We start from the raw sequence: 57,671 nt of genomic DNA, 5'->3' as shown, positions 1-57,671 counted from the left end.
GTAGTCGTTGAACTGGAAGCCGAAGCCGGCAATCATAAAGCCCGGCGCCGCAAACAGGCTGTGCTTGTTAAAGTAAACGTTCGTCAGCATAAGCTGGCGAAGCGGATTGAGCCGATCGCCCAGCGCGCCGGTCGCCCAGCTCAGCGTACCGTTCAAGGTCGAATCCTCCGGATTGCTGTCATGGTCCGGAAAGATTTCGTACTTGGTCTTATCCATCAGATCGGGAGCCAATTTTTTCTCAAAGCCGTTGAAAAAGTCGAGCGTCCATTCGCCGGACAAAAAGACGAAGCCGCTGTTCGCGACGCTGAGCGTACCCTCGCCTTTGACGAAAAGCGTGTCCAGAAACGGGATGTTCACAGAGCCCGATACTTTCTTCGGAATGTCGAACACGTCCAGCTTGCCGCGGACGAATACCATATCCTTGCCCCGGTAAGCGACCGCCTCGTTAATGATCGCCGGCTCGGTTTTCGTATCGACGATCACCTGCTTGTCGTCGCCGGTGCCGACCTCCTTGACCATGCCCCGGATTTCGACCAGCTTTTCGCGAATCGGATCTCCGTCCGAATCGGTATCTTTGAAAAACTGATTGTATTCGTTTTCGGAATCGAAAATTTTATAGTTGTAGGCCGGTACTTTTTTAAGCGAATTTCGGTCCGTAAAGACGGCCGTATTAAACTTCGGATCGAGCGCTTTGCTGGCAATCGCCACATACGTTTTCACTTCCATCAGCGCATCGACGGCATTTTTCAGCAGCGCGCCGTTTTCGAACTTTTTGCCGGGAAAAGCGCTGTTTACCGTTTCCAAATATTTGCCGTTCGTGGAGGAAGTGACGCTGCTCAGATCGACGTATTGCTTATACACCGCCATCAGCTTCGCTTCGCGCACCCGCGCTTCCTGGTTGTTCGTCACCTTGAACGACATCTTCGTTGTGATGTCGTACATGGCCGCGATTTCCGCATCGCCGCCCGTGTCGCCCTTGAAGTCGATCTCCACCTGGTATTCGCCGAGCGGAAGCTCCGGACCGAGTCCGGCTTCAAGCACGTTGCCCTTCGCGTCCACCCGGTCGCCGCCCCGGTACGTGATACGCATGTCGCCGGAAAATCCGTCGTCGGCGGGCTGCAAAATGACCGACGATTTTACCGGCACCTTGTACCGTTTACCCGAGCCTTTTTCCTTCAAAAACAGGTCGAAGTTGGGCTCCGTCAGCTCGCTGCCCGCATTGTAGGCTTCGATATTCGTAATGTTCACGGTCAAATATTTGACGTCGGTGCTGTACGCCTCCTTCGGCGATAACCCGTACGCGTACGTCGGCGTCGCCTGTCCAACGGGCGGAAGCAGTACGAAGCCGGATTTGACCGATTCGTATTGCGCCTTCAGCCCTTCGTCCTGAACGCCTTCGATTTGTTTGACCGTTTCCGGGCTTTTGACGGTGAGCATGTACTGCTTCGTCGTCGGCCACGGCCTGCCTTTGGCCTGAACCATAAACGAAACCGTCTCCGTATCGCCCGGCTTGTACTTCGGCTCGATGCCGTTTGCCGCTTCCTCCGGCGTCGCCTGCTTGCGATACACCCGCTCCTTCGTACGGTACGGGTCCGTCACGACTTTGCCGGTCGCCGGGTCTCTTACGATCCGACCCTGATCGTCCAGCCTCACGAAGCTGAGTCCGCTCTCCAGCTCGAGCGACGCCGTCATATTGGAGTGCTCCATGCCGAACATCGCGAGGTTTTCCAGCTCGGCCGTAATCGTGAAAATGCCTTCGTTATCGTAGGCGTTACCATCCGGCTCAGTCGCCAATTGCAGCGGCGGATCGATGTAACGGATCGAGAACACCTTGTCCGGCTCGATAATTTCGCCCAAGCCGTATATCGTTTCGAACGTCTGCGCTTTGTTCGCTTCGATCGCCTTCGGCAGCCAGTAAAACGCAACCGCCGAGTCGGCCGAGCCGTAGTCGTTCGTATCCCGCGTGAAATCGAGATTGCCGTTTGGCGTATAGCTCCATTTCGTATTGGCGAGACCGTTCCAGTGACCGACGATCATCTCGTCGACCAGATTGATGTTGCCTTCGGCGAAGTTATTGAAGCCGTAAGCCATTACGTTCGTTGCAAGCGGATCGGTCAAATCCAGCTTGTCCCGCATCACCCAATACGGAGGCAGCTTGTAAAACGGGCGGTCCTCCTCCGAGATGTTCGGATTGTTCTCCGGGTCATGCACGAGCTTGCGTTCCACAAGCAGCGGAGCCTTGTAGATCGTGCCGATCTGAAATTCCGGGCCGTCGTTGCTCCCGACCTGCGTATCGAGCAAAACCCGCGTGCCGAGCTCGACCTTGGCGCCGCTGTTATTCAGCACCTCGTAGCGGATATTGACATTACCCGCGTTCAGCTTGTCCTGCGGATCGGGATACAGCATCAGGATTTGCTTGATCGCTACTCCCTTGATCGTCCACACCGTCTCGATCTGCTTCGTGCCGTTGCTGTTCTCCACGATAATCGGCGGCGTAATTTCGGAGAACAAGGAGGCGCCGAATTTGTACGGATTGCCGAAAATATAATCCGTCCCGTCGATCCGGAAACTGGTGAACGACGTCTCCGGGTTGTCGCCTCCGAACATCAGATTGACGTTGTCGTCCTTTTTGCGGATCGGCTGACCGTCCACAGTCCGGATGGCGAAACGCCCCGTGCTGTTGTTCACCGTTATTTTAATGTACTTATTTTGCAGCACCGTCGTTTGGGGCTGCGTCGCGACGGCTGCGAGTGCCGTAGTCGCCCCTGTCAGGGAGCCGAGCAGCAGCAGCAGCGCCAGCAAGGACACGAGCGTTCTTTTAAACAGCTTCACCCTAAAAGCCTCCTTCGGAAGTCATGCGTATCGTACGGGAGGGAACCCCTTGTGCGGTAACGGGGTCCCCGGTCAGTTAACCGTGCAGCGCGCGAGTCGTTTCGATCGATTCCTTACTTCATTTGACTGATGAAGAAGGAAGCATATTCGCGGTCCCGCTCCTGATTCCGTACGATGATCGTGTACCAGCCTGTTTTCGGGAAAATCACCTCGTAATTGCCGCTTGCCAGTTCCCCGTACGTGAGCTTCGTCGCGATCGTTTTCATCTGCCCTTCGCGGAACAGGCCGGAGTAATAATACAAGTCGTACGTTCCTTTTTCGTTCGTTTGCTTCTGGCCGGCTACTTCCATTTCGTTAAAGCCCGTAATGCGGAAGCTGACGGCATTCGTTTCGAAAATGGCCGTTTCCGCGCTTGCCGCCGACACGAGCGTATCGTTGCCGTAAATCAGCATGCCGTCGCCGCCGATCACGAACACTTCTTGAGTCGCAGTCGCCTTGTTGCCTACTTGATCAACTGCCGTGTAAGTGACGGTTTGACGTCCTAGCCGCGTCAGGTCGAGTCCGCTGACCGTAACCTGAATATGCTCCGGAGCCGACACATTGTCGCGAACCGTATATCCGCCGAGATCTTTGCGGAAATCGAAATCCGGCTTGTTCTGCGCCACGCCTACCGTAGCCGTATGCAGCGTCAGCTCCGGCGCCTTATTGTCCAGTCCCTCGATTGTTACGGGAATCCGGTTGATGTTGCCGAGCAGATCGGAGATTGCGATCGTAACCGTTCCGTCCGCCGAGAACAAACGGGTCGCCGAGAAGCTTCCGTCCGCCGCGCTGATCTCGTTGTCGTACCGCTCTGCGGCAGGGTCCGCTTTGTACGGTGCCGTGCCGAGAACGACCCGGTTCGGCATCGTCGCTTGTCCGGCAATCTCTACCTTCATTTTGCCCTTCGCATACGTCTTGCCGTCCACGACAACCTTAGCGCTGTCTGGCTGCGGGTTCCCGTCAACGTCCACGAGCGTGTATTGAATTGTGTCCGCCTGCGGCGGGGTATTCACGATGTTGTTTATCGTTTCCTTGACGGTCGTCCTGTTGTTCTGCGAGTCAAGCACCGTAAATTCGGCGACACCGTTTTCCTTCATATATATAGTGGCTGGTTTGCCGTCTGCTACAGTGAACTCTTCCGAGGTTGCGGACTCCTTCTCTACGGTCAACCGAACGCCCTCGATCAGTTCGCCGGCGTTTGTTGCGATCCGGGCGTATTCTGTACCGTCGGCCTTCGTATAGCTGCGGGTAATTTGAACCTTCGGTCCTTCCTTGTCGATATTTGTCTCCGTAAACGAAGCCGTACCGCTATTGCCCGCCTCGTCCAAAAACTCGAAGGTGAACGTGCCGTTTTGCTTGAACGTATACGTGGCGCTTCCGTTATTGTTCGTGATGCGAACCGGCTCCGACGGCTTCAGCTTGACGCTTATATTGCCCGCCGTATTCTCTGCGGCCTGAACGGACAAAATGCGTTCGATCACGGCGGTCGGAGGCGTCGAATCGACATTGCTGACGACGGCGTAAAGCGTATTTTTGTGGTCGGGATTGGCCGTATCCGTCAGCTCGAACGAGTAGTAGCCGTTCTGCGTCACACGGAACCGGTTCCCGGTACGCGTCGGCGCGGAAGGGTTCACCGCCGATGGCACCACCTTGATGCCGAGCGGAACGGCGATGTCAATATCCACCCCGGATATCGCCGTGACCGGCCGTTCCGTGCTAAGTGTCGCCAGCGCATAAACCGGCTCGCTCGCGGAGACGGAGGTGACATTCAGCGGTTTCGCTTCGCCGATAGTTCCTTCGCTGCCGTCAAGCTGCGGCCCGGTTTTGTAGCGGACCTGAATCTGCCCGTTCTGAACGTTTGCCGAAGGCACCTGCACGGCGATGAAGTTCGTATAAGACCGCCATCTAAGCCAGCTTTGCCCGTAATCCGGCGATACCGAATATTCGTAGCCGTTCTTGTCGAGCACATCGAGGCCGAGCTGCACGATCGCCGTGTAACCATCCGTCTGATCGCCGAATACGTAGAGCAGATCGCTTCTCGCGTCGGCCGGAGGCTGAATGACCGGCTTCGATACCCGGAAATGGCCCGTAGTCGAGACGACCGTTTCATTGCCGGCTTTGTCGCGTGCATGCACATACAGCTTGTACTCCTGCGCCTCCCCGGGAGCGAGATCGGCCGCGTCGATGGAAGGAGCCGTTTCGTTTTCGATCAATTCCTTCCATAAGGTCGAGCTGGCGTCCGGGGCGGCAGCGCCTTTCTTCACCCATTGGTACTTGCTGACCAAACCTTTCGTATTCAGCGCATCGCTGACGGCGAAGGCGACCGTATGTTTCGCTCGCGGATACAAGTCCTCCTCCAGCGAAAACTGCACCGTCGGCGGCTGGTTGTCGAAGTAATACGCTTTATTGAAGTAGTAATACCGTTCGTTAGCCGCTTCCTTGACCGTAACATGCAAATATTGGGTTCCGTTCAGCGCCCGGTTCGCGGGAACCACATATTCGTAACCGCCGCCGACCGCCGTCGTTCCGCCGAGCAGCGCGTAACTTGCCGCATCCGGACGGGCCGAACTGTAGCTGAACGCGTAGCTGACCTGATACGGAATAGCCGAGAAAAGCATCATATTGCCGTAGGTAGCGCCCGTTACGCCAGGCGTATAAACGGAATACGTAACGGATTTTACGGTCAGCGGCTCCGGCTTGTTCAAGCCCAAAACGATGTCCCGGCTCTGTATGTATTCGTTATCCGTAAGTTCCGTCCAGTCCAGCGTTACCTGGGCCGCCGAATTCACCTTCACCTGTTCGCTGGTAGCAGTCGATGTATTGCCCAGCTTGTCTGTCGCCTTGATATAGAGCACATAATCGCCATCCTCGGCGACCTCATTCCTGGAGGCGGTCGTAAACTGGCTGCCGCTTAACACCACCGGCTTCCACTGGACGTCTACCGGCGTGCGGCCGACCTGCACCCATTGATAATAAGCGTCCCTCAAGCCGCTGTGCTCGTCCGTAATCATGGCCGTCATCTCTACGTTCGCCGAGTTGCTCCCGGACATGCCTGTCACCTTAATCGTCGGCGCTTTGTTATCCAGTTGCATCGCAGCGACCTCATGCGTCCAGTTGGAGTCGGGTTGTTTGAAATCCTTCAGCAGCCAAAGGTCCAGGTCGTCGTACTGCCCTACGGCGGCCAACGCCTTGCTGTCCGCATAGATGATTTTGTCCGCCTCCGAGCCGGAAACCTCCTGCTTCCAGGCTTCGTACTGCGTCGAGTTGTCCGTCTTAAACTTCTTCATCTTCTCGTATTGCATCAGCTCCCGAGCCGTATCCCACGTCATGTCTGCGGTCCAGGCATGCAAATACCAGGTTCCGCTGCCCTCGGACGTATACGCTTCGGCAGGGGGGGCTATCATATTCGTCTTGTTGTTTGCGACGTTCAGGTTCAAATTCGCAAATGCCGCTTTACCATCGTACAAGTCTTCCCGCGGCTGCTTGGCCGTCAGCGAATAACGCTTTACTGCGGCGTAATGGTCGAGCGGCACACTGGCCAGCGGGTCGTCCACGCTTCGCGTCCAGGTGTAGTATACGAGCCCTATGGCGGGAGATGCCGGACCGCTCATATTGAACGGCCGGTAAATGCCCCGGCTCGGCCGCTCGAAATTCGCGGCCGCATCGTACTCCGGATCGATGACCGGCACCTTCACCGCCGGATCGTCGGCATCGATCGTAATTTTGCCGCGCTGCTTGTAAACCGCATCGGTCGCGCCGTCGCTTTCGTAGTGGAAGCCGATAAGCGGCTTCGTATTGTCTACCGAGAGCTTCGCCCAATCGATCTTGGAATTGACATTCGACGTGTCTCCGTCGACATGGATACCGTAGTAGTTGGCCGGCTGTATGAGCAGATTGCCGGCATAGTCCTGAATGACATTCTTATCTTTGTTCAAATACTGGCTGTCCGCCGGGTAAGCGGCGTCTTTCCAGTCGTGCGTCAGCGCGAGCACCTTCAGCAGCGGAACCTCCACCGTCACTCCGTCCGGGACGACCATCCGGAAGCGTACATTTTTCGTATTGTAACCCAGGTTGTCGTTGTCATCCCCGGCGTAGTAGTACGCTCTCATGCCGTTGTTGAACAGCAGATACATTCCTCCCGGAGCGTACGGGCTTCCGTTGCGGTCGTCTCTTGGGACAACGTCCTCGGAAAATTGCACCGTGAAATCCAGCACGTCTTTCCCGTTTACGGTCGCTCCTGTGACGATTTCCGGCTGAATGCCGTTGCCGACTTTGGAATATTTCGGCGCGACGGCATCGATGATGACGCGGTAGGCGTCGAAGGGGTTTTTTCGTTCCTCGTCGTCTCCCCCTCTAGCAAACTTCTGGCTATCTTCCGTTCCGACGAGCGGGAACAAGATCGGTTTGATCCGGTTGCCGGCTCCGTCGATAAAGTCCGCACCCTGAAGCTTCTCTTCCAGACTTAGATCGAGCGGTCCCCGGTTAATCCCGGGCAAAGCATCGGACGCTTTCATGCGAGGCCGTACTGGCAGGTTGCCGCTGTGATGGTATTTGGATGCGGTGTATGTATAAGTAATATCCTTGTGAAGCGGTATGTTCGTATACGATCCGGCAAAATTAGCCGCCGTGTACGTTTTGTTTACCAAAAACTGCTCCTGCCCTTGCGTAGGCAGACCGTCCCCCGCAGGCGTAGTAAAAAACGGATGACGGAGGAAATGATCATTGTATGCGGAGTTGAACGCTCTCGGCCGGACCGGCTCGCTGAAGTTCAGGGCGAGTGAGACATCCTCCCCTTGCTTCGCGTACAACTCCGGCTCGTACTTTTTGTTTTTCTGTTCTACGCCGGTGCCGGTGAACGTGTAGTTTTTCAGCTCGGGGCGCACCGTATCTTGGAATTTGATGAACAGGCCGGTAATGATTACATCTTTGTCCTCGACCGACACACCGATGTCGATTACGGAATCTGCTTTGATAGACGCGGTAGCCTCTTTATAGCCAATTGTCCCACCACCGCTATGGCCTGATAATACGGTTTCTCCGTCTACTTTAAAAACGGCGGATGTGATAGCTGTCCAGAATAAACCGGAGTCATACTCCAACTCCTCCCAACCGACAACGATTTCGCCCTCCCCGCTCGCGGCCAGCTCTTTGAGCTTCGGGTTGTCTTGTACGGTAATCTTGAAGCTGGCACCTGCCCAATCGTTCGTCGGAGCAGTCATCGTCCCGTTAGGATAAAGGTCGATTCCTCCAGATCTATCTGTTACCTCAAAGCCTGGAGCTGCTTGGAAGCCACTGCCTCCATTAAAATTGATAAACGCATTATCTCCCCCGCCGTTGCTGGCATTGCCGATTTTTGCGCCGCCCACATAAATCGTCTCATCATCAGCTGCAAAAGCCACATACCCCGGCCATACGGGCAGCAGCGTTGCGACTAAGATGAAAATCAATCCGGCCGATATCCATTTCGAACTCACACTTTTTTTACTCACGAGACTAACTCCTCCTTAAGCCTTTCCTGCAACATCTTTGGACCCCATCTGCATCCATGGTTCATTCGCGATTACCGTCCACGAATCGACATATAATGCCCCTCCTCGCGCTTTTGTCCTTCCAATGCGTACATCCTTCCATTATAAGTACGAGCTCTAAACACATTCTAAACATTTTGTCGAATGCAGGCCGAACGTCCCGATTTTCAATCCACTCGGCAATGTGCGCAGCAGCTTGAGAAAACGAATAGGGCGTATGGCCCCCGTCCTTTCTCTCAAACGGGAATGCAGGGAGCGTAACTTCCGTAAGACAAATTTCCGATCCAAGCCTTTCCATGATGCGTATTCGTGTTTTAGCGGTAGCTTTTGGGGACAAAGAACGTCGAATCCGTTTCGCTGCACCCTTAATAACGGCAGTTTCACTTCCTCTTCGCCCGGGTAGCGGCGTTCCGCCAGCATAGCGGAACTTCCGCTTCCGTTATCTCTGTCTCAGCGGAACTGTTAGTTCCGTTGCTGCCTCTTCGCGAGCCTACTAGACCCGCATAACGGAAGCCGAACTTCCTTTATTATCCGTTTGCTCAGGTCCACCGAGCTTCCCCTGTGGCTTTAACGGAACTTTTGCTTCCGCTATCGCCCGGTCAGCACCATTCCGCCAGCTATAGCGGAACTTTCACTTCCGCTTCCCTGCCCCTGATCTTCTTCAACCCTGACAGGATTTACACTCTCTTTCTTTATCGTTAACAAAACCGGCGGCCCCGGCCGATATATACCCATATAGGGTTACTTGGATCAATCAGCCGGCTCTTTCACATTCGAGGTACAACTTAGGCTACTCCAACGAGGCGGGATGCAATGATGAAACAGCAGCTGCTGAAGCAATTGCAGCATTTACAGGACGTTTACTCGAACGACTGCGGATTGATGATCGTCATCACGGACGCGCAAGGAACGGGGCTGACCGCCAGAACGGAGTCTCCTTCGTTTGTCAGGCCGCTTGCGGACTACTTGTTCCCGACGCGGGAGCAATTTTTACTCCCGATCTTGAAGGACGTATCTAGCATTAACAGGCCGATCGTCTACCAAGGCCAGTCGGGCATCAAAATGATTATCGCCCCCATCAAAACGGACGGGTCCACTATCGCGTTCATATGGGCGGGTGTCATTATTGAAAAGCAAAACCGCGCCCTCATCGAGCGAGCGCTCGATCACCGCAAGGGCAGCGATCCGATCCGCGAAGCCGTGGCGCTGGTGCCCGACACAACGGACGACCGGAAGCGGCAAATGCTTGACAAGCTCGGGCAAATGTCCGATATCGCTTCGACCATCCTCCAGCAAGCTTACGCGCTCGATTCGTATGACGAGCATATTCGCGAGATTGACGACTTCATGCAGGGCGATCCTTCCGTCCTTCACCCCCATTTGCTGCTTGAGCGATTGGCGGACATTATGGCTTCCGACTTTGCCGGTTACGCCGTCTGTACGGATGAACGGTTCAACATCGCCGACACGGTCGGCGGCCCGGAGTACGCACGGCTTATCGGCGGCGAATTTTTGCTGGGCGAGGGCTTTCTCGGCCAAGCCGGCCTGTCCGCTGCGACAAGCCACTGGGATAAAATCGCCTGGGACCCGCGCCTGGACTTTTTTATGGAATACGGCATTCATCCGAAGGAGCTCGTATGTTTCCCGATCAAAATCCGCGGCAGGCTGAAAGCAATCGCGTTCGCCGGCATCGTCTCGGATCGTTCGTTTCTCCCCCGCCGCATCAGGCTCGGCAGTCTGCTGGCGAACGCATACGCGGTGCAGCTTGATGCGAGCATGCAAGAGGAAACCAAAAGCCGCCAAAGGGTCCGCCTCTCCCTTCTGTTCGATATCGCCCAGTCCATGGCGGCAAGCGAAGACGAGTGCGCGATTATGCACATGCTAGTCGATGCCAGCATTTCCCTCGTACAAGGTACGTACGCATGCGTCGTGATCAAGCAGCCCGGCATAGCGGCCCAGGCCTATGTCGTATCCAGAAAGCTTCCTTCCGATCAGGTGGAGACGTATGCGAAATCCGTCGTGCGGAGATATTTTGCCGCCCCTCCGCAGCCGCTGTCGCGGAATCCTGTTTTGGCGGAAAACGATTGGAGCCGGTACGTCTATGAATTTCCCCTCGTCAGCGGCAGCGAAGTAAGCGGCGTGCTCGCCGTCGGACTGGACAGCGAGGAAGCGTGCGAGCAGCAGCGCCCTTTTCTTACCGTGCTGGCGTTCATGGGAGAAGTGTTCCTCCAGCGCAGTCAGCGGACTATGCCGCCGCTCAAGCCGTCGCAGGCGGCGCCTGCGCTCGCCGGCTCCCAAGCCCAGCCCTTCCGCTCCGCATCCATCGACAATTCGCTCACGCGCCGGGAGAAGGAAGTGCTCGCCCTGCTTATGAAAGGCCTGAGCAATCTGCAAATCGCCCAGAAGCTGTACATCAGCGCCCACACCGTCAAAAATCATATTACGAAAATATACGAGAAGCTCGGCGTTGCGGATCGTACCCAGGCGCTGGCCAAAATGTATTCGACCGACGAGCAGCAATGCCGCGCATGAGAAACCCGCAGTCGTATACCTGATGTCCGACCGGCTTGCCCCAGGCAAGCCGGTTTTTATTCGTTATTGCAAAACAGACAGGATGTCTATAGGAATCACTTCCTGTATGATTTTGTTGAAATTTGACGAATTATGAGAAGGAAAGGTGATACTTTATTCCTATTTCTTTATGCACAATGTTAGTAACGATGTTGCCATCGCTTCATTGATGAACAGGATCTACCACCTATCCAAGGGGGCTGCCGAAAATGAAAATTACTACGCTGTTGAAAACGTTTGGAGTTGCTTTTATCGTGTTATCCGTATCGCTCGTAGCCTGTATCGGTATGCTGAGCGTGCATAACAAGGCGGTGAAACTGTCTACCCAGCGCGAAGCCGAATTCAAGCAGCTCGGAAACGACTTGCTAGGCGCATCGGATTATCTTACGAGCGAAGCGCGGCAGTACGTGCAGTTCGGTAATAAAACGCATCTTGACAACTACTGGCGCGAAGTAAACGAAACGAAAACACGCGATCGGGTTGTCGACCGTTTGAAGCAGCTTGAAGCCCCGCAGGCGGAGCTGGATCTGATCGGGAAAGCTAAAGTCAGCTCCGACGCGCTCGTCGGGACGGAGGAGGCGGCGTTCCAGGCCGTCGGCCGCGGCGATTACGAAAATGCGCGGAAGCTTTTGTTCGACGATACATACGACGCAAGCAAAAAGAAAATTACCGACCTGCTCCAGCAGTTTCAGCGAACGATGAACGGCAGGGCCGAAGCGGAAACCGAGCGGGCTCGCCAGTTGTTCGACACGTACTTGACCGTTTCGATCGTGCTCGTGTTCATCGTCACGGCGTGTATGCTGGTTTCCGTCGTCCTGATGTACCGCAAAGTACAGCCGCTCGGCACCGTCGCCGCGAAGCTCCGCGAGCTGGCGAGCAACGAAGGCGATCTGACGGCGCGCATTCCGGGCGGCAGCCGGGACGAAATCGGGCAAGTCGCCCGCTCCTTTAATGCGATGATGGACAGCTACCGCGATTTTATCCGCGACATTATCGCCTCCGCGCGTAAAGTGTCGGATACGACCGTCCATATGTCCGGCGCCTCGCGGGATATTGCCGCCGGCAGCCAAAGCCAGGCGCAGTCGGCGGAGAAGCTCAGCTCCCTGTTCCGCGAGCTGACGAACGCGATCGAGTCGGTGGCGAAACACGCCGATCAAGCCGCCGAATTGTCGGAGCGAACAACCCGCATCGCCCAGGACGGCGGAGAAGTCATCCATGCCTCGATCGAAGGCATGAAGACTTTGAACGAGGAAGTGCTGCTGCTGGAAGAAGATTCGGATAAAATCGGGCACATTATCGGCGTCATCGACGAAATTGCCGCGCAGACGAACCTGCTCGCCCTGAATGCAGCCATCGAAGCGGCCAGAGCCGGCGAGCAAGGCAGAGGTTTTGCCGTCGTCGCCGACGAGGTACGCAAGCTGGCCGAACGCAGCATCGACGCTACGAAGCAAATTACCGCCATCATTCAAGGAATGCAGCACAATACGCAGCGCAGTGTGAAAGCGGTTCAAAGCGCTGTCGAAAGCTCCCGGAAAAGCGGCGAAGCGTTCAGCTCCATCGTCCGGATGGTGCAGGAAACGTCGCAGACCGTCATGGAAATTGCCGCGGCCACCGAGCAGCAAGCGGCTCAATCGGCGGAAGTACTCCTCTCCATCGAATCGATCGCGGCAGCGAGCGAAGAAGCGGCGGCGTCCGCCGAACAGGCCGCGTATTCCACGCAATCGCTCGCCGGCATGGCGAAGCAGCTCAGCGGCTCCGTGTCCGCCTTCAAGGTAGAGTAGCGGCATCCCGATTATGGGGATTAGGAGCAAAAAAGCCCGCGCCGCCTAACGAAAGTGGTCTGCCCGAAGCGGTATCGTATGATCCTGCAGTTTCCAAAATACGAAAATGAGGTGCACATCGTGAAATGGACCGTGGGCCAAAAATTGTACGCCGGCTTCATCGCCATACTGATCATCATGTTTGTAATCGGTTTCGTCTCGATCTACAAAATGTCCGGCATGGACCGGGAAACGGCAAAAATGACGCAAAGCTGGCTGCCCGGCGTGGAAACGATCAATTCGATCAGCTATTTGAAGGAATACGTCCTCAGCGCAACGCTGACTCATATTTTATCGCCCGACAAAGCCGCTATGGACGCCGCCGAGAAAGAACGATCCGATACGCTCGCGAAGCTGGAGAAAACGATCGCCGATTACGATCGGACGATCGTGCTCAGCGAAGACCGTAAACACTTCGACACGATTGTCGAATCGTGGAGACAGTTTTTGCCGCTGAACGAAGAGACGATCAAAATTAGCCGGACGAACGACCGGGACAAGGCATTCGCCATGTACCAGACGAGCCTCGGCAAGCTGAGAGGGCTGTTCGACGGGATGAATGCGCTGCTTGAGTTCAACCACGAAGGCGCCGCGCAATCGAGCAAAAGCTCCCACGAAGCGTACAGCTCCGGCAAAGTAATCGGAATCGCGATGATCGTGATCGGTATGGCGCTTGGCCTCGCGATCGCCTTCCTGCTGACGCGTTCGATTACGAAGCCGCTTTCCCTCGTGACCGAAAGCATCGGCGAAATCGCCAAAGGCAATCTGACGCTGGCCCCGATTGCAGTGCGCAGCGGCGACGAGCTCGGCATGCTGGCAAATTCGACGAATCAGATGATGGACACGTTAAAGCAGCTCATCGGACGAGTCCTCGCTTCTTCGCAAAATGTCGCCGCCGCCGCTCAGGAAATATCGGCGAGCACCGAAGAAATCGCCAGCGGCGCCAGCAATCAATCCGGCGCGGCGCAAACAGTAAACGAGCTGTTCAAGGAGCTGTCCTCCGCCATCCAGTCCGTCGCGCGCAGCGCCGAAGCCGCCGCCGAGGCGTCGATGCAGGCGAAAGAGGTCGCCATCGGCGGAGGGACGACCATCGAATCGACGATGCAGGCCATGGCCAAGCTGGAAAAGCAGATGGAGCTGCTGCAGGACGATTCCGGCAAAATCGGGCAAATCATCTCGGTGATCGACGACATCGCCGATCAAACGAACCTGCTGGCGCTTAACGCCGCCATCGAAGCGGCACGGGCCGGCGAGCAGGGCAAAGGTTTTGCCGTCGTCGCCGACGAGGTGCGCAAGCTGGCCGAACGCAGCAGCAACGCGACGAAGGAGATCGCCGCCATCATCAAGGGCATGCAGGCGAATACGGGAAGCAGCGCCGAAGCGGTAACGCTTGCCGCCGCCAGCTCCAGGGAGATCGAGTCCGCCCTGAAGACCATTATGGCGAAAGTGAACGATTCTGCGGCGCAGGTAAGCGAGATGGCCGCCGCCAGCGAAGAACAGTCCGCCCAAACCGTAGAAGTGCTCGGCTCCGTCGAATCGATCGCGGCGACGAGCGAACAATCCGCGGCGGCGGCGGAACAGACCGCTTCCGCATCGCAATCGCTGGCCCAGCTTGCGGAAGAGCTGAACGAGGCAGTTTCCGTCTTCAAAGTCCGCAAATCGACGCCTCTACCATAACTCTAACGGGAACGGGGGAACGGCATGGCAGACGTACTTCAACCACAATTCGTGGAAATCGGCATCGCCGGAGAGCGGTACGCTTTTCCTATCGAGGACATCCGCGAAATTATAAAAATTCAGCAAATTACCGAAATTCCGAACAGCAAGCCCTATTTGCTAGGCGTGTTCAACCTTCGCGGGACAGTAGCCCCTGTCGTAAGCTTGCGCAAGCGGTTCGGGCTGCCGGAAATCCCGTTCACTCCATCAAGCCGGATCGTTATCGTCAGCGACAAAGAGGCGCTGGTCGGTCTGGTGGTCGATCAGGTGCACCAGGTGATTTCGTTCCCGGACATCCAGCCCCCGCCGGAGAAAACGGGCGGACGCGAGAAGCGGTATGTGGTCGGCATCGGCAAAAACGGCTCGGAGCTGGTTGGCCTGCTGAAGCTGGAGCGCATCTTGTACGACGACACCAATTACGGGTAAAGGAGGCGGGTTGTTATGGATCATCCAATGTCCGCCTATATGGGCGTATTTCTCGACGAGCTGGACGAGCAGCTGCAGATGCTGGATGCCGGCCTGCTGAGGCTCGAGCAGGATCCTGCCGATATGAATACGATTTCGGTCATATTCCGCGCCGCCCATACGCTTAAAGGCTCGGCGGCCGCCATGGGCTTCGAGCCGCTCAAAGATTTGACGCACAGCCTCGAAAACGTATTCGAGCTGATCCGAAACCGGGAGCTCGCCATTAGCGCCTCCATTATCGACGCGCTGTTCCACTCCATCGACTATATGAAGGTGCTGCGGCAGGCGATTCATGACGGCACACTGGAAGAGACCAATATCCGTCCGCTGACCGACACACTCGGCCGGATTTACAAACAAGCGAAGAACGGCGCCGGCGAAAGCGGCAACGACGAAGAAGCCCCTCGCGAGGAGAAAAGCGCGCAATCCGGTTTTCCGCTCGTCCGTCTCGACGAGTTTCAGCGGAATACCGTGCTCGAAGCGATAAACGACGGCTTCCAGGTAATGGCTGTATCCATCAGGCTGAATAGCGACGCCGTCATGAAATCGGTTCGCGCCTTGCTCGTATACAACAATCTGAACGAGCTGGGCGAAGTCGTCGTTTCTTATCCGGCTACCGAGGAGATCGAAGACGAACAGTCGTTCCAGGGCGGTCTTGTGTTCCTCTTCGTCACGAAGGAAAGCCGGCAATCGGTGATCGATACGATCAATCAAACCTCGCAGATCGATGCGTTCCATATCGATTCGATTCACCCTCACAATGTGGACAGCTACTGCGAAGGCCGGACGGTTCCGGTTATTCAGACCGAAGCGGCCCATCCGCCGGCGGGCGAAGAGCTTGCCAGCGAACTGCCGAAGCCGCGTGCGGAGACGGAACCGAAGCCGAAGGTGAGCCAGACGGTGCGTGTCGACGTCGATCGCCTCGAGAAGCTGCTCAATTACGTCGGCGAGCTGATTATCGACAATACCCGGCTGCAGCAATTCCAGAGCCGGTTTAACGCCAATTTCAGAGATCACGAGGATGCCGCCGTGCTGAACGATATATGCAGCCATTTCGGACGCGTCATATCCGACTTGCAAGACGGCATGATGAAAACGCGCATGCTGCCGATCGAGCAGCTGTTCAATCGATTCCCGCGGCTCGTTCGCGATGCCGCGCAAATCGCCGGCAAAGAGATCGATTTCGTGATGGAAGGCAAAGAAACCGAGCTCGACCGCACGCTGATCGAAGAAATCAGCGATCCGATCATTCACCTATTGCGCAACGCCGCGGATCACGGCATCGAATCCCCCGATCAGCGGGAAAGCGTCGGCAAGACGAGACGTGGAAAGCTCGTGCTGAAAGCCGCCCATCAGGAAAACCAGATCGTCATCTCGATCGCCGACGATGGCCGAGGCATCGATCCGCAAAAAGTGAAACAATCGTCGATCCGCAAAGGCTTCATCACCGCCGAGGAAGCGGAGCGGATGACGGACAAGGAGCTCGTATTCCTCATCTTCCAATCGGGCGTATCGACGGCGGACAAAATTACCGATTTGTCGGGACGCGGCGTCGGCATGGACATCGTCCGCTCGCATATCGAGAAGCTTAGCGGCATTATCGATATCGACACGTCGGTTGGCGAAGGCACCGTCATTACGATCAGGCTGCCGCTCACGCTGGCGATTATCCGCTCCCTGCTCGTAAGGCTCGGGCCGAGCACCTTCGCGATTCCGCTCGTAAACGTCATCGAGATCGTCCGGCTGCGGCACGACGAAATCCGTACGATCCAGGGACGGGAAGTATGCGTCATACGCGGCACGGTTTTTCCGCTCATCCGCATGCACCGCAAAATGAACATGCCGCAAACGGAAGCGGAGCGCGAAGGCAAGCGCCTGTTCGTCGTCGTCGTCGGCATCGCCGACAAACGCGTATGCCTTGTCGTCGACAGAACCGTCGGCAACCAGGAAATCGTGATCAAATCGCTTGGCCGCTTCGTTGGCGATGTCCCCTACATTTCCGGCTCGACCATACTCGGTGACGGTCATGTCGCGCTTATTCTCGATGTGGGCGCGATCGTGAAGGAGGAAGGCTCCCTTTACGCCTCCCACGAAGCGGAGCCGGTGGAGCATAAAGCGAAGCACACCGAGCAGCAGCTCGTAACGTTTACGCTGGAAGAGGAGCAATACGGGCTCAGCATCCATAAAGTCAAAGAAATCATCAAGGTGCCGCCGGTTACCAAAATGATCGACGCCCCTCCCCATATGCTCGGTCTTGTTAATTTGCGCGGTGCGCTCCTGCCCGCCTTCGATCTTCGCCGCTGCTTCGGCTTGCCTCCCAAAGCGCACAGCGAGGATTCGAGGATCGTCGTCGTCGAGACGAACAGCCGCGATGTCGGCATCCTGATCGACAAAGTAACGGAAGTGCTCAAAGTGTCGGGAGGCGAGATCGAAACCGCCCCGGCCCGGACCGGGGGCGGAGACAGCCGCGCGATTCACGGCATTTACAAGAAAGGCGACCGGTTCGTCATGCTGCTCGATATCGACCGCATACTGGATGAGCGCTAACGGTCTGGGTCAACGCCCGCTTGACGCCGCCTAGGCAGCGAACCTATGCCAGAAGGGAGATTCGGGCCATGCTTTTGACCAGAGAAGACGGTATCCGCGTGTTATGGTGGAACGAGGATGTGACACTCAAAAACGTTGACGATTTCCGGCTGGCCGTGCGGAAGCTGCTGGACTCGGAGGAGAACTCTCTCGTGCTCGAGCTGCGCGAAGTCATGTATGTGAACAGCGGGGCCCTCGGCATCATCGCCGATGCCGTTCGACAAGGAGATCGCCACCGGAAGCAGCTCGTCATCGCGGGCATCGAACCGACCGTCGGCGAAATTCTCAGCATCGTCAAATTCGGCGCGTTCATCCGGCTGTTCCGGCAGCGCGAAGAGGCTGTCGCTTACATCCGTTCAGGGCCGGCTACGTAGGCGGGTTCGGCTTAAGCGCCATTTCGGAAGTGGAGGCGAACAAGGATGAGCTGTTTGCAGAACCGTTCCGGACACGGGAACGTGCACAAAAGTCTGGAGGTCCGGGATCGGGACGACATTTTGACAGCGATGCAAATGACCAGAACGCTTGCGGAGGAACTCGGCTTCAGCGCCGAGGAAACGTTGTTTTTGCAGCTTGCTACGGAAGAGGCCTGTACGAACGCCCAAAACTACGGCGCCTTGGAGCACTCGGGCTATTTCGAAATAAAGTGGAGAGCGGATGCTCCTACCATAGAGATCGTTATATGCCAGGAAAGCCGAACGTTCGACGTCGATCTGAGCACCCCGGCGGCTCTAGCGAAAGGAGGCGACGTTACGCGCGGACGCGGACTCGTCCTCATCGCCGGCATTATGGACGAGCTGCACCTTGCTCGCAGCGGAACGCGGGTCGAATTGACGATGCGCAAAACACGCAAGCTTCCCCGCGACGCCACATAAAAGCCGTAGCAGCTCTATCCAAAAAAGCACCCCTTACCCGCCGGCTTACTCCCGAGGGAGCTGCCTATGCAGCCAGTAAGAGGTGCTTTCTTTAACTAATCCAGCGGGCAACCGCGCCGGGCCTAGTCGATCAGTCCGGCCTTTTGCAGCATACGCTGAACGACAGCCGCCGTTTCCGCTCTCGTAATCGGGCTGCCGGGCATAAGGCCCGCCTCGCTTCCGTTCATGATGCCGAGCTTCACGGCCGTAGCGACAGCGGGTTTGGCCCAGGCGCTTACCGCCTCGCTCCCGGCAGCTCCGGACAAGACCGCTTCGATATCGGAGGAATTCCCGCCGGTTGCGAAACCTGCCGGCTCCATCGCCCGCATCACGATAACCATCGCCTCTTCGCGCGTGATGGTGGCGCCGGGACGGAACGAGCCGTCCTCATATCCGGCAATGATGCCGTATTCCTGCGCTGCCGCCACGGCCCCTGCGTACCAGTCGCCGGACCTTACATCCTTGAATCCGGCCGCGTTTCCAGCCACCGGTACCCCCAGCGCCCGCACGACAATCGCCGAGAATTCGGCGCGCGTTACCGCAGCGCCCGGGTTGTAGCGCGTTGGTTCGGTCCCGTTCACGATCAGCCGCGAGGCCAGATCGTTCACCGCTTGCTTCGACCAACTTTGCTCCACATCTTCAAAAGATAGGCGATGCCGAATGATCGCGTAAACGCTATTCGTTAAACTGTGGGTAACCGCAAACGTTTTTCCGTCCCTCTGTCTGAAGAAAGTCGGCACATGGCGGAGCTTTCCGTCCTGCTCGATAACGACGGCGGTAGTCGCCTCATCCGCCCGCATTCCGTCCGGCAGCGGGATTTCCCGCTTGACGAACGAGCGGAACCTGCTTATTTCCTCGGTCTCGCCTTGATACGTCCCCGTGAGCCGGAACTGTACAGGCTGCCCGATTAACGTTATCTGGCTGTTCCCGAAAAGGTCCGCGCTCCACAGGTCCGGGTCCGGCTTGACGATTCCGATCTCAAGCCGCACCTCGATGTTCTTGAGCGCTTCTGCACCCAGCTTCGCGGCCAAAGTCTCGATTCCGATTTCCGCCGCGGGTACGCTGTAATTTCCATAAGGCGTTTGAACTTCCCATACGGCTTGTTTTCGTTCCATCGCCTTGATGATATCCCCCGGCAAAACTACGGTTACACGATCCGTCCCGGACGGAATCTGCAAGCTTACAGTCGGTTTCAGATCCGTCTCGCCCAGCAGCGTCTGAAGCTGGAGCGCATCTACCGTAACGGTCCAATCGCGATTCGCCGCCGTTGCCGTCACGATTCGCTCGTAGAAGCGTCCGTTGAACAGGAAGCGGATTCCGTCAGTCGGCTGCTGCGGCTTCGTGTTACCCGTAACGGGCTCTTCGCCCGGCGACGCTGGAGAAACCGGCGACGACGGCTCCGGAACCATTCGCTCTATGGTAATGACATAGTTTTTCATCATACCGTTCTGGGCGACGACCTCGATGCTAATCGTATTGGTGCCTTCCTTCAACTCCACCCTGCCATCCGGCACTTCCTTGCCGTCAACTACGATTTTCGCCGAGGCATGGCGTTCGTAGACTGCCGACGAAACCGTTGTTTCGTACGAGCTTTCATATACGCTGGCGTAGTAGGAGAACGTGCCGCACTCGAATGCAGGGCTCAGCTCGATCCCCGCCAGGCTCAGCGCCTGCAAAGTCGCATCCCCGCTAAGCGGCACAGCGATAGCTTCGTTTGAGTACAAACTGTTTCTCCCGTCGCTGTTCGCCACGACGGTGAAGTAATAGCTCGTGCCATTTTCCAGCCCCGACGCCGTGTACCCATACGTAGCGCCGCTTACCGTTGCCATCGGTGCTGAACCGTAGCCGCGCGAAGAGGTACCGCCGTACACGCTGTAGGAAACGGCTCCCTGTACGTTTTGCCAGTTCAGCGAAACTACACCGTCTCCTGCCAGAGCAACAAGTCCGACAGGGGCTGCAGGCCCCCTCGTAACGTCAACCGCATACGATTTCATTGTGCCGTTCTGGGCGATTACCTCGATGACGATCGTATTGTCCCCTTCGTTCAGAGGAATCGCTTCGGTCGCCTGACCGCTGAAAGCTTCCTTCCCATTCACTTTGAGCTGCGCAAAACTCTCATACACCCATCCCGTTACCGTCACCGAACTGACGCCGTTCAGAACGCTCGCCTTGTAGCTTGTCGTATCGGCTGCAAAAAGCGGGTTCAGCATCGTATCCGAAACGATTAAACCGCTTAAATCCGCATTGCCGCTTGCCGTCCATTTGGCGTACAGCGTCGTATTCCCTGAAATGATTGCGGAGAATGAAAAAGGGGTCGTGAAGCCTGCGTCCCGATACCAGCCGCCGAACGTGTGCCCCGCCTTCGCAGGATTCACAGGCTCTTGGGCCGATGCTCCATAGCTTACGGCCTGACTGTTCACGGCCGTACCGCCTCCGCTATTGAACACAACCGAATAACTGTCCGTTGCCCATTTGGCATGCAGCGTTATGTCCTCGGTGATCGGCGTCGCGAACTGAAACGGGATCGTAAGCGTTTCGTCCGTATACCAGCCGCCGAACGCATAACCCGGCTTGGTCGGGTCTGGCGTTGCCGCAACCAGGCCGCCATAGCTCACTTCCTGACTGCTCACGACCGTACCCTCGTTTGTATCGAACATGACCGTATGACGGTCCGTTGTCCAGTTCGCATACAGAGTCGTATTTCCCGTAATGACCGTTGTGAACGTAAAAGCGCTCGTGAGGCCGGGGTCTGCGTACCAGCCTTCAAATGTGTACCCCAGCTTCACCGGGTTCACAGGCTCCAGAGCCGTTCCGCCGTAGCTCACAGCCTGACTGTTCACAGCCGTGCCGCCGCGACTGTCGAACACAACCGCATAGCTGCCCGTCGCCCATTTCGCATACAGCGTTATGTCTGCGGTGACCGGTGTAGTGAACTGAAACGGGATCGTGAGCGTTTCGTCCGTATACCAGCCGCCGAACGTATAACCCGGCTTGGTCGGGTCTGGCGTAGCCGCAACCAGGCCGCCGTAGCTCACCTCCTGACTGCTCACCGCCGTCCCCTCGTTCGTAGCGAACATAACCGTGTAATCGTCCGTCGTCCAGTCCGCATACAGCAGCATACTTCCGGTTATAGCCGTTGTGAACGTAAACGCCGTCGTGTGTCCCGGGTCCGTATACCAGCCTGCGAACGTATACCCCGCTTTTGTCGGAGCATCAGGCTCCGAGGCCAAACTGTTGTAGCTCACCTGCAAACTGCTCACGGCCGTTCCGCCGCCACTGTCAAACGACACGGTGTACGTTTCCGCCGTCCACTTCGCATGCAGCGTTATGTCGTCCGTTATAGGCGTCGTAAAAGAGAAGGCGGTCGAAAATCCTGCATCCACATACCAGCCGCCGAACAGGTAGCCCGATTTCACTGGGTCGGCAGGCGCAACCGCCGTGCTGTTGTAAGCTGCCGTCACGCTGCTCACGGCCGTGCCTCCATCGCTATCGAACGATACGGAATACGTTTCCTCCGCCCATTTCGCATGCAGCGCTATGTTGTCCGTAATAGGCGTCGAAAAGGAGAAGGCGGTCAATAATCCTGCATCTACATACCAGCCGCCGAACAGGTAACCTGATTTCACGGGATCAGCAGGAGCCAGAGCCGTGCTGCCGTAGGTAACACTCTGGACGCTTACCGGCGTCCCTCCGTAGGTGACGAACGTGACCGTGTACGGATTGGCGATCCACTTCGCGTGAAGCGTCGTATTTCCTGTGATTAAAGTATCGAAATCGAACTCCTGCGCCAAGCTTTCGTCCGCATACCATGCGCCGAACGTGTGACCCGTTTTTGTCGGATCGGCGGGTTTGGTCGCCAGATTGCCGGAACTCACCATCTGACCGCTTACGGCCGTGCCTCCGTTACTATTAAACGTCACCGCGTACTTGTTGTCTGTCGTCCAGTTCGCATAAAGCGTCATATCCCCGGCAATCGGTGCCGAGAACAGGAACGGCTGCGTAAAGTCCGGGTCCGTATACCACCAGCCAAACGTATAAATCGTCAGATCGGGTAAAACGGCTGTCTTCGTTGGATCGTCCGGCTTCGTCGCCAAACTGCCGTAGTTCACTGTCTGGCTGTTCACCGCCGTGCCGCCGTTGCTCTCGAACGTGATCGTATAGCTGAGTGGAGTCCACTTCGCATACAAGGTCGTATTCCCGGTTATCGCCGTCGTGAAAAGGAAATCCGCCGTCAAGCCCGCGTCCGAATACCAGCCGCCGAACGTATATCCTGTCTTCGCCGGCGCGGCAGGCTCCGTGGCCGTACCGCCGTAATTCACCGATTGGCCGCTCACCGCCGTGCCGCCGTTTGTCGCAAACGTGACTGTGTAAACGGCAGGCGTCCACTTCGCATACAGCGTCACATCCGCAGTAACCGCCGAGGCAAATGAAAAGGCAGTCGACAGGCCTACATCCGAATACCAGCCACCGAACGTATCCCCCGCCTTCGCCGGCGCGGCAGGCGTCGTTGCCTTACCGCCATAACTCACCGTCTGGCCGCTCACCGCCGTGCCGCCGTTACTTTCGAACGCGACCGTGTAGCTGTTAACCGTCCATTTGGCATACAGCGTCGTATTGCCCGTAATCGCTGCCGCGAACGAAAAGGCTGTCGTCAGGCCAACATCCTTATACCATCCGCCGAACGTATAACCCGTCTTCGTTGGGTTGGCAGGCTCTGTGGCCGTACCATTGTAGGTGACCGTCTGGCTGTTCACCGCCGTGCCGCCGTTACTCGCATAGGTAACCGTGTAATTATTAAGCGTCCACTTCGCGTACAACGTCGTGTTGCCGGTAATCGCCGAGCTGAAGTTATAAGCCGTCGTCAAGCCTGCATCTTTATACCACCCGCCGAACGTGCTTCCCGTCTTGGTCGGCGCTGCAGGCGCCGCAGCCGTACCGCCATAGCTTACCGTCTGATTGCTCACCGCCGTACCGCCGTTAGTCGCAAATGTAACCGTGTATGTATGGATCGTCCACTTCGCGTACAGTGTCGTAGCAGCCGAAATCGCCGTGCTGAAATTAAACGCCGTCGTCAGGCCCGCATCCTTGTACCATCCGCCGAACGTGTAGCCCGCTTTCGTCGGGTTCGGCGGCGCAATCGCTTGGCTGCCATAGTTCACCGTTTGTGTGCTCACCGCCGTGCCGCCGTTTGTATTAAAGGTGACGGCGAAGGTGTTGACCGTCCACTTCGCGTACAGCGTCGTGTTCCCTGTGATCGCTGTGCTAAAATTAAACGCCGTTGTCAGGCCTGCGTCCTTGTACCAACCGCCGAACGTGTAGCCCGCTTTGGTCGGGTTCGGCGGTGCAGCCGCTTGGCCGCCATAATTCACCGTCTGGTTGTTCACCGCCGTACCTCCGCCGCTGTTAAACGTGACGGTATAAGCATTCAGTCCCCATTTGGCATACAGCGTCATATTGCTTGTAATACCGGTATTGAAGGAATAAGCTTGCGTCAAACCGGTGTCCTTGTACCACCCCTGGAACGTATATCCCGATTTCGTCGGATCGGCCGGTTTGGCAGGAATCGCGTTATACCCTACCGACTGGCTGAGGACGCCCGTGCCTCCGTTGCTGTTATAAGTGACCGTATAGTTGATCGCGTTCCATTTGGCGTACAGGTTCAGATCCCCCGTTATCGCGGTCGTGAAAGCGAACGGCGTCGTCAGGTTCGCATCCTTGTACCATCCTCCGAACGTGTAACCCGTCCTTGTCGGATTGGCAGGTGCCGTGGCCGTACCATTGTAAGTCACCGTCTGGCTGCCAATCGCCGTGCCGCCATTGCTGTTGAAGTAAACCGTGTATTTGCTTTTTTGCACGTTCGCAATCGTGATATTGTCCAGCTTTAATCGCGACGGCGCGAGATCGTCCTCGAATGTCCATAATATTTTAATACTGCTCACATTTTTCATCTGGAAAAGCTGCCCGGCATTCAGCAGCGACGAAAGCTTGACCGAGCCGGTCCCGACGCTCAGCTTCGCTCCGCCGGCATACGTGTAATTGTCGATCGTCGTAATCATCGAACCTTTGGAGTCGTATAGCGTAATGTGCAGAAAATCGAGCTTGAGCCCGCTGCTCGTAGCGCTGAAGCCCAAATCCTGAAATGTAAAGCTTCCGATAACGGAAGCGCCCTCGGCCTTAATCATCATATAACCCGGAATGCTCGCATCCGTTTGCGTTTGCGGCCATAAACTCGTTCCGTTTTTTACAAGATCCTTGTTGACGAGAAACTTGTCTCCGGTTTTATTGTAATCGCCGCCCAGTGCGACCAGAGTGCCGCCAAAGTCATACGTACCGTCGGTCACACCTGTAGCGACCGCATTCGCCGTCGGAACCGGTACAGCATGAAAGACCAGCAGCGCCGACAATAACAGCAAGCAAACAAACCGGACCCGGCGCCGTAAACTTAACGTTCCTGACATGCCCCTCCCTTTCTCCGTCCTTTCTCCGTCCTGCTCCATAATATGTATCTCCTCCTTCGAAACTAGATTCTCGCTTTCAGCAACTGCGCAGAACTCCGGCACACAGAAAAACCCTGCAATTATGATTCATAATCACAGGGTTCGAGCATCCTCGTGGTGTCGATTCTCGTTCGGATTTGCCGAAACGCCATGTTGTCTATTGTCGGGTTCCGCGGTTGTAACCATCCATTTTGCAGAATAAGCCTTCCTTCTACGCATCAATCAGTATACATCCGGAAGCGATAAGCGAGCAACAAAAAAATGCGAACTGTTTCAAATAGCCGCTTCCGGTATGACTCATTGGGGCTATATACGCCTTAGCCATACAATGGTATCATTTTGAACGGATAAGAAGGAGGTTAAGAGATGCAGAAATGGATTATGGCTGTATTGTTTTTCGGTGCCTGCGCCTTCGGATTGATTATGCTTATGGTGACCGCAGGCGGGGATAAGCCTGCGAAAGAGCAGGAAGCGCAAGGGCCGGCGATGCCGAGCGTAACGCTGGATCAGGCGGCGGCGGAAGCGCTATACAAGCAGTCTTGCATCGCTTGTCACGGCAACCAGCTCGAGGGCAAGATCGGGCCCAATCTGCAAAAGGTCGGGGCAAAGCTTACGGAAGCGCAGCTGTACAAGCTCGTGCTGAACGGAAAAGGCGGAATGCCCGCGTTCAAAAGCTCCCTGAAGGAAGAGGAAGTCGCCAATCTGGCGTTATGGCTGGCCCAGCATAAATGAGACATGGTTCAGAAAGTCGCACTTCGCGTTAAGGAACACAAAAACACGCCCGACACGGCGTGTTTTTGTTTCCGGCACAGTTTCGGCTACGGTGTGTTTCCGCGGCCAATAGACATTTTCCCGGTGCGTCGCTCCATATACAGCTGATACTGATAGACCATAAAGCTGAACCAAAATCCGCTGGCCAGCAGCCCGGCTAGCACATCGCTCGGATAATGCACGCCGAGATAAATCCGGCTTATGCCGATCATGCCGATAATCGCGCAGCTGGTTATAATTAGCAGCACGCGTCCGATACGCGTCCGAATATGCCGCCAAAGCAAAAACGCGAGCGCCCCGTACAGAGCGATTGCCCCCATCGTATGACCGCTCGGGAAGCTGAAGCCGGTCTCTTCGATTAACCGATGCACACTTGGCCGCTCCCGATGGAAGACGATCTTCATCAGTTGATTCATCACCGCCGAGCCGCCCACAACGCAGCACAAAAAGACAAGCTCCAATCGGTGCCGGAGAACGACATATAATAAGACGATCGACAGGAGCGCAACAAGCGCGGAAACTTTGGCAGAACCGAGAACCGTGAACAGCTCCATGACTTTCGTAAGCGAAGGCGACTCGAAGCTTTGCACGAAGGAGGCTACGCTCAAATCTAGAGAGCTTGCAGGATTTCGAGTAGCTGCAAACGCCAAAGCTCCGAAACCGAGCAGCAGCGGCAAGCCGAAGTAAAGCGGGTAGTACCTGTTACGCGGCGACTTTCTCAAAAAGCGTCCCTTCTTTCTTGTACCGATATGCTAATTCCGAACGCCCGACCGCTAATAGGCCGGTTCGTTTTGATGGATTTTTACGCTTAACACCAGCCCGACCGCCAGCATATTAAGCAGCAAAGAGCTGCCGCCGTAACTGATGAAAGGCAAGGAAATGCCGGTTAGCGGCACGAGCCCGACATGCATGCCGACATTGACGAATATTTGAAACACGAACATGCACGCAATCCCGATCACCACGTAGGAACCGGTCAATTCCTTGCCATCTCCTACGATTCGGACCATCTGATAAATGAGCAGGAAATAGAGCAGCAGCAGCAAGGCAGCACCGATGAAGCCATGCTCCTCGCCGATCACGACGAAGATGGAGTCCGAGTACACATAAGGAATGTATCCGTTCTGCGTGAAAAAACCGCTGCTTCCGCTCAACCCGCCCACGCCGATCGCGCGCATCGCATTTTTGACATGCCACGATTTATCCGGATCGCTTGCCGGGTCCAGAAACGTTTGCAGCCTCGAGATTTGATGAGACTTCACAAGATTGGACAACAGCTCGTAATCCGAATAATACAGCCAAATCACAGCCCCGATGCAAAGCGCGGCGGCGCTTAAACCGATGAGCAAATAGGTCGCCCGTATGTTTCCCTTCCACAGCATCCCGAGCAGTACGCCGACAAATACAAGCGCTGTGCCCAAGTCAGGCTGCTTCATAATCAGAATCGTCGGAACGATGAAGATAGCCAGTATCGGAACGATATCCTGAACAAGCCGAAGCTTCTCGCCGGCCCGCTTATTTAAAAGATGGGCGGCAAGCAATATAGTGGAAATCTTTACCAGCTCCGACGGCTGAATCTGAAAATTTCCGATCGTCAGCCAGCGAACCGCCCCGTTAATGTTTTCCCCTTTCCACTTGACCCATACAAGCATCACGATTCCGATCGCGTATAACACATAAGACAGCTTGCCCGTGAGCAGCCGGTAGTCGAATAAAGCAACCAGCAGCATCGGCACGCAAAACAGGCCGAACAACATCATATTGCTGCTATGCAAACCTTCCAGTCTCGTCCCCCTAGTAGCCTCGTAAACGGCGAAAGTGCCGATCGCTACCAGGCAAGTCATGACCGCTAATACAAATAAGTCCAGTTTTTTAAGCTTGTCGAAATAATTCATCTGCAATCCTTTACTGCCTTAGTTTTAAGAACACAGTTTTGCGGATACGATCCTTGCCGGCCAGGCGGTTACCGATCCTTGGGCAACAGCCTTGCCCGTGCAGCTAACGCAAACGATCTATTCGCCGGAGTTTTCATACAGCGAACTGAGCACGAATCGCCCTTGATAGCTTTCCTGGCTCCGCAGCGATAGCGAGTTGTTTTTCCATTCGTAGATGTCGAGCCCGTTCTCTCCCGCACCCATCGTCCATCCAAGCAGGATCTCGCCGCTTCCGTCCCGGTTCAGATCGGCTACCCCGGCATAGTCCAGGCCGCGGCCGTAGCCTTTCGTATCCCAGACGACATGCCAGCGTTCCTGCTGCCTTTTCAATAAGGCGGCTTTGATCGCTTTGTCCGTCCGGCCGCCCTCCTCGTATACGACGATCGCCTCGTCGAAGCCGTCGCCGTCCACATCCCCGAACGAGATGGCGTCACCGCCCGCTCCGCTTCCCGCGACAGCAATTTTGGCCCCGGCAGGCAGCATGGCGCGAAGGTCGCCCGGGTCGTCCGTGCCAAAGGAACCGGCTGCTAACCGCGGCGGCTTGATCAGATCGATCGGGGCTGCGGGTATGCCGCATCCGCAAATCCATAAAAGCGCAGCGGCGGCAAACAGGGCCCGAAAGCGCCGGCGGCGGCTGGTCTTGGTACGGCTCTGCTCCTTCATCATCGTTTCCATTCTCCTATTCTAAAGGGTCGGTACGAATAAAGGGTTATGAAATAGTTAAAATGGTGTCCGGATCAGGCTGCATCGGCAAATAAATGCCAACCTTCGTTCCTTGGCCGGGTTCGCTCTCGATAACGAGCCGCCCGTTATGAAGCTTGACGATTTCCTCCGAAATCGCCAGACCGAGACCGCTCCCGGCTTTTTTTCCGTTTCCTTTGTAAAACCTTTGTCTCACTTGTTCCAAATCCCGCTCTTCAATTCCCTCTCCCGTGTCCTCGACGGTGATGACCGCCTCTGTTCCGTCCGGCCGGGCGCACAGCCGAATCGAACCGCCGCTGCCGGTAAATTTGAATGAATTGTCCAGCAGATTCACAAGCACCTGCTTCAGACGGCTTTCATCGGCGTACACAGGCTGCATCTCCTCCGCTTGCACGCTTAGCTCTATGTTTTGCCGGATGGCTCTTGGAGCAAGCTGTCTTCCGACGTACCGCAGCAATTCGGAGAGCTCGACCGGAGCGCGGGCCAGTTCCATGCGGCCGCTGTCCAGCTTGGAGAAGTCGAGCAATTCGTCCACCAGCTTCGTAAGCCGGTCTGTCTCCGCCTCGATTATATCGAGACCTTCCTTCAGCAACGCTTTGTCGTCGTTATGGCCATATTTCAAAGTGACGGCCCAGCCTTTGATCGAGGTAAGCGGGGTGCGGATTTCATGGGACACGGAGGAAAAAAACTCGTTTTTGAGCAGCTCGTGCCGCTCGATTTTCATCGCCATCCGATTGAACGTATCGGCCAGCGCTCCCAGCTCGTCCCGGTACCGTTTCGCGGCTCTTGCCTTAAAATCGCCCTCCGCCATCTTCTCCGCAGCTTGCTTCAGCTCCGTAATCGAGCCGGTAATCATTCCGGACAGCAGCATGCCCAGCACGGCGACAATCGCAATCACGGCAAGCCCGATGACGATCAGGATGATCGTAATATGGCGGATCGTAGCCGCTGAATCCGTCAGCGAGGATACGAAACGGACCGCTCCTACCGTGGCGCCACCCGCCTTGAGCGGATAAGAAGCTGCAGACACGGCTTCTTTCGTCGATAGCTCGCGCCCTTTCCATGCCGCTGCATCTCCGCCAATCGCGGACCTGACATCCGGATAATCGGTCATCGTTTTACCGGCCCGTTCCCCCAAAGTGTCCCGGAGAAGCAGTCCGGACGCGGCGATAATCTGAACCTGGGCGGAGCTATTTTGCGCAAATCCCCGCAGCAGCCGTTCGGCTTGCTCCGCTACGTCCTCTACGGCGAAATATTGCTCATAAAAAGAGGCGGATATTTCCGCCTGATTCATCAGGATGCGTTCGATGTTGCCGTAGTAATAAGCCCGGACAAGCCCGATAAGAACCGCTTCCAAAATACAAACCGTAATGATGATAACGATCAGGTAACTGCCGACGAGCCGTTTTCGGATTCCCAAACGTTCAACCGTCCTTTCTCCAGCGATACCCGAGCCCCCATACCGTTTCGATCAGCTGCGGTCTGGAGCTGTCGTCTTCGATCTTCTCCCGCAGCTTGCGAATATGAACGTCTATCGTCTTCGGATCGCCCACGAAATCCTCGCCCCACACCAGATTGAGCAGCTCGTTTCTGGACAGCGCTTTATCGGGGTTTTCCAGAAACACCTTGACGATTAGCTGCTCCTTCGGCGTCAATTCGATCCAGCAATCGCGCTTGTACAGCTTGTTCGCATCGAGGTCGAGCCGGATCGGGCCGGAATGAAGCACGTTCCTTTCCGGCCGGACCGCATGGCTTGTACGGCGCAATACGGTCCGGATGCGGGCCGCAAGCTCGAGCGGATTAAACGGTTTGACCATATAATCGTCGGCCCCGAGCTCGAGTCCCCTGATTTTGTCCCAATCGCCGCCGCGCGCTGTCAAAATGATGATCGCAATATACGGATCGACTTCCCTAAGCTTTGTGCAAAATTCAAAGCCGTCCATGTCCGGCAGATTAAGATCAAGCACGACAACGTCCGGCTTTTTCACGTGCAAGCTGCTTAGCGCCGGTCTTCCCAAGGCGGATTCGGTTACTTCGAAGCCGCTTCTCTTTAGTTGGATCGTTACAAAACGTCTGATAGAATCGTCGTCTTCGACAACGAGTACATGGTTTCGGTTCGTTTCTTCCATCTCGGCCTCCTGATCGTGGTCTTAACGAAGAAAACAAAAAAGCTCCCTCATTAAGGGAGACGTGTAAACTTATTTGGATAATACCCTCAGCAACTGAGGTTGTCAACTAAAGGGGTGCTGGGCCTCCAGTATGCCGACAAGGCGAATCGCATCCCCGCCCGGCCGCAACTATCAGACGGGGAACCTATCGGGCCTTGGCAGAGCCCAAACCTCCATCCGCCCTTACCGGTCAAACAGCTTGACGCCGCGCTCCGCCACGAAATCGACCGAACTTCTAAGCGCTTCCTCATCCAGCCCGTAAGTGCTCTTCATCATGGCGATCCAATCGGATTGCTTCGTATATTCGTGTACTTCCGTCCGCTCGTTCGTTTTCACGAACAGCTTGTTGTTCATAACCGAATAGGCGCGGTCCTCCTGAAGCAGCGTCACCACAATCCGGCGCATGAACGGGTTATCGTCCCGGTCCCGCAACGAATCGGTAATCACCTCTTCGAAATCGTCCAATCGGACCGGCTCCCATTCGATCGTCTTCGTCACGAAGCTTTGCCCTCCGGCACGTCTGTCGATTATGAAGCGTCCCGGCCCCAGCCGCGTTATTTCGATTTCTTCTCCGAGCCTGGAAAAGCGCGGCTGTTCCTCAAGCACTAACGGCTCCAGCAGCGGAGCGCCATATCCGACATCGACGTAATACATTTGTTTATCGATCGTAACCCGCAGAGCCAAATGCGTATTACCGCCGGTAGCACGAACCAGCTCGACTTGAAAGCCGAGCGATTCCAGCAAAGCACCGAAGTGTGAATTGAGAATGTAGCAATTGCCGCCCATCCCCCGGGATACGCAGTTGTCGAGAAACAGCTCCATATCCGGCAGCCATTCCAATCCTTTTTGCCCTTTATGGGTATAGTAGTGGAATTTGCTCAGGTTTTCGAAAGGAAACCGTCCGAGGTGCAGCTTGATGAGCTTGCGCAAATAGTCGAGACTCGGAGGCTGCTCCAGTGTTTGCAAATGATCGAGGTACCGGTTGCGAAGCGTAGCTGTGAGCATAGTCTCTGCCTCCTTAATGCGGCTTCAGAATCATCAGAATGAAGATGATCGTGCCGAGAACGGTTGCCCAAATGTGACTGCGACACACCTGATCGTACAGGGCGGAAACTTCCGGGCTCGCCGCCGCGGTTTCGTCCGGCGTCAAACTGTCCGCAAGCCGGCTGTGCAGCTTCTTCGCTGCCGGATTCAGCCTGAGAATAATGACCAGCTCGACAATCACATAAAGGACGAGCGTTCCGACAATCCACACTTGCAAAAACGAGCCGTACGAGCCGAGAAAAAACAAGACGAGTCCGGACAGGACCGCAATCGTTCCGAACAGCTTCGGAAACAGCTCCAGAGCGCTCACTTGCCGCAAGGACCTTTCCATTTCGCGAATGGAGGAGCCGCTGCGCAGCAGCATAGGAAACGCATAAGTCGGTCCGAGCCCCACGATCGCCGAAATGACGTGTACCAAAACGATCCATTTCATACCTATCACCGCTTTCCAATTCATGAGTTTGTCAATCAACCACACACTCATCATAGCGGCATTCTGTTTTCGGCTGTATCGGTTGGTTTACGTATTTTCCGTCATTTAAACTCGTCCACCTCGTATCCGTTCTCGACTACATAGCGGGTTAGCGCCGCACGCGAAGTGAGCTGCAGCTTCAGGAAAATGCGTTCCATATGTGTCGATACCGTGCGATGACTGATGAACAGCGTTTTGGCGATTTCCGCGTTGGTGAGTCCCTTCGCCACGCAAAGCGCTACCTGCCGTTCCCTCGCGCTCAGCGCCGTAAGGAACGGGTCCGTTTCTTTCTTCCACTGCAGCTTGGTTCGCTCCACGACCTGGCGGAATCGCGATAAACGTTCGTTTTGCGGCGTAACGGCGATCGAGGCAAGCGTCTCGCCGAGCATTCGGGCCAGCAGGCGAAAAAAATCGTCCGGCCAGCGTGCGAACACGCCGGTATCCGGCTCCATCTCCTCGCAGCATATAATGCCGAACACCGTATCGGCCGCGATGCAAGGAAACGCCAAAAAGCCGGAAGGAGAAGACGGTCCCGGGGCTTGCGGAGTCGCGACTCCGGAATCGCTTAGCGTATGCATATATTTCATCTGCGAGCGGATATTGCGCAGCCGGGTAACCGTCCGCTCCCTGGCTACCAGCGCCGCAAGCCGTTCCATCGAGACAAAAGCCGTACGATCCGCGCCCGCCCCGGGCACTCCGATAGACGCCAAAAGCTCAGGCTCTCCTTCCCTCTCTCCGGAATCGGACCACACCGAGGAGCGGTTTAGCTGCAAACCTTCGGCCAGAGCCTTGAGCAGCACGCTGAACGTCTCCGGCTCCGGAAGAAGATGCCTCGCCTCTTCGACGCATTTCCGAACGCCGGTAATTTCGAATAGAAGAACCGACTTCAGCGGGGGAGCGGAATCAATCCCCGCCATCCAGGAAACGGTCTGAAGGTCGCGCTGCACCTTCTCAAACCATTCGCCCGCCGATACGAAACCGGTGTACCGTGCCTCCAGCTCCCAGTGGACGAGGTCGACCGGATTGGCCAGCTTGATCGTCGCCAGCGGATGGACGGACAAATTACGGAGCGTTTTGTTCAGCATTTGATTGGCGATTGCGACATGCTGCGGATCGACCAGCCAAACCCGCGACAAATTCACCACATTCGGCATGCCTTCTGCATCGGCGGTCATCATAACGGACGGGTAGGCACCCTCGAACGCCGGAACCATTTCTTCAGGAAGCATTCAGTCCGCCTCCTTTTCTTGCAAAAGGCGGCCCGCCGCAGGTCCGGGGGTTTGGGCGTAAACGCGATCTGCTTGCAATCCGATCGATACGCAATCCGACACGCCGACTTGAATAAGCGGCAGCAAATTCGGATAATGCAGTGCGGCATAATTCCGCTGCTCCTCCAGCAAAACCGCCTCCTCGCGTCCCACGCTCCGGCAGTCGATAAACCGCCCCTTGAGCTGGTACGACTCGTTGTCCGCACCGGATGTGATCAGCGCCGCCACGGAGGAACCCGCCTTTACATGCTCGCGCAGCCGGAGCCACTGGCTTGCAAGAACGGTTATCCATACAGAAACATCCGGTTCGGTCCGGACACTGTAGCCTCGGCACCCAAACGGGTACGCGCCCGTAGCAGCGGCAAGATGAATGTACAATGGGACATGCTTCCGCGCTAAGAACGCATGCACCGAGTCAGGCCACGTCTTCATAACGGGCCTCCTTCCATGCGAAAATAAATGACCCTTTGCTCTATATTCCAAACGATATCCGAAATTAACAATTATGTCTATAAAGCAACTATAAAGCAACCCCACATCAATAGAATGGACGGGGCCGCTGCTGCGACTCCGTCCAGTATGCAAGTTTGCTCCCTTGCGGTTTCGGTAACGATAACGGCAGTCGGCAACCCGCCGCAGTCAACCGCGTCCATTGCGGGCACGGCTTCAGAACGAAACCGCTCCGCTTCAGCAGCGCCGATTTACTTCCCGATCCAGCCGGTGGAGCCGCTGCCGCTTTCTTTTACATATAGCGTTTGTGCGCTTCCGCCGTCCCGCCGCATGAACAAGGACCCGCCGGGCGCGCTCTGCACGCCTTCGGGCGATCCGCTGCCCGCCATGATGCCGGTGCTTCCGTACTGCCACTGCGCCGGTCCGTTCTGCGTGCTGTTGGCGACCGACGCCCCCTGCTGCCCGTTCCAGGCATCGTATCCGTTCGCGAACATATTGCCGACCACGTTCAGCCGGACCGCAGCTCCGGTCACCCGCATTCCCGAAGAAGCTTCACTTCCGACCTTAGCCGTCATATTCATCGCGACGTTAATCATATCGTCCGCTAGCGTCGAAAAATACAGCGAGTAAGTCGCGGCTCCGAGCACCGTATTCCCCACAACCGTCAAATACGGCACCCGGTACATGTGGATCGCGGTCGTCACATTCGCGCCATCGCCGATCACCACGTTGTTGGCCACCGTAATCGTACCGAAAGCGCCTGCCGGCGAAGCGCCGAATTCCTCGGAGACGATGCGGCAGCCCCGCAAGCTGTTTCCGCTGATGACGATGCCCGTCGTAAGCTTGTTCGGCTCATCCAGGTAGCCCTGGCGCGTCACGCGTATTCCCTTTGCATTTGAGACGCCGGTAATGACGTTTCCCGTAATCGTGACATCGACCGAGTCGTCCACCCAGATGCCGTTTACGTTATCCGTGCATGTGTTGCCGGTAACGGCGATCAGCTTCCCTCCGTTTTCGATTTGGATACCGGCTGCGTTTACTCCGGTCCCGGTCACGGAACAGCCGCTGACGGTAGCGTCATGCACGCCATAGAAGCCCACGGCTGCGGACGTAACCGGATCGTGGATATGGCACGCCTCGACGGTGACCCGGCTGATTCGGCCGTTCGGCGTCGAACGGAAATTGATGCCTCCGCTGCTTTTCGACGTCTTGTCATGGTAGGAGCGGACACCTCGCACGGTAATATTGCGCGCCGACTTGCCCGAGCCGTCCGAGAAATGGAACTTGACCGGGTGCCAGGAACGGAATACGGTCACGTTCTCGATCGTTATATTGTGGATATCCGAAGCCAGCGAAGCGTCGAAGCCGTCTCCGGCCCCGAATTCGATGCTGGACAAATTCCCGCCTGGAGCAATCGGATACGTATTCTCGATCCGCAAGTCGTGAATCGAGATATGGGAGCCCTCGAGATAAAACAAAACCCTCCTGTTATCATACGTAATCGCCTGCCTCAATACCGTGCCGGTCGTTCCGGCTATCGTTACGTTGCCCGGAACGCGCAGGGCGTAACCGAAGTCCAATGATCCCGGCGTCGCGAATACATACCGGGAGGCGATCAAGTATGTTCCCGGTGGCAGGAACACTTGACCGCCCGTTGCCGCAGCCGCCTGGATCGCCCCTTGCAGCGCGGCCGTGTCGTCCTGAATCCCGTCTCCCGCCGCTCCGAACCAATTCACTAGATAAACACCGTTAACCTGCAATCTCTTGAACCGCGCGCCGGTGGAAGAGACCAGAGTCGTCCCCGTGTTATCCGGACTCGCGGTATCCGCCGGATCGTAAGCGAAGTAGCCTTCCTTGCCCGAATCGGTCAAATAGATCAGCTCGGCAGACGGCACCGTCGTCATCGCCCGCAGCTCGGCCATCGTCGCGCACCGAATACAACAGGCACCCGGCTGCGGATCGTCCGGGCCGTACACCGAACCGGATACCCCCTGATGCGGTCCCCGGCCGCTCGCGCTCGCCTGAAGCAGCCCCCCGGCTGCGAATACGGCTCCCGCCGCCCCTAGAGCGGCAAGCATTTTTCTTCGGCTAATCCCGCGCTCCGAGCTGCTCGCCGCACCGTTCAGCACGTCCGTCCCCGGCTCGAGAGAACCCCCCGCTTCCACAAAAGATGTGCCGAATGTACCTCCAAGCTTGTTAAGTTCTCTATCGTTCATCAGTTCTTCTCCTCTTTTGGAATGATTTGCGGCTTGATCCGGCAGACGGAGAAGTACCCGATTCGAAAATTGAAATCGCTCTCAAAATTCAAACTGTATAAGTTGCCCAACTATTTCGGAGATCCGTTCCGTTCCGAAATGGACTATCTCACCGCTCAGGCATATCCCGTCTGGAGTTCCCCGGATGGAGTTGGCCTGCCGACGGGAGGTTTCAGTTCAACTTATACAGGTTGGGTTCGTTTTTTGCCGCTGCCGCGTAAGTCCGCCTTCCGAATGAGCCAGTTTTTTGTACGCTTCCGGCGTATGCCCGACCTTCTTTTTGAACAGCCGGCTGAAATGGGCCAAATGCTTGAAGCCTACTTCATAGCACACCCGAGTTACGGATATTTCCTTCTCGCACATCAATAACAGCTTCGCCTGGTTGATGCGCCGTTCGTATAAATAATCGGTGATCGTTGTGCCGGTAGTCTCGCGAAACAGCTTCATCAGATGAAACCTGCTAATATGAACGTGTTTGACGAGATCCTCCAGCTTCAGCTCCTCCATAAAATGCAAATCGATAAAGCGAATCAAGCGGTCGACATACTGTTCCCGCCCTGGGTCGGTTTTTTGCTTGTCCTCCATGACAGAGCGTCCCTGAACAAGAAGGAATAGGAGCAAATCGTAAAAAGCCATCAAAAACCGGTTATACTGGACGATGTCGTTGCAGCCGTAAAAGCGATTGATCCGCCGCAGCAGTTCCTCGCATTCCTCCCTGGCTTCCGGCGAGAGACGAAAATGGTAGTTTTTGAGCACGCGAAACGGCTTAAGCGGATCGCAGGTGCGCAGACTCTCGTCGAAAAGCTGCACCAGATGCGGATCGAACGAAAACATCGTACGCACATATCCGGTAGGCTCGGACACCTCAGGACCATGGGGCGTCGTGCCGTTCATAATAATCAGATCGCCGGGCTCCAGACCAATCGTCCGCTCCCCCAGCCTATAGTCGCAGGTGCCGCCGTGGAAATAAAAAATTTCATATTGCGGATGCGTGTGGACAAACGGCCGTCCGTTCCTCAGCCCTGCCCAGTTGTAATAATAGTCGGACAAAATGCGATAAGGATGCTGGGCATTCATTGAGATCTGGCTCTCCCTTCCAGGGTCCGGGCTTCATCTTCCGTCTGCGAAACCGGCCTTCGAACGATAATCGGGCGGTGACGCGATCGTTAAATATCATGTACCGGGCAAACGAGGAGAATGGGAGGTTGCCTCTATTGGCATCACCCTTTGTTGATAAATCGGGAAAAAGTTTCTCCTCGAGTGTAGCACACTGGCGGCTGATTCCGTTTGACCCGGGCTTGGCGAAAACAGGCGCGATTTGATTCGGGTTGCGGTATTTCCGGCTCTGCCGCGTTACCCCCCGATCACGAATAATAATTCCGTCCTTCAGCCTTATAAAGCGCCGCGCACCAGTCTGCGATAACGATCGGGCGTTTCGCCGACCATCTGCTTGAACACCCGGCTGAAATGCGACGGGTGCTTGAAGCCCACTTTGTAGCAAACATCCGTAACCGTGTCCCGGTCGCTGTGCACGAACATAATCTTGGCCTGCTCGACCCTTCTGTGATACAAATAATCGAACACCGTCAGCCCCGTGATTTCGCGGAACACCTTCATCAAGTGGAAACGGTTCATATGAAGTTCGGACGCCATCCGTTCCATCTCGATATCCTCCATATACTTCTCCTCGATGTAGACGATCGCTTGCCGCACGCTGTGTTCACCGGCCATTAGCGAATAAGACTTCCGTTCCATCTCCGGGCGGCACAGCTCATAAATGAACAGCAGCAGGTCGTAGAAGGCTGCGAGCAGCCGATACTGATCCACCGTGTCGATAGAATGGTAGAACCGGTTGATGTTCGCAAGCAAAATCTCGCATTCCGCCTGAGCTTTCTCTCCGAGCCGAAGATGGCGATTGCGCAGCAGCTCGAACGGCTTTAGCGGATTAATCGCAAGGAAACCGTGTTCGGCAGGCGCCAGCTTGCGGGGATCGAAGGAAAACATCGTGCGCACATACTCTTTCGTTCGATCCACCTGCGGGTAGTGGGACGCAAGGCCGTTCATAATAATCAGATCGCCCGGCCGCAAGGTTATGGCGCGATCGCCAAGCCTGTACACGCAGCGGCCCGCGTGAAAATAGTACACTTCGTATTGCAGATGCGAATGAGCAAGCGTGTTTCCAAGCAATAACCTGTTCCATTTGTAATAGTAGTGGTCCATTACTTGCAGCCGAGTCGTCTCCACGAAACATCCCGCCTTTTCTCGCGCATCCCCCACCATCGAAAACTGGGCTCCATTTAGTGGGCGTTTTTTGAAATCATTTTCCGCTCTGCTGCCATTATAGCAGAAATTCGCGAAAAACAACCCGGATCATACATGCCGCCTCTTTCTCCCAGCGATAGTCAAGTTTCCGAACAACAGCCCGTGCTATATTGGGGTTGCAGCGATACTTAGGGGGGAACGAACGATGAGAAACAAAATAGGGATCGGTCCGGTATCCGTCGCTTTGATAGCGGCGCTTGCCGGATGCAGCAGCGGAAACAACGGAGAATCGGGACAGGCGGTTAAAGATGCGGCGACTCCAGCGCAGCAAGCCGGCCCCGCGGAGCTTGCCAAACAAGCGGCCCAGCAACCGGCGGAGCTGGTGATCGGCTCGTCAAGCGGAGCCACGAATGAACAGTTCATGCGAGACTACGGAACCAAGATTAGCGAGAAGTTTCCCAATTACAAAATCAAGTATGTAGAGGGCTCGTTCAAAACGTATATCGAATCCGGCCAGTCGTACGATATCTTCATCAGCTCGGTCGGATTAACGCCGGCTTCCGTGCTGACCTACAACTTGCAAAGCGATATTAGCGATCTCGTTCAAAAGTACCGTTTCGACATGACCGGACTGGAGCCATCCACGATCGACATCCAGCGCCAGCTTGCCGGAGGCGGGATTTACGGTCTCCCGGTAAACACGACGTCCGCCGCCTTGTTCTACAACAAAGATTTGTTCGACCGGTTCGGCGTCCCGTACCCAAAAGATGGAATGACCTGGGAGGACCAGTACGATTTGGCCAAAAAAATGACGCGTTCCGACGAGGGAACGACGTATCGCGGACTCACGATGGCGTTTCAGCATTTGATGTTTTTGAACCAGCTGTCCGCGCCTCATCTCGATGCAAAAACGTACAAAGCAATGTTTCTGGAAAACAACTTCGTGAGAGCGTTCGAAAATATGGCCCGCTTCTACAAAATTCCCGGCAATGAGCTTCCCGGCAATACATTTTATTTGAACAATCAGCAAGACCCGTTTTATAAGGACAAAACGGTGGCGATGCTGCTTACGCTGAGCACAGGCGGTGTAAACTTCGGGGATTGGAATTGGGATATAGCGAAGTTCCCGGTGTTCAAGGACAAGCCGGACGTCGGCCCGCAGTCGTATCCGAACTACTTCTACGTTACCAGCACGAGCAAGCAAAGAGACGCGGCCTTCCAGGTGCTCAGCTACGTCGCCTCCGAAGAGTTCCAGATGTGGCAGGCCAAAACGGGAACGCCGGCCGTGCTCAAAGATAAGAGCAAAACCGCCTCCGTCTTCGGCGTCGACAAGCCGCTCTACAAAGGCAAACATTTGACGGCCATACTGCCGGACAAATTCGCGGACCCGACGGTGAAAACGCTGTACCAGGCGGCGGCCGACAAAGAGGTGAATGCCGCGCTCGGCGCTTATGCGGCCGGCCAGGACGTCAACACCGTTCTGCGGGAAGCGGCTGAACGCGCCGACAAGGCGATAGCGGCAACGAAGGGCAAATAAGCGGCAAATGACAACGTCCTCCTAGCGGCGGGAAATCGGGTGTAACTCGATGATTTCCTGCAGCTATAGGAGGACGTTTGTTTGTTTGGAAGCAGCATTGGCGCGCACAGATGCGTTGCCGCTCGGCACAGATGACGTTACGGCCGCAAGCTCGGCCGTTTATCCGTCAATCTTGCCAGCAAGCCGGAGACGCATTCTGCCAAACGTTCGCCCGTCCCCGGGGAAATGCGGCTGAATACTTTTAGACGCGGCTCGTAGCCGCCCTGATCGTACGCCGCCCGCGTGCAGACGTACCCGTATATCGAGCCGTTGCACAACGTCCCGACGAGGGTGTGCGGAAACGGGGAAGCCGCTTTGACCGCAAGCCCCAGCTCGACGAATATTTCGCCGGGCAAGCAGGCGAGCGCCAGTCCGCCGATCCGCAGCGCCTGGACTTCCAGACGCGCCGTCCCTCCCGGCAGCTCCGACACCTTCATGACCTGCTCGGCGAAAAAACGCTCCGCCCCGGTAATCCGGCTGTCGGCGAGCACGCTTCGCGCCCGCTCGATCTCCTCGGCGCTGGCTGTGCGCAGTTCCATCGTTATGAAATCGTTCAGCGCGTCCGCTTCGGCTTCCGTGGCCGCAGCCGTCTCGGTGCGTACCCGGAGCACCTCTTCGGCCAGGCGTCTGCCGATATCCCGGGCGATATTCCGGGCCGCCATCTTCGGCCGGCTCGTGTCGACATGGTTAATATCGCCGCAGGTGCCGAGCAAGAAGAGGCTGACCGCCTGCCCGCCTAGCTCTTCCTTCAGCTCCGCCGACAGATGGGCCGGGTAATCGCCGCTGTATACTTTTCCCCCGACCGTATCGGTATGGCACGCGAAACACGACACGACGCCGATCGGGCTGCCGTCGAGACGATCCAGACTAAGAACGGACAATTCCGGGTCGATCGGTCCGGCGGGACGGTCGATATCCGGGTTCATATAACCCGGATTCGTCCGCAGAGTCCCGTCCTTCATCCAGTATCGGCGCTGAAACGAAACGTCCTGGACGTGGCCCGCTCCCCAGCCGATACGAGCCGGTTCGCGGCCGTTGTACGCGATAAGGACCGCATCCGCCGCGCGGTCGGCCATATAGGCCAGGTAGTCGTCATGCCGGCTGCCGTCCAGTCCGGTGCGCACCGGGGCTCCCGTATGCGTATGCGTGGCGAATACCGCCGTACGCGCCGCCGGAATGCCGGTAAACGCCTCAACCCGCGCGCGTATACGGTTTGCCTCCCGCTCCGGAACGAACAGCGCATCAATCGCGACGAGCGCCAGCACCGTATCCCCCGACTGGATAACGGCCGCTTTCGCGTACAGCGGATCGCGAATCCCGTTCGACTTTCGCTCCTCCGTGTAACCCGGTATCGAGCTGCCGAGAGGGGGCGTAATATCCAGCTCGGCCATTCCGCATTGCAGCATCTCCATTCCTCCTGTTCACCCTCTATTCCCGTTACGACTACCCGAGCTCGTTATTTGTTACTTGTTAACCGTTACCGTTACTGCGCTTCCATATCGCCTGCGTTCCTTCGATCGCAAGCTCGGTGCCGAGCTCCCGGCTCAAGCTTTGCAGCTTCAGCAGCACGCTCCCGTCACCGGTCAGCCGCGGCCAGCCTCTGCGGTAACGGGGCTCGCCGTAGCCGAGCGTTATCGGACGAAAGCGCATCTGAACCAGATCGCCGCCTTCGAACTCGAGACCGGCGACGACGGATGACCAGACGTCCGGGCTCGCGCCGAGCCCGCGCGTATCGCCCGCGCTTCGAGCATCGAGCGCATCCGCCGTGCGATGCTCGGGGCCGAGGCCGTATTTTTCGTAAAAGTCCGCAGGCAGCCGGTCAACGGAATCGTTCTGAAATATAAAGTTGCCGAGACTGTACAAGATCGGTTTGCCGCGGTACAGCTCCACCCCGCGAATCACATGCGGCCCGTGGCCGATGACGGCATGAGCCCCCTCGTCGATGCAGCGCCGCGCAAACTCCCGGAGGAAATCGGCCGGAGCGTCCTTTCGCCCGTCCTTGATCTCATGCGAATGGATGCTAACGATGACGTAGTCGGCCTGCCGCCGCGCATTCCCGATGGCGCCGAGAATACGGGCCATATCGCCAAGATGTGGCTGCGTCGCCGCTCCTGAAACGTCGCTTGCGACAAACCGGTGACCGCCGAAGGTGATGCCGTCGTCCGGATCGCGGGAGAAGAAACCTTCCTTGACGAGCATCTCCTGGTAGTCGTTAATGCCGGTTTCAGAGGCTATTGCCCTCAACTCAGCAAGCTGCTGCTCCGAGATCCGGTATGTCGTCGAGAAGCGGAGCGGATTCACACCTGGCCTGCCGGCCATATCTCCCCGCTGCTCCCCCGCCCGCCACGATTCGTGAAACGTCGAGGTGGCCGCGATCAGCGCGGCTCTGCCTGCGGGAAGCTCCATATAGCGGATCGCACCGGCTTCTCCCAGATTGCTGCCGGCCCCGGCGTGCACCCAATCGAATCGATCCAGTTGGCGCTCCGTCTCCTCCAGCCCGCCGTACGAATAATCGAGCGAATGATTATTCGCCCAGGCAAGCGCATTAAAGCCGTATTTGCGCAAATCGTCCAATACGGACGGATCGGCGGCTGCCCAGGTGCCGCCGCTTTGCGCCGCCGGACACGATTCCGGACCGGGCAAAGTCACTTCGAGATTCGTGAAGCGGATATCGAAGCCGCCGAACCACTGCGCCAATTCGCGGTGCGTCTCATCGCCGGCGGGAAACCGCCTTGTGATGAAGCTGTCGCCTGTTGCGGCCATCGTCATTTTGGTCAAGGTTGCCCTCACTCCTCTCCGCCCGACGCCCCGGTACCCGGCGCCTCCGGCCAGCCCGGACATGCGTACACGAGACGGACAAGCAGCTCGGCGGCGGTGCCGAGCACCCGTTCGTCGAAATCAAACGTCGTCTGATGATGGCCCGCGGCTAGCGGGCTGCCGAACAACATATAAACGCCGCGGCCGCCTTGCTCCCGCACCCGGCGCAGCATCCACGTCGCGTCCTCGGAAGCGCCGATCGGCATCGAAGCGACGAACGAGCCGACCGATTCCATCCGGGCGCACTCCGCCTCGATTTGCGGAATGAGCGAACGGTCGCCTTCCCCGCCCGTGCCGTGACCAACCGTTTCCCACTCGCACGTTACGCCGTACATTGCCGCTGCGGCCTCCAGAATACGGCTCGTCTCCCGGACCATGTACTCGCATAACGCCTCGGTCTCGCCGCGAAGCTCAAGCTTCATCCGCGCTTCCGCAGGAACGACATTGCGCCCGGAGCCGCCTTCCAGCATCCCGACATTAACGCGGGTTGCCCCGTCCCCGTGTCTGCCGATCCCGTGCAGATGAAGCGCGGCGGCACACGCGGCAAGCAGCGCGTTGCTGCCAAGCTGCGGCGATTCGCCGGCGTGCGCTGCCTTGCCGCGGAACACCGCGTCGATCTTCGTCGTGGACAGGAAGCCATCGACCGAAGCCACGACTTCGCCAAGCGTTCGGCTCCTGACGCCGATATGCCCGCACAGGAAGTAGTTCACGCCGTCCAGCCAGCCGGCCTCCACCATCGACTTCGCTCCCCGGCAGCCTTCCTCGGCCGGCTGGAACAGCAGCCTGATTTCGCCGGCCAGCTCGCCGGCCCTCTCGGCGATTAGCTCCGCCGCCCCGAGCCCGATGGCGGTATGCCCGTCATGGCCACAAGCATGCATCAGTCCGGGCCGATCGGAGGCGAAGCGGAGCTGCCGCGGGGGATGACCCGCTTCTTCGCTTTCCCCGACTTCGACACAATCCATATCGAAGCGCAGCGCGACGACCGGTCCCGGCTTCGCGCCGCGAAGCACACCGACGACGGCCGTATGCCCGCCCTTCATCTGCTCCAGCCAGGCCGGATCGACGCCGTCCCGCAGCGCCCGCTCTTCGTGCTGCCGAATCGTTTCCGCGCCCGGAACGCCCATGCGCGCCTCGGACTTGCAAGCCCGCTTCCCGGTCGTCACCGTATAGCCAAGCGCGGAAAGCCTCGAGGCAACCAGAGCGGCCGTCCGGTATTCCAGCCACCCCGGCTCCGGGTGGGCGTGAATGTCTCTTCGGCAGAGGACCATACTATCCAGCCATCGCTCTCTCCCCATCCGTTCCATCCCCCACATCCTTTCCGGAAGCGATCCGGGGTTTGCACACCGCTCGCATCCGTTTTTCACATAAAGACATTTTCTTTATATATTCCGTATATAGAGTAGCACCGCCCTATCCGGCTGTCAATCGTTTGTTTTGCTTCGCTGCGCCTTCCAAAGCGCCGGTTTGCCCCGCTCCGCGCCGTTTGCTTTTGCCCGCATCCCCCGGCATAATAAACACATCGGGCCTTCCGGGCACCGGGAAATCCTTCCGGTTTGGGCGGCCAATCGTTCGAACATTATGATTACGACTACATGAAGGGAGGTCCGACATGAACATTGTCGTCGGCCTGGTCGGGCCGTCAGATACGGTCGCTCTCGTGCAGCAGGTAGGCAAGGAATGGGAGGGCCGCATCCGGCTCGTGCCTTTTGTATACGAAGACGTGGAGGAAGTGGCGACTATCGTGACGGGGAACCGGGGCGGCATAGACGTCTGGCTCTTTACCGGCCGGCTCGCCTACGAGCTCGGTATCCCCCACCTCCCCGAAGGCGGCGCCCTCATGATCCGCTCGAGCGGCTCCGCGCTGATGAAGGCGCTGTTCGAAGCCGTTCGCACCCGGGGCATTCCTGGACGGTTCAGCCTCGATTCGCTGCCGGAGGCAGAGGTCGCGGAGACGCTGGACGAGCTGCGGCTGCATGAAAGCGTGCCGATCGTTCATCCGGAGCGCGGCTACATCCCGTCCGTCGAGCTGGTTCGTTTTCACGAATCGCTCTACCAGTCGGGCGAAGCGGAATTATGCATCACGCATCGCGGACACGTGTACGAAGAACTGCGCCGGCGCGGCGTGGCCGTCATCCGGATCGTTCCGACCGTTATGTCCATCCGCGAAACGCTGCGGCTCGCATCCCAGCTCGGGGAAACGCATCATTTCCGGCAATCGCAAATTGCCGCGATCCAGCTGCAGGTGCGAAACGCGTTTCATGAAAATACGAACGCCTACGAAATGCATAGGCTCAATCTGAAGCTTCAGGAGCTGCTGCTGCAATTCGCCGAACATATATCCGGCGCGCTGCTGCCGACGGGCGGCGCAACGTTCAGCATCTTCTCCACGCGCGGGGCGATCGAACGGAACACCGAATTCCCCCCGTCACTTTTGTTTGAGAAAATCCGGCTATTGTCCGGCGGGACCGTCCACTTCGGCATCGGCTACGGGCTCACGGCGTTCGGAGCCGAGCAAAATGCGGCGCTCGCCTTGTCGCGCACGGAAAAACACGAGAAGGGCGGACTCGTGATCGCCGATGAAACCGGAGCGATCGAAGAAACGTTTCCGCATCTGCCGCCGCTTGCGTTCCAATCCCGCAGCGACGATCCGGACGTGATCGAGCGGCTCAAGCGGGCCGGCGTCTCCGCCGCCACCTTCGGCAAGATCGTATCCGTGCAAGCGGGGACGGGCAAGCAAAGCGTCACTGCGGCCGACCTGGCCTCGTGGCTGGACATGACGCCGCGCAATGCGAACCGGCTGCTCGCAGAGCTCGAACGAGGCGGGCTGGCCCGCGTCGTCGGCGAGGAAGCGCCTGCGCCGAAGGGCAGGCCGCGCAAGCTGTTTCGCATCGGAGCCGAGGAAGGGGAACGCGCGGAGGATCGCGATTAAGCTTGAGCCGCGTATGTGCGCCCCTTGATAAGTACGGCCGCCTCTCCTTCTATTTGAAGGGGGGGCGGCTTTTTTTGGTTTCAGACCTCATTGCCGCACATTAAGCAACCATTCAGCTTATTTTTAGCTTGCATTAAGGCTCCGTTCACTTACAAGTCATACAGGCGTCCTATACTCTAGGCGTAGGAGCAAATCATACATAGAGACGAGAGGATGGAGATGGAATTGAGAAACCAAAAAGGAAGTGCAATGAAAAAACGTTTTGTCGTGTTGATGGGTGCGGTAGTTATTGCGGCATCGGGCGGCTTCGCCGGCCCTCAGCATTCGGCTTATGCGGATGCGGTGAAATCGGAAACCGCTCCGGCTTCGAATGAAGGAGCGGTGCAGACAAGCCCGGCGGCAACCGTTCAAGCGGCCGCTCCGCTCACCTACGCCGATTTGCTGGTGCACAAGCAGTTGTCGCAAATCGTCACGCTTGCATTCGCTTTTGCCGACTCGGATATCGACTATAGCTCTTATCTGGGAGCGGTGTATGAGGGAAAATCGCTTGCCGAAGCCGCCGGAGTTTCGCCGGGCGACCTGAATGACCAGTTGACGGCTTCCGTGCAGCATACCGTTCAGGCGGAGGTCGCCGCCGGTTCCTTGACCGCCACGGAGGGCGAGCAGGCTGTTACCTCTTTATCGAGCGCTATATCCGCTGCGGTATCCGGCAGCCTGAACCAGGCAGCCCGCTTGTCCGCCACGGATGCCGGACAAGATCTCGTACAGCTTCACTTGAGCCGGATTGTGCCGAACACTGCAGTTTATATCGAAGGCTCCGCGGCCGATCTGCTTCGGGCAATGCAAGCCGGACAAAGCTTGGCGGAAGCAGCCGGTTTGAGCGCGGATGCGTTGTCCGACCAGCTCGATTCGCAGCTGTTCGCCGACTTGGACAATGCCGTTCAGTCCGGCAAACTGCTCGCGGCAGATGCCGAAGCGCGAAAGGCGGAAGCGGCAAAAGCGATCCGGGAAGCGGTATCGACACCGTCGTTTGACAAGGTCAATACGGTATGGATGGATCGCTTCGGCGCACAACTCGTCGCCCGGAAGCTCGATTCGGCGGAAAGATTGGCAGCCGTTCAGTCGAGCAAGGATTATTCCGACGTCCTGGAGGCGCTGGCGCAAGGAAAAACGCTGGCGGACGCTACCGGAATTTCGGAAGCCGATCTGGCGGAGCAGCTTGGCTCCCCGATCCATCAGGCGATCGACGCCTCCTGGCTTAACGGCAGTCTGTCGCGGCAAGCCGCAGACCAATGGAAAGCGAAGGCCGACGAAGCGCTGAACCGGCTTATTCGCGGCGAAGCGCCGGCCGGCTCGCCGCAAGCGGATGCGGCCATCGCCCAAGGGAGCACGCGAGATATCGTGAAAGCCAGCGCATCGTATGCCAGTTTGTCTTACGAGGATTTGAAGCAGGCGGTAGCCTCCGGTCAAACGCTCGTACAAGCGACCGGGTTAACCGAAGAGGAACTGCTCGGCACGCTGAAGGCGGAAGCCGATTCATATATCGCCGAGGCGGTGTTAAGCGGCCGCTTGGACCGTTCTGCGGAGCAAGCTACCCGGGAGGAAGCTTATACTCTGATCCGTTCAGCTATCGAAACGGCGGGGTATGCAGGCAAAGTGGACGCGCAGTTGTACGGCAGCGAGCTGGCAAGCCGGATTGTGGAACAGGCGGCGGAGACGGATGGAGTGAACGCTTCCGAGCTCCTCGAGGCGCTGGCGCAAGGTTATTCGCTCTCGTCAGCCGCACATACGGACAAGGATAGCCTGATTTACAGTCTGCTGCGCTCAGCCAATCAGGAGATCAACGGGCTGGCCGGCGAAGGCCGAATTACGGACGAAGAGAGCGCCCAGTTGAAATCCGACTATACGTCCAGCCTGCTGGAGCTGCTGGCGAAATAGAGCAATATCCGCAAAGACCGTTCCCACTCGCGGAACGGTCTTCGACGTTATCGGACTGAGGCTCCGATCAACCTGCACAGACTAATCGATTGATAACATGGATGCCGGTTCTGCATTGTCGGAGAAAGTGTTTATACGGGATTGGGCGGCTCTTCAAAACAATTTGTCCACAGGATAACTTTCACCGGACACAGGCTCCGGCGGGTATCCGTACCTTTTGGCTATGATCGGCCAATGGACCGCTTTCCGTCCGGATGTGGAGCATAGATTGGGGCACATCCCGAACTTGCCCATCTTCCCTTCGATGTTCCATTCTTTCTTCAGAAAGACGCACTCGCATCGCGGACACCACCAATATTCCTCCATCCGTTTCCCCACCGTCAGTCGAATTTGATTATCCGTTACGGAAAAATTTCACAGTTTCATTATAGCACATATGTTCGCATTCAGTGCGAGTTCACTTGGAATTATTGAAAAAAAAGGAAAGAAACCTTGAAGGATATTCCCTCAAGGTTCGATGATTGTTATTCCGCCTGTACGATAGCGGCGCGATAAATTTTGCTAAACGACAGATTGGTAAAGTCGATATCGAACGCTTGTATCGCTTCCGGCGCCGTTACATGCAGCGGAATCACTGCGGTTATGAGGCCGGTTACCCCTGTAAATGCATAATTACTGAATAAAACGGCTCCGGCTGCATCTCTCACTGCCGTGTGCGCTCTCCCGTTTCCCGGTGCCGTATCGGGGTTGCCCTCCGCCGTCACTTGCAATTCGAAATCGGTGGTCAGCTTGGGATTGGCAACATAAAGTTTAAAGCGAAAATTGAGGTTTTCCCCCGAGGCCAGATGCCAGGCGTGGTTGCTACCGTTTTCGGCAAAAGCCAAATCCCGGTTCGCGAGCGTCCCCGATATATTCATCTGCGGAAACAGGTTGTCGTAGGCCATAACGTTCCATTCCGGCTGTACGCCGCTAATGACATACGGCAGACGCCGAACGGGCGACAATCCCTGCACGTACAGCTGCGTATTCCAGGGATACCGTTTATCCCATTTCGTCGTCACAATCTCGAGGATGTTGCCAAGTACACCGTTAAAAGGCGTAAGCGTGTTCATCTGAATCACGTTGCCGGATGCGCAGCCGATGTAATCCCCGTTGTAGACGATTTTGAAATAAGGCCGCTGCTTGGCGACGGAAAGCGATACATTCAGATGATTCATATGAATTTTGCACGAATCCGGGTTGTACAGGTAATACATTTCCGGCACGGACTTGATTCCGCCGCGTTCCAACTGTTCGCTGTAATTATGCCGCAGCTCCGCGCCGAACGAGCGCCACAGCGTAATTCCCCCGATACGGGTAACATCCAGCAAATCGTTCTGTTCATAAACGTTATCCGCCCCCATCCCGAATGACGAGGAATGCCACAATACCCGTTCGTCATGAATGTGCCGGGCGTTGCCGTTAAACCGATTGCGCTCCACCTTGGCCAGCGTGCAGCCGATATTTTCCAGAGCGATTCCGTAATTGTCGAACAGGCAGCTTTTCACTTCGGCCCCGTATACCATAACGAGATGCAGCCCTACTCCGAACGACTCGAGCTGTTCCCTTGCAGGGACAAGGGCGGATTGGGCTTCCGCATCGTTACGCGCGTCGTACGTCCCTTGGAATTTCACATCGGAGATGCTCACCGAGCGCGACGGGTTTGCCGCATTTGCGTAGTCGGTCCCCACATCCCAGCGATTCGTAATTCCGTACTTGGCATTCAGCGTAAAACCGCCGATACGGAAATACTCAACCCGCGATCCGGGTGTGAATACATTGATCGCGAACTTCGCCGAATCAGTCATATTGATGACGACACTGTGCAAGCCTGCGCCTTGAAGGATCATCCCTTGCGGCACCTGTATCGTGTCGCTGATTTTGTACGTGCCGGCCGGGATAAACAGCAGACCGCCTCTCGTCAAGCTGTTCACCGCAGCTTGAATGGCTGCCGTATCGTCCGCGATGCCGTCGCCGATCGCGCCGAAATCTTTCACACTGACCGATTCGCGCAATTTGGCGGCGACGTTTCTCTCGGGCTGGCCTGCTCCGTACCGGTACGATACGGAATCCGCATCCGTTTCCCCATCCCCGTATACCGAGGTCGTTACGCTGGACACTCCGTTCACCTGATGAAGCAGACCACCCGATACGGCCGCGGCTCCCGCCGCACCGATTGTCGTGAGCATCGCCCTCCGGCTTATTTTTCGTGCAGCTGGCTCCTTCTCGTTCATCTTAATCCTCCTCCATCGTACGGCCTGAATGCCGTTCTCCTCGGACGAAGCAAACCGGAGTGGGCTCTACGGCGTCACGTTTAATTGGCAAAAGACGATTCTGCTTCGTTTCCACGTATACGTTACGAACACATCTTCTCCGGCCGATACGATGGCCGGATACGAATATTCCCCCGGAGCGTCTTCCAGCGTAACCGTTTCGCCCCATGTCGCTCCGTTATCTCGGGACAAGCTGATGACGAGGGGCGATCTCTTGCCCCAATTTTGGCCGACCGGGTTGTAGACGAGGGCGAGTGTGCCGCTATCCATCCGAACGAGATCGATCCCGCTGTTATTGTTCGGAAGCCCGGTCTTGTAGGCGGGCGACCACGTTCGCCCGCCGTCCGCCGAATCGCTGCGGCATATGAAGCCTGTGGAGCTGCGCAGGAGCATGTGCACGATTCCCCGCTCAGACTCCCACAGAGTCGGCTGTATGACTCCTTTTGCTTTTGGAACGGAAAATTCGAGGGCATCCGAAGCCGTAGCCGGTATAACCGGAGCTGCCGAAGCGGCTTCCGCATCCAGCCACACTCTATGGCCGGCGGTCCAGGTCAGCCCGTTATCGCGAGACAAATCGACGAACGCTTCCCATGTATCCAGCTCGATCGAGGCCGGCGCCGCCCAAGTGCCGTCGTGCAGGACGATCGGTTTGTTTTTGACCGGCCCTCTGCCGCCGCAGTCATCTTCGACCAGCACCCGTGGAGCGGTCCAAGTATGTCCGTCATCTTCGGACAGGAGGTACATCGTTTTCCAGCCTTCGATCGTTTTTCCGGCTTTGTAAAACATCCATACGTTCCCGTCCCGGCTCTGAAACAGCACCGGATTCCAATGGGGCTGCCCCTCTTCGTCCGCTAGCTTAACGGGAGCCGTCCATACATCTTCCGTCCGCCGAGACGCCCAGATCGCGACATCGTCCGCTCCTTCGCGCGTTCCCGCGAACCATGCCGCAAGCACCTCGCCGCCCGGCAGCGCAAGCAGTGTTGAGGCATGACAGCTCTCGAACGAAACACCGTCCGCAAACACATCTTCCCGAAGCTTTGTTTCGAAACCCACCGCTAATCCCCCATAGTTGTAGTCCCGGATTCGGGCCGAACGTTACTTTTTCGCTTTTTCCTCGTCAATCTTCTTATTAATGATTTCTTCCGCTTCCCTGAGCGCCGTGTTGATGTCTTTGCCGTTAAAAGCGACTTCCTTGAATTTTTTCGCCATCTCCGTGCCGGCCAAGGCATCGTATCTTGAGACCGAGCTAGGTGAAATGGCTGGCGATCCGGAAACGAAGGCGATGACGTTTCTGCCTTTCGTATGCGGCATATCTACGGCGAACGTTTTTTTGATTTCAGGCTTTTTCAGAATCGACGGCTCGCCGATGCGGGAGCGTTCGGTTTGCACCTCTTCGGACAGAAGATGCGCGACGACACGGAACGCCTCGTTTTTGTTTGAGCTCGTCTTGGTCACATACAATCCCGATACGACCGGCTGTATGCCCGTCTTCGGACCGTTTGCGAACGTCGGCAGCGTCACCATGTCCCAGTTCAAGCCGTTCTGGGTCGATTCGATCAGCGGGCTGAGTATATTCGGTACGGCGAACATCGCCACCGTTTTGTCTTTCAGGAACGGATTGAATACGTTCGGCAAAGCGCCCGGATTGTTGCCGTCGATCTCGTAGAACCTCTTCATCGTCGAAAACAGCGTTTTCCAGCCGTCCGTCTGCACAACCGCCTTGTCCGTTTTATTGTCGATAAACGGCAAGGACAGCTGATTGTACGGAATTTGGAAATCCGCGACAAAATCGAACCCGCGGTATTTGACGCCTCCGTCCGTACGGGTCAGCTTTTTCGTAAGCTCGTACACTTCATCCCAGTTCATCCCGTCCTTCGGGTAAGGCACCCCGAACTTCTCGAACAAGTCTTTGTTGTAATACAAGGCGGCGTGTCCTTGCCCTACGGGAAGTCCGTATATTTTGGCGTCTTTTTTATCGATCTTTAAGTTGTCGATGCTGATCGGATCGATCCCGCCGATATCGAAGCCGTTCGCCTTCATCAGCGGCGTCATGTCGTCCACAATGCCGAGATCGTTATACTCGAATGTCGATTTGACCCCCGAGCCTTGAATGATGTCCGGCACGCGATTCGCCGTGACGAGCTCGGCCAGGCTCGATCCTTTTTCGTTTTTGACGTTTACAAGCGTAATATGCGGATATTTTTTCTTGATCGGCTCCACCCACAGGTTATTCCATAAATAGTCCGAATAATTGGATGGATTAAAAACCGTGATCGTAACCGGTTTGTTCGCTTCCGCAGGCGGCGGCGTCGCCGCTTCCTTCTCCCCTCCGCCGGCGCAGCCTGCCAGTATCGTGCCGACCGACATCACGCATGTTGTCCAAAGTGCCGTTCGTTTTGTTTGGTTCATTGCCGAACCCTCCCGTAATTGGAATAGATTTGTTGCTGCTGCTTGAACCCCGCAGTGGGCACTTCTCTCTACCGCAACCCCCGCATGCTCCTGGTTAAGCGCTTGCACCATTAGATTACTGAATGGAACCGTTTCTGTATTTGGTATAAATCCATCAGTTCGGCCGCACGAAAGTCGTGCTTTCCGCCCCCATTTGTACAAAAACGACTTCCCCTTCGCCCGCGTTCGAACAGAGAACGGCCGCCGCTTCGCAAATCGTAAGGTCAATTATGTGCAAAGCGGTTACGGACGCCGTACGTTATAGACGGAAGATAGCCCAATAAAAACCAAATACATGAGGCGGCTGTTTTGTTACAGTAAGTACAATGTCAGGTTGCTCACAGAGAGGGAGATGAAGATGGACAAACCGTTTTGGACGCCGTGGAATATGGAGCAGTTGTTTCGTTCCCCGCGTATAGATCCGTCCGACGTTACAGCCGCCAGCGGCATCCGTTCGGTCTTTTACGAGGGATTGCCCTACAAAGGAAAAGAAACGCGTATTTTCGCCCATTACGGAATACCGGAAGCGGCGGAGGGCGAAAAGGTGCCGGCTGTCGTTCTCGTACACGGAGGCGGGGGCACCGCCTATGAAGAATGGGTGCAGTTGTGGATGAAGCGGGGATACGCCGCGATTGCGATGGATCTGGAGGGGAATGTTCCCGACAAGTCGGAGGGGGGAACGAAACGGATCGGTCACGCGATGCCGGGTCCGGCTCGCGAGGGCATTTTCCTGGATTGCGACGAGCCTGTCCAGGATCAATGGATGTTTCATGCTGCGGCCGCCTGCATAAGGGCCCATTCTTTTTTGCGTTCCCTGCCGCAAGTAGACCTCGAACGGATTGGAATTACCGGCATTTCGTGGGGCGGCATCGTAACCAGTCTTGTCGCCGGGCTCGACAGCCGGTTCGCCTTCGCCATCCCCGTCTACGGGTGCGGCTATTTGTATGAAGCCCACAACCAATGGGGGGAGCGATTCGTGGAGATGGGAGCATCCGGCGCCGAATCCGTTAAAAGGCAAACCGAACCCTCCGCTTATTTCTCCCGTGTGACGATGCCTACTCTGTGGGTGAACTGGCTCTACGATCCGCATTTCGGAATGAATATTTTCAGCAAATCGTATCGTCACGCCAAAAAGGGTATCGAGCAATCCGGCCTATGCATCTATCCCCAGCTCGGGCATTCCCACCCGCTCGGCTGGAAGCCGGATGAAATTTACGCCTTTGCGGACAGTATCGTTCGAGACGGCAGCCGCTTGCTGCGTCTCGGCGAACCAACAGAGCATAACGGGACTGCGGCTGTCTCCTACGATTCCGCCGATGGACATGAACCGGTTCAGGCCGAGCTGCTCTACACGCGGAACTGCGACAACTGGCAGCAATGCGAATGGATAACCGCCGATTGTACGATCGATCCCTCGGATCGCCGCGTCCATACTCCCCTTCCGCAAGACGCCAAAGCTTTCTTTTTTAACGTTCGCGATACGCGCGGGCTTACGGCCAGCACTCCTGTTCTCGTGCGTTGATCCGGTTTACACGCCGATTCCGGGACCTTATAGTTAAGGTATCGCATTTTGCTGACAGGAATGGGTGGGACTCCGATGATCATTCGCAACTTTCACTATGTAGTAGACGACAAGAAGAAATCCAGAATAGGCGGCGGCACGCATCCGTTCTACGAAATATTGTGCATCGCTTCCGGCGAAATGACGCTCGAATTCATGAACGAATCGTTCCGCTCCGGGAGCCGGACGTTGTTTCTCATCCCGGACAACGTCCCGCATCAGCTCTTCAAACATTCCGCTTCCGCCTCCTTCTGGTACCTGGAGCTGGATAAAGGGACGGGGCCGCTTCCGGGAGCGGCTTCCTTCCCTTCTGTCGGCGAAGCGGTCGTCTGGAACCGCCTGCAGTGCGGCGACGAAGCTTTGGCGTCCGGCCCCAGCGAGCTTGCCGGGTTAATCGCTGCGACAGCCGACTCCATCGTAGCCACGATGCAGAGCGATAGCCTGACCCGGAACGGCGAATTGCGCGAGCGAATCGTCCTGCTCGACGTAAGCAAGCTCTTCCTTCAAATTACCGCGGCGCTTCAGCAGCGCCGTTTGCTCATTGCCGCTTCGCCTGAGCCCGAGGACGAGAACCCGAACAAACAGATCGTTCAAGATTTGATGCAATATATGGAGAACGCTTACTTACACGAAGTGAAGCTGCAAATGCTGGCGTCGCGGGCGCATATGGCTTCCTCTTATTTGATTCGCCTGTTCAAAACGCATACAGGGACAACCCCTTACCAATATTTGCAGGATCTGCGCATGAATGCGGCCAAAAGTTATTTGACCAATACAAGCATGACGGTCAAAGACATTGCCGAGACGAATGGCTTTCCCAGTATCCACTATTTCAGCCGGCAGTTCAAGCAGAAGTACGGCATGAGCCCCAGCCAGTGGCGGCAAGCCCAGGGAGCCGAGCCCGCGGATACGGAATCCGATTGAAGGCGCTCGCTGCAATGCCTGACCCCGCTCTCCCTCTTTTTAACCGACCTCGCGGACACGATTGTGCCATAACAATTTGACAATATGATGATACCTCGCAGACAAACAGGAAACATGAACGCGATTTATGGTAACATTAGATGGAGAGAAATAGCAGGAAAGGGTGGGCATATCGTGGAGCGCGTACCAAACAATACACTGAGTCTCGATATACAGACGAGATCGTTCACTAAAGTTGTATTCGATACGATTAAGATCGGGATTATCAAATCGAACTTAATTGCCATGTTCGCAGGTCTCTGTATGGCCCTTTATGTCGAACAATTATCCATATTTGATCAGATCGGCCCCATCGTGTTAGCCTTGATCGGTTCGTCCCTGGTGATCGGTTCGGCCGGCGTTTTCAACAATTTGTATGACCGGGATATCGATGCCGTTATGGAGAGAACGAGAAAGAGACCGACCGTAACGGGACAGGTCGGCACGAAAAGCGGCTTGATGATCGGTTTCTCGACCGCCGTCCTCGGCACGATCGTCTTGTATTTGGCTTCGCCGCTAGCCGCTTTATTCGGCTATCTTGGACTGTTTCTTTACGTTGTTCCTTATACGATGTGGACCAAGCGCAGAACGATTTATAACACGGAGGTCGGAAGTCTTTCGGGCGCTATGCCGCCGCTGATCGGTTGGGCGGCGATCTCGAACGACATCACGCATCCGGCAGCGCTGGCTATTTTTTTGATGATGCTCATTTGGCAAATGCCTCATTTTTACGCCATCGCCATTCGACGAATGGAGGAGTACCGGGCAGCGAACATTCCGATGCTGCCTGTCGTTAAAGGAATTCGCAGAACATATGTGCAAATGAACGCCTATTTGGTGGCGTTGTTATTGTCCAGCCTGTTATTCTGGTCGCTTCATCCGGTTATCGCGTTGACGAATGCCGCTCTTAGCGTTTGGTGGATCGTTCTTAGCGTGTCGGGCTACCGCCGCAAACCGGAGAACAAATGGGCGAACTCCATGTTCGGCTTCTCGCTGCTTCATATTACGGTTCTCATGCTGGGCATTATCGGGTATTCCCTTATCGCCCCGTTGTTATAACAAGAAAAAGTCCGCACAAGTGCGGACTTTTTTAATGAAGACATCAGGTTTTAATGGCCGTACAGGTCATCTGCTTCTTGCTCGGATATGGCGGCATCAAACAACTCCACTTCACGAATTTTGCCTGAAAAATGAGATTGCGGCCCTTTGCCCAGCACAAGCGGCGTACCGCCCAAATCACTAAGCTTCGCCGGATCAATCGGCGCGGAAGATACAAGAACTCCATCCAGGTACAGAGAGATGCGCTCCAGATCATAAGTGATTACGGCACGGTGCCATCCATCTGCCACGGAACGATCCAGTGTCACAAGCGGATCGTTTCGCAAGCTCCACACTTTGCCGCCCGGCAATGTACCCGCATACAGTTCGCCGCCATATACAGCCATCGACCATACCCGACGGTAGCGAATGTCCGGATTCTCCGGTTCAAGGACGCCGGACAGCGTCCACGCGCCATCGCCGGCATAACGGTATACATGACCGCCTGGCAATGTGCCGCCGTACAGCTTACCGCCAAACATAGAGATCCCCATCACTTCCAGCTCGGATCCCATCAACCCGTAATTGCTCCACTGTTTGTCTCCCTCATAACGCAGCATGCGCGCTTCCGGCCAGACCCCCATCAGCAGATGGTTATGGTATACCGCAAAACAATAAACTTGATCGCATTTTGCTACTTTTCCCTCATACACCCAGTTTTCATCAAACGTGCGGCTATACACGCCTTCGAGCTCGTTGCAGCCGATATACAATCGTTCCCGGTAAGTCGCCAAAGTCATGGTCCGCGTCTTCCCTTCCGGCCCTGGCGCACCCAAATCCTCGCATCCCCCATGAACATCATAAGCATACACTCCCGGAGTATAATAGGACATCGCGATCAGCTTGCCCTGATAAACTACCATCGAAGCAACGCTATCTGAACCGGGAACTTCAGCGAACAACGACCACGACCGATCGCCCTCATAGCGGTAGATTCTGCCGCCCGGTTCCATATTGGGCGACTCCGGAAGCGCAGATCCGGATGCTTTGTAACGCATCGTGCTCGCATACAGCCTGCCTTTATATTCGATTAACGACCATACCGAGTTACTGTCATCCGGATTGCCGCAGTCGATCCACTCGTTGTTCTCGCCCAGTTTGTATACCCTGCCTTTGTTGTCGCGCGCATCGTCGAACACTCCGGCATACAGCTCTCCCTCATACACGCATAACGTACATATCAGACGGCTGTTGCCCGGGGTGCCTCGATCCTGCCACTGGTCCGTCGACTCGCGCAAGCTCCAGCCAAACTGCAAGTTCCGCCAGTTCGGTTGAGTGGAAGTTACCCCTGCTTGCGTCAGCACGGACAAGTGCCAGCCAGCCATCTGCTCCTCCGTATACCGACTGCATATTCCTCCGGGAAGCGATCCCTTCTCATCATGAATTTCGAACTCCATGGAGAGGGTGAAGGGATGAGCGCCATTCGTCAACTCCGAATCCGGCAGCACAATGGCGGATTGCTTCCCGTCGAAGACAGCTCCGTCCTGTAATTGTACGGCTACCGCTTGCCCGTGTCGCTGATTCGTCGAGACATCTTGACAGTCCTCGCGCAAAGGCCAGTACCCGATACGTGCGCGGTTTGTTTTAGTTCCTTCTTGTTTCATCCGATCATTCCTTCTTATGTTTTGGATGTTTTCCGGGTAACATAACCATTACCATTTCATCCTGCTCCGCCTCTATACTAAAGCATTACCACCAGCAACACATGCCGAAAATGGGATCGTAGTTGCCATTTTCC

At 56.4% G+C, this 57,671-nt stretch carries 37 protein-coding genes (1 of these 37 cut by a window edge); 14 read left to right on the top strand and 23 right to left on the bottom strand.

Annotated elements, in window-relative coordinates; genetic code table 11:
• Nucleotides 1-2,832, bottom strand: the beginning of a protein-coding gene (locus D7M11_RS18785) for an S-layer homology domain-containing protein (protein WP_120748777.1). 4,866 nt of this gene lie to the left of the window's left edge; 2,832 of the gene's 7,698 nt are visible here — the first part of the coding sequence; it begins with the start codon at nt 2,830-2,832; the stop codon falls past the left edge of the window.
• 113 nt (nt 2,833-2,945) lie between these two features.
• Nucleotides 2,946-8,360 carry a hypothetical protein gene (locus D7M11_RS18780; RefSeq protein WP_120748776.1) on the bottom strand — a complete coding sequence of 1,805 codons (5,415 nt, stop codon included), beginning with the start codon at nt 8,358-8,360 and terminating at the stop codon, nt 2,946-2,948.
• A gap of 852 nt (nt 8,361-9,212) precedes the next feature.
• On the opposite strand from D7M11_RS18780, the gene D7M11_RS37775 reads away from it, so the two are divergent.
• The 7 genes from D7M11_RS37775 (at nt 9,213) to D7M11_RS18745 (ending at nt 18,429) form a co-directional block, all read left to right on the top strand.
• A complete protein-coding gene (locus D7M11_RS37775; protein WP_120748775.1) occupies nt 9,213-10,931 on the top strand; it encodes a helix-turn-helix domain-containing protein in 1,719 nt (572 codons plus the stop codon).
• 248 nt (nt 10,932-11,179) lie between these two features.
• The gene (locus tag D7M11_RS36475; RefSeq protein WP_120748774.1) at nt 11,180-12,751 is read left to right on the top strand and encodes a methyl-accepting chemotaxis protein; all 1,572 of its coding nucleotides are present in this window, start codon (nt 11,180-11,182) and stop codon (nt 12,749-12,751) included.
• 120 nt (nt 12,752-12,871) lie between these two features.
• Nucleotides 12,872-14,467 (top strand): HAMP domain-containing methyl-accepting chemotaxis protein, encoded by a 1,596-nt coding sequence (locus D7M11_RS18765; RefSeq protein WP_158606709.1) that lies wholly within the window; start codon nt 12,872-12,874, stop codon nt 14,465-14,467.
• 24 nt (nt 14,468-14,491) lie between these two features.
• The gene (locus D7M11_RS18760; RefSeq protein ID WP_120748772.1) at nt 14,492-14,932 is read left to right on the top strand and encodes a chemotaxis protein CheW; all 441 of its coding nucleotides are present in this window, start codon (nt 14,492-14,494) and stop codon (nt 14,930-14,932) included.
• Between the two features lie 15 nt (nt 14,933-14,947).
• A complete protein-coding gene (locus D7M11_RS18755; RefSeq protein WP_120748771.1) occupies nt 14,948-17,518 on the top strand; it encodes a chemotaxis protein CheW in 2,571 nt (856 codons plus the stop codon).
• A gap of 68 nt (nt 17,519-17,586) precedes the next feature.
• On the top strand, nt 17,587-17,931 hold the full coding sequence (locus tag D7M11_RS18750) for an STAS domain-containing protein (protein ID WP_120748770.1): 345 nt from the start codon (nt 17,587-17,589) through the stop codon (nt 17,929-17,931).
• 45 nt (nt 17,932-17,976) lie between these two features.
• The gene (locus D7M11_RS18745; RefSeq protein WP_120748769.1) at nt 17,977-18,429 is read left to right on the top strand and encodes an ATP-binding protein; all 453 of its coding nucleotides are present in this window, start codon (nt 17,977-17,979) and stop codon (nt 18,427-18,429) included.
• Nucleotides 18,430-18,551: 122 nt separating this feature from the next.
• Here D7M11_RS18745 and D7M11_RS18740 read toward each other — a convergent pair whose 3' ends face one another.
• Complete coding sequence (locus D7M11_RS18740) at nt 18,552-24,965, bottom strand: InlB B-repeat-containing protein (RefSeq protein ID WP_120748768.1); 6,414 nt, start codon at nt 24,963-24,965, stop codon at nt 18,552-18,554.
• Nucleotides 24,966-25,331: 366 nt separating this feature from the next.
• Between D7M11_RS18740 and D7M11_RS18735 the strand changes: the two genes are divergently transcribed.
• Nucleotides 25,332-25,697: a c-type cytochrome gene (locus D7M11_RS18735; protein WP_120748767.1), complete on the top strand. Its 366-nt coding sequence runs from the start codon at nt 25,332-25,334 to the stop codon at nt 25,695-25,697.
• 86 nt (nt 25,698-25,783) lie between these two features.
• Here D7M11_RS18735 and D7M11_RS18730 read toward each other — a convergent pair whose 3' ends face one another.
• From D7M11_RS18730 to D7M11_RS18675, 12 genes are all read right to left on the bottom strand, one after another.
• Nucleotides 25,784-26,458 (bottom strand): phosphatase PAP2 family protein, encoded by a 675-nt coding sequence (locus D7M11_RS18730; protein WP_240041195.1) that lies wholly within the window; start codon nt 26,456-26,458, stop codon nt 25,784-25,786.
• A 51-nt stretch (nt 26,459-26,509) separates the two neighbouring features.
• Nucleotides 26,510-27,631, bottom strand: a complete 1,122-nt coding sequence (locus D7M11_RS18725; protein WP_120748765.1) for an FtsW/RodA/SpoVE family cell cycle protein — start codon at nt 27,629-27,631, stop codon at nt 26,510-26,512.
• A 117-nt stretch (nt 27,632-27,748) separates the two neighbouring features.
• Nucleotides 27,749-28,336: a hypothetical protein gene (locus D7M11_RS18720; protein ID WP_240041194.1), complete on the bottom strand. Its 588-nt coding sequence runs from the start codon at nt 28,334-28,336 to the stop codon at nt 27,749-27,751.
• Nucleotides 28,337-28,379: 43 nt separating this feature from the next.
• Nucleotides 28,380-29,792 carry a sensor histidine kinase gene (locus D7M11_RS18715; RefSeq protein WP_120748764.1) on the bottom strand — a complete coding sequence of 471 codons (1,413 nt, stop codon included), beginning with the start codon at nt 29,790-29,792 and terminating at the stop codon, nt 28,380-28,382.
• 4 nt (nt 29,793-29,796) lie between these two features.
• A complete protein-coding gene (locus tag D7M11_RS18710) occupies nt 29,797-30,501 on the bottom strand; it encodes a response regulator transcription factor (RefSeq protein WP_120748763.1) in 705 nt (234 codons plus the stop codon).
• 222 nt (nt 30,502-30,723) lie between these two features.
• Nucleotides 30,724-31,545 carry an arylamine N-acetyltransferase gene (locus tag D7M11_RS18705; RefSeq protein ID WP_120748762.1) on the bottom strand — a complete coding sequence of 274 codons (822 nt, stop codon included), beginning with the start codon at nt 31,543-31,545 and terminating at the stop codon, nt 30,724-30,726.
• A gap of 13 nt (nt 31,546-31,558) precedes the next feature.
• A complete protein-coding gene (locus D7M11_RS18700) occupies nt 31,559-32,041 on the bottom strand; it encodes a DUF2269 family protein (protein ID WP_205127076.1) in 483 nt (160 codons plus the stop codon).
• 77 nt (nt 32,042-32,118) lie between these two features.
• On the bottom strand, nt 32,119-33,285 hold the full coding sequence (locus tag D7M11_RS18695; protein ID WP_120748760.1) for a LuxR C-terminal-related transcriptional regulator: 1,167 nt from the start codon (nt 33,283-33,285) through the stop codon (nt 32,119-32,121).
• A complete protein-coding gene (locus tag D7M11_RS18690) occupies nt 33,286-33,756 on the bottom strand; it encodes a hypothetical protein (protein WP_120748759.1) in 471 nt (156 codons plus the stop codon).
• Between the two features lie 269 nt (nt 33,757-34,025).
• The gene (locus D7M11_RS18685) at nt 34,026-35,990 is read right to left on the bottom strand and encodes a NosD domain-containing protein (protein ID WP_120748758.1); all 1,965 of its coding nucleotides are present in this window, start codon (nt 35,988-35,990) and stop codon (nt 34,026-34,028) included.
• Nucleotides 35,991-36,206: 216 nt separating this feature from the next.
• Complete coding sequence (locus tag D7M11_RS18680) at nt 36,207-37,106, bottom strand: helix-turn-helix transcriptional regulator (protein WP_120748757.1); 900 nt, start codon at nt 37,104-37,106, stop codon at nt 36,207-36,209.
• Between the two features lie 315 nt (nt 37,107-37,421).
• Nucleotides 37,422-38,273, bottom strand: coding sequence for an AraC family transcriptional regulator (locus D7M11_RS18675; protein ID WP_158606707.1), 852 nt, complete (start codon nt 38,271-38,273; stop codon nt 37,422-37,424).
• Nucleotides 38,274-38,496: 223 nt separating this feature from the next.
• Here D7M11_RS18675 and D7M11_RS18670 point away from each other — a divergent pair, with 223 nt between their 5' ends.
• Nucleotides 38,497-39,828 (top strand): ABC transporter substrate-binding protein, encoded by a 1,332-nt coding sequence (locus D7M11_RS18670; protein ID WP_120748755.1) that lies wholly within the window; start codon nt 38,497-38,499, stop codon nt 39,826-39,828.
• A gap of 137 nt (nt 39,829-39,965) precedes the next feature.
• Here D7M11_RS18670 and D7M11_RS18665 read toward each other — a convergent pair whose 3' ends face one another.
• From D7M11_RS18665 to D7M11_RS37770, 4 genes are all read right to left on the bottom strand, one after another.
• On the bottom strand, nt 39,966-41,273 hold the full coding sequence (locus D7M11_RS18665; RefSeq protein WP_158606706.1) for a neutral/alkaline non-lysosomal ceramidase N-terminal domain-containing protein: 1,308 nt from the start codon (nt 41,271-41,273) through the stop codon (nt 39,966-39,968).
• Between the two features lie 64 nt (nt 41,274-41,337).
• Entirely contained in the window at nt 41,338-42,636 is a 1,299-nt protein-coding gene (locus D7M11_RS18660) for a CapA family protein (protein WP_120748814.1), read from the bottom strand.
• 17 nt (nt 42,637-42,653) lie between these two features.
• A complete protein-coding gene (locus tag D7M11_RS18655; RefSeq protein ID WP_240041193.1) occupies nt 42,654-43,979 on the bottom strand; it encodes an amidohydrolase in 1,326 nt (441 codons plus the stop codon).
• 115 nt (nt 43,980-44,094) lie between these two features.
• Nucleotides 44,095-44,220 carry a hypothetical protein gene (locus D7M11_RS37770; protein ID WP_275671717.1) on the bottom strand — a complete coding sequence of 42 codons (126 nt, stop codon included), beginning with the start codon at nt 44,218-44,220 and terminating at the stop codon, nt 44,095-44,097.
• Nucleotides 44,221-44,293: 73 nt separating this feature from the next.
• Here D7M11_RS37770 and D7M11_RS18650 point away from each other — a divergent pair, with 73 nt between their 5' ends.
• Together D7M11_RS18650 and D7M11_RS18645 are read left to right on the top strand one after the other, a co-directional pair.
• On the top strand, nt 44,294-45,613 hold the full coding sequence (locus tag D7M11_RS18650; RefSeq protein WP_120748752.1) for an amidohydrolase family protein: 1,320 nt from the start codon (nt 44,294-44,296) through the stop codon (nt 45,611-45,613).
• Between the two features lie 249 nt (nt 45,614-45,862).
• Nucleotides 45,863-47,551: a hypothetical protein gene (locus D7M11_RS18645; protein ID WP_120748751.1), complete on the top strand. Its 1,689-nt coding sequence runs from the start codon at nt 45,863-45,865 to the stop codon at nt 47,549-47,551.
• Between the two features lie 524 nt (nt 47,552-48,075).
• On the opposite strand, the gene D7M11_RS18640 is transcribed toward D7M11_RS18645, so the two are convergent.
• The 3 genes from D7M11_RS18640 to D7M11_RS18630 form a co-directional block, all read right to left on the bottom strand.
• Entirely contained in the window at nt 48,076-49,824 is a 1,749-nt protein-coding gene (locus tag D7M11_RS18640; protein ID WP_120748750.1) for a glycosyl hydrolase family 28-related protein, read from the bottom strand.
• A 66-nt stretch (nt 49,825-49,890) separates the two neighbouring features.
• Nucleotides 49,891-50,916 carry a sialidase family protein gene (locus tag D7M11_RS18635; protein ID WP_120748749.1) on the bottom strand — a complete coding sequence of 342 codons (1,026 nt, stop codon included), beginning with the start codon at nt 50,914-50,916 and terminating at the stop codon, nt 49,891-49,893.
• 42 nt (nt 50,917-50,958) lie between these two features.
• On the bottom strand, nt 50,959-52,272 hold the full coding sequence (locus tag D7M11_RS18630) for an ABC transporter substrate-binding protein (RefSeq protein ID WP_158606705.1): 1,314 nt from the start codon (nt 52,270-52,272) through the stop codon (nt 50,959-50,961).
• 397 nt (nt 52,273-52,669) lie between these two features.
• Here D7M11_RS18630 and D7M11_RS18625 point away from each other — a divergent pair, with 397 nt between their 5' ends.
• The 3 genes from D7M11_RS18625 to cyoE all read left to right on the top strand — a co-directional run bounded on the left by D7M11_RS18625 (nt 52,670) and on the right by cyoE (nt 55,894).
• Nucleotides 52,670-53,833 (top strand): alpha/beta hydrolase family protein, encoded by a 1,164-nt coding sequence (locus tag D7M11_RS18625; RefSeq protein WP_158606704.1) that lies wholly within the window; start codon nt 52,670-52,672, stop codon nt 53,831-53,833.
• Between the two features lie 75 nt (nt 53,834-53,908).
• Nucleotides 53,909-54,796 (top strand): helix-turn-helix transcriptional regulator, encoded by an 888-nt coding sequence (locus D7M11_RS18620; RefSeq protein WP_158606703.1) that lies wholly within the window; start codon nt 53,909-53,911, stop codon nt 54,794-54,796.
• 174 nt (nt 54,797-54,970) lie between these two features.
• Nucleotides 54,971-55,894: a heme o synthase gene (cyoE, locus tag D7M11_RS18615; RefSeq protein ID WP_275671716.1), complete on the top strand. Its 924-nt coding sequence runs from the start codon at nt 54,971-54,973 to the stop codon at nt 55,892-55,894.
• A gap of 50 nt (nt 55,895-55,944) precedes the next feature.
• On the opposite strand, the gene D7M11_RS18610 is transcribed toward cyoE, so the two are convergent.
• Nucleotides 55,945-57,537 (bottom strand): LamG-like jellyroll fold domain-containing protein, encoded by a 1,593-nt coding sequence (locus D7M11_RS18610; protein WP_120748744.1) that lies wholly within the window; start codon nt 57,535-57,537, stop codon nt 55,945-55,947.
• Nucleotides 57,538-57,671 lie beyond the last annotated feature (134 nt).

The organism is Paenibacillus ginsengarvi (assembly GCF_003626695.1).
GTDB lineage: Bacteria > Bacillota > Bacilli > Paenibacillales > NBRC-103111 > Paenibacillus_AB > Paenibacillus_AB ginsengarvi.
This window is presented reverse-complemented; position numbering and strand designations above follow the sequence as displayed.

What these genes read in the sequence shown, in the direction of transcription:
- D7M11_RS37775 (WP_120748775.1), top strand. Translation starts at nt 9,213, where the DNA reads ATGATGAAACAGCAGCTGCTGAAGCAATTGCAGCATTTACAGGACGTT.
- D7M11_RS36475 (WP_120748774.1), top strand. Translation starts at nt 11,180, where the DNA reads ATGAAAATTACTACGCTGTTGAAAACGTTTGGAGTTGCTTTTATCGTG.
- D7M11_RS18760 (WP_120748772.1), top strand. Translation starts at nt 14,492, where the DNA reads ATGGCAGACGTACTTCAACCACAATTCGTGGAAATCGGCATCGCCGGA.
- D7M11_RS18755 (WP_120748771.1), top strand. Translation starts at nt 14,948, where the DNA reads ATGGATCATCCAATGTCCGCCTATATGGGCGTATTTCTCGACGAGCTG.
- D7M11_RS18750 (WP_120748770.1), top strand. Translation starts at nt 17,587, where the DNA reads ATGCTTTTGACCAGAGAAGACGGTATCCGCGTGTTATGGTGGAACGAG.
- D7M11_RS18745 (WP_120748769.1), top strand. Translation starts at nt 17,977, where the DNA reads ATGAGCTGTTTGCAGAACCGTTCCGGACACGGGAACGTGCACAAAAGT.
- D7M11_RS18740 (WP_120748768.1), bottom strand. Translation starts at nt 24,965, where the DNA reads ATGGAGCAGGACGGAGAAAGGACGGAGAAAGGGAGGGGCATGTCAGGA.
- D7M11_RS18735 (WP_120748767.1), top strand. Translation starts at nt 25,332, where the DNA reads ATGCAGAAATGGATTATGGCTGTATTGTTTTTCGGTGCCTGCGCCTTC.
- D7M11_RS18725 (WP_120748765.1), bottom strand. Translation starts at nt 27,631, where the DNA reads ATGAATTATTTCGACAAGCTTAAAAAACTGGACTTATTTGTATTAGCG.
- D7M11_RS18720 (WP_240041194.1), bottom strand. Translation starts at nt 28,336, where the DNA reads ATGATGAAGGAGCAGAGCCGTACCAAGACCAGCCGCCGCCGGCGCTTT.
- D7M11_RS18710 (WP_120748763.1), bottom strand. Translation starts at nt 30,501, where the DNA reads ATGGAAGAAACGAACCGAAACCATGTACTCGTTGTCGAAGACGACGAT.
- D7M11_RS18705 (WP_120748762.1), bottom strand. Translation starts at nt 31,545, where the DNA reads ATGCTCACAGCTACGCTTCGCAACCGGTACCTCGATCATTTGCAAACA.
- D7M11_RS18700 (WP_205127076.1), bottom strand. Translation starts at nt 32,041, where the DNA reads ATGAATTGGAAAGCGGTGATAGGTATGAAATGGATCGTTTTGGTACAC.
- D7M11_RS18695 (WP_120748760.1), bottom strand. Translation starts at nt 33,285, where the DNA reads ATGCTTCCTGAAGAAATGGTTCCGGCGTTCGAGGGTGCCTACCCGTCC.
- D7M11_RS18690 (WP_120748759.1), bottom strand. Translation starts at nt 33,756, where the DNA reads ATGAAGACGTGGCCTGACTCGGTGCATGCGTTCTTAGCGCGGAAGCAT.
- D7M11_RS18685 (WP_120748758.1), bottom strand. Translation starts at nt 35,990, where the DNA reads ATGAACGATAGAGAACTTAACAAGCTTGGAGGTACATTCGGCACATCT.
- D7M11_RS18680 (WP_120748757.1), bottom strand. Translation starts at nt 37,106, where the DNA reads ATGAATGCCCAGCATCCTTATCGCATTTTGTCCGACTATTATTACAAC.
- D7M11_RS18670 (WP_120748755.1), top strand. Translation starts at nt 38,497, where the DNA reads ATGAGAAACAAAATAGGGATCGGTCCGGTATCCGTCGCTTTGATAGCG.
- D7M11_RS18665 (WP_158606706.1), bottom strand. Translation starts at nt 41,273, where the DNA reads ATGCTGCAATGCGGAATGGCCGAGCTGGATATTACGCCCCCTCTCGGC.
- D7M11_RS18660 (WP_120748814.1), bottom strand. Translation starts at nt 42,636, where the DNA reads ATGACGATGGCCGCAACAGGCGACAGCTTCATCACAAGGCGGTTTCCC.
- D7M11_RS18655 (WP_240041193.1), bottom strand. Translation starts at nt 43,979, where the DNA reads ATGGGGAGAGAGCGATGGCTGGATAGTATGGTCCTCTGCCGAAGAGAC.
- D7M11_RS18650 (WP_120748752.1), top strand. Translation starts at nt 44,294, where the DNA reads ATGAACATTGTCGTCGGCCTGGTCGGGCCGTCAGATACGGTCGCTCTC.
- D7M11_RS18645 (WP_120748751.1), top strand. Translation starts at nt 45,863, where the DNA reads ATGAAAAAACGTTTTGTCGTGTTGATGGGTGCGGTAGTTATTGCGGCA.
- D7M11_RS18640 (WP_120748750.1), bottom strand. Translation starts at nt 49,824, where the DNA reads ATGAACGAGAAGGAGCCAGCTGCACGAAAAATAAGCCGGAGGGCGATG.
- D7M11_RS18630 (WP_158606705.1), bottom strand. Translation starts at nt 52,272, where the DNA reads ATGAACCAAACAAAACGAACGGCACTTTGGACAACATGCGTGATGTCG.
- D7M11_RS18625 (WP_158606704.1), top strand. Translation starts at nt 52,670, where the DNA reads ATGGACAAACCGTTTTGGACGCCGTGGAATATGGAGCAGTTGTTTCGT.
- D7M11_RS18620 (WP_158606703.1), top strand. Translation starts at nt 53,909, where the DNA reads ATGATCATTCGCAACTTTCACTATGTAGTAGACGACAAGAAGAAATCC.
- D7M11_RS18610 (WP_120748744.1), bottom strand. Translation starts at nt 57,537, where the DNA reads ATGAAACAAGAAGGAACTAAAACAAACCGCGCACGTATCGGGTACTGG.